Origin of the sequence: Halalkalibacter okhensis, from assembly GCF_000787375.1 — a bacterium.
GTDB classification, from domain to species: Bacteria; Bacillota; Bacilli; order Bacillales; family Bacillaceae_D; genus Halalkalibacter; species Halalkalibacter okhensis.
On record NZ_JRJU01000004.1, the window covers coordinates 1 to 56,145 of the forward strand.

Below are 56,145 nucleotides of genomic sequence, written 5' to 3' on the forward strand. Positions count from 1 at the left end.
TCTGTGTCATTTTCAAGAAAACGACTCAAATTTCTTTGACGAGATATCATGTATCTCTATTTCGCTTGGCTTTTGTTCAGTTTTCAAAGAACTCATGTGTCGTTTTTAGCGACCTGATCATCATAACAAAAACAATTTGTAATGTCAAATTGTTTTTTTATTAATTTCTCAAGTCGTTTTGGCGACAAGAAATAATATACCACGGATAAAAATAGTATGCAACAGTTTTTTCTCTAAAAAACTATAAATTCTTTTCTACTTTAAAAATTCCACTTTTACCTTAACGTTAAACATATATTTAGACAAAGTAAAAACGCCTCTCTTTTATAAAAGAGAAGCATCAGCTTTGTAATCTAAAGAGTGCTGATCCCCTTTTATTCATTGCTTGGATTAGTAATCGGTGTATCCGGGTCATTCCCCCACTCTGCCCAAGACCCTTCGTATAAAGTTATGTTTTCAAAACCCATTAAACGTAACGTGTAATACATATGAGATGCTCGATTCGCCTTCTGACAATAAACTACAATCGTTTTATCTCGTGTTACCCCCACTCCCTCAAGAAGCTTAGAAATTTCAGCAACATCTTTAAAAACAGGGACACCTTCATCTTTTAAAACAGTTGTCCATTCTAAATTTACTGCAGTAGGAATATGACCACCTCTTTGGGCTAGCACCTTTTCTCCTTTATATTCTTCAGGTGAGCGCACATCAAAGAGAACCATTCCTTCTTTCCCAATCATTTGCATCTCTTCTTCTTTTTTAACCATCAGCTCTTGATTTAGACTGACTTTGAAATCGCCTTTTAATTTCCGTGAGTCTTCTCTTGAAATCTTCTTCTGATTAGCTACCCAAGCTTGATACCCACCATTTAATATGCGAACATTTTTATGACCAAAGTATTCTAATGCATAAAACAATCTTGTTGCAGAGGTTTCTTTACCTTCATCATAGATAACGATCAATTGATCGTTACGAACGCCTAATTCCTTCATAAGTTGTTCAAACTTCTTTTCGGAAATTAAATATCCTTCAACTGGATGGTTTTTATCTACAAGATTGTCTACAGAAAAATGAATGGCCTTAGGAATGTGTCCTTGTTCATATCCGTTTTTTCTAACATCAATGATATAAATCCCCTCTTGCTCCGTATGTTCTTCTACCCAATCAGCCGTTACTAATAAATGAGAGTTCGGATAATCAATCTGTTCTGCAAATCCTTTTTCGTTTCCAAGTACACTAACTAGAATCATGAGCAAACTTATTGTAATCAACATTTTTTTCATTTTTTCACCTCTTTGTATGTATGCCTTTATTATGACTCTAACTTGTCTATCTTACTTTCCTTTTAGAGATAAAAAAAAGAGGGGCGTCTCAAAAGGTTCTGATTTTGACCTTTTGAGACACCCCTCCCCTCTAGTGCGTGATACGTAAGTTCAACGATAAACAATTTTGATTTTGGAAGCAGCTTCGTCTGCATGCTCTAGTGCCGCTTCTACGGTATCGGCTGTACTTAACGTAACTGCCATCCTCCGTCCTACCTTTGTTTCAGGCTTTCCAAATACTCGAACTTGAGTACTCGAAACAGCAAGAGCTTCTTCTAATCCAGAAATCTGATAATCAGAGCTTTCCTCCCATGCTTTCACCGCATGACTTGCACCTGGTGATAGAAGAGAAATTTCAGTAATCGGAAAACCTAAAATGGCTCTAACATGCAAAGCAAATTCTGATAAGTTTTGTGTGACTAAAGTAACTAGACCTGTATCATGAGGGCGCGGGGATACTTCGCTAAAGTACACTTTGTCTTTTGTTAAAAACAATTCAACCCCAAATAGACCACAACCACCTAACTCATCCGTAATTTTTTTTGCAATTTGTTGTGATTCCACAATTTGCTCTTCACTCATTTGGTGAGGCTGCCAGGATTGAATATAATCTCCGTCTTTTTGAACATGCCCAATTGGCGCACAATAGGATGTTCCAGACACCGAGCGAACGGTTAATAAAGTAATTTCTGATTCAAATTTTATAAATTCTTCAACAATGACTCTTGTACTCTTCCCCCTTGCACCTTCTAACGCTAATTTCCATGATGTTTCAACATCCTCTTCGCTATGGCAAACACTTTGGCCTTTCCCAGATGAACTCATGAGAGGTTTAATAACACAAGGTGTCCCTACTTTCCTAACGGCATCCTTTAACTCTTCAAACGAATTAGCAAATTCATAGCCAGCCGTAGGCAAGCCGAGGGTCTCACTCGCTAATCTTCTAATGCCTTCACGGTCCATTGTCAATTTAGTCGCTTCAGCTGTTGGAACAACATTGTATCCTTCTTTTTCTAGATCAACGAGTACATGAGTTTGAATAGCTTCAACTTCAGGAACAATGAAGTCTGGCTTTTCCCTTTTGATAACAGAACGTAGCTGCTCTTCGTTTAACATATCAACAACATGGAATCGATGAGCTACTTGCATAGCAGGAGCACCTGCATAACGATCAACAGCAATTGTCTCAATCCCTAATCGCTGAGCTTCAATAATTACTTCTTTTCCAAGTTCTCCTGAACCAAGCAACATCATTTTTTTCGCTAATTTTGACTCTGGAACACCATACATATTCTCCCGCTCCCTACCAATATTATTTTTTTATATAGAATACCGTTATTATACCCTTACCCCAACGCACAAATCAACATTTTCACGAACGTTAAATACATATAAAATTAATATCATTCGTATTTTTCATCTAACTAAAAAAATGACGACACCAACAAAAGGAAGTGATCGTCATTTTTTAGTTATTTAAAGGAACAGCAATAACCGTCCCACGTTCCAACACAACACTTTTTGAGAAACGCAATAATTAAGTTTATTGATCGCAAAAAGAAATGCCCATCGCAGCTGCCATCTGTTTCGGAACGTCTGTATTGTCAAGGTGCCCATGAAACAGATTCGAGCTCGGTCCAAATGCAAAGATCGGAACATTGGCACCAGAGTGTACATGAGTATTCCAACCAATGTAGGCACGTTTACTAATGATATGATTAATAGCAATCGCTACATCTTCCTCTTTTGCTTTTTTAATATGGCTTGCTTCTTGTTTCGTAATCGTAATACCTGTAAATTCCTTCATGACTTCCGTTATATTACTGCGCTTTTTATTTAACATGGAAGCAATGTAATTTCCGGTTGCCTTCACTTCTCTTAACCATTCCACATTAGCTATATATTCATCATATCCACCAACTGACATACCACCAGTATCATGATCACCCGCAATTACCACTAACGTTTCTTTGTTTTCTTTGGCAAAATCCAACACCTTTTCGACCGCTTCTTCAAATGCTTGTGCTTCATTCATTGCCCAGACCGGATCATGAACATGTCCAGCTCTGTCAATTTGGCCTCCTTCCACCATTAAAAAGAAACCTTTGTCGTTTTTATTTAATGATTGTATGGCGACTGTTGTCATTTCCGCTAAGCTTGGTTGATCATTTGTTCTTTTATCAATGACAGGCGTTAACTCGACTTCCGCAAATAACCCCAACAACTTCTCTGCTGAACTAGATTTGTTTAATAATTGATTTCTCGTTTCTACATACCGATACCCATCTGCTTTGGCAACTTCTAGCAAAGTAGCCTGCTCAGGGTGTTGTGATGATTCAGAACGGAAATGGAATTTGCCCCCTCCAAGAAGAACATCGACCTTTGTAATAAGTTGACTGGCAATTTCCGACTCATCTTTTCTAGAATCAACATGTGCCCCAAATGCAGCTGGAGTGGCATCTGTTATAGAAACCGTAGTAACAAGCCCTGTTGATTTTCCGGCTTCTTTTGAAGCCTCCAAAATCGTCTTTTGTTCTTGTCCATCTGCTGTTACCCCGATCATCCTATTATTGGTCTTCATTCCTGTAGACATAGCAGTTGCTGCTGCTGCTGAATCTGTCACCCAACTATCCGCTGAATTAGTCTTCATCATCCCGACTAACAATGGGTCAAAAATCAACTCTTCCCCTTTAAAAATCCGATAATTGGTCGCATAGCTTGTTGAAAAACCATCCGGAATCATAAAAATAACATTCTCAACCGCATTAGACCCTTCTGCGCCAACAACTTGTAATTGAATCGATGACGCTATAATCAATACAAATACAATCCGCCTGAACATTCCCTTAAAATTACACATCACTTTTCCTCCATTACATCCAATTAATTCAATTGTTTGTCGTTCATCGCTAAAATATGAGGATTAGTAGTGAAGGATTTGTTGCCTTGAATCGATTTTTGTCTGTTTAGCAACGGGGATTGTCGAATGTTTGTTCGTAGTTATCCACTTTATCCACAGTAACACTGTGAATAAAGGTCTATATCACACTCCTTTTTACCATCAACCTTATCTGGGCTATTTCAATAATCAACAAAATAAAGGCTTATGCCCATTCCACATTTACCTAAGATCCATAGGCTAAAATGAAAATGAAATATGACTTTTCTAGTTTTAACGAAAACGAGAGGAGAATGTTTATATGTATAGAAATAACTTCCACACATCCCATTATCACCATCCGACGGATTCAAGGTTTGGTCCAGGTGTAATCGGACCAGTAGGTGCTGGTATTTTAGGAGCCGGCTTAGGCTTTTTAGGTGGCCAATTAGTCGGCCCTGGCTTCGGAACCGGTTATCCTGCTGGTGGATTCGGCTATCCTGGTTTTGGTGGGTATGGAGGATATGGCTACCCTAGACCTCCAAGACCAGGATATGGTTTCTACGGCCAAAACTATGGATTGGGTGGGTACGGCGGATTCGGCGGCTATCCTGGCTATGGCCCACGTCCTTTCTAATAAAATAAAAGATGGTGCATTTTCGCACCATCTTTCTCTTTTACTTCTCATCTACTACTTCTTGTAGCAATTCAAAACTTCCAACGTTACACCATTTTTTCAGGTCGAACTATTTCGTCAAATTGTTCTTCTGTAAGGAATCCAGATTTTAAAGCCGCTTCTTTTAATGTCAAACCTTCTTTATGAGCCAACTTTGCAATGGATGCCGCCTTTTCATAACCGATATGTGGGTTAAGCGCAGTTACTAACATAAGTGATTGTTCGACTTTTTGCTTAATTACGTCAACGTTCGCTTCAATCCCCACCGCACATTTATCGTGGAAAGAATTCACCGCATCAGCAAGCAATCGAACCGACTGTAGAAAATTATAAATAATTACCGGTTTAAATACATTGAGTTCAAAATTTCCTTGACTCGCTGCAAAACCAATGGATGCATCATTGCCCATCACCTGACATACAACCATCGTTAATGCTTCACTTTGAGTTGGGTTTACTTTCCCTGGCATTATCGAGCTTCCTGGTTCATTTGCAGGAATCGTTATCTCTCCAATCCCAGACCTTGGTCCACTCGCTAGCCACCTTACATCATTCGCAATTTTCATTAAGTCTGCCGCTAATGCTTTTAAAGCTCCGTGTATGTATACTAATTCATCATGACTTGTAAGTGCATGAAACTTATTTGTTGCAGTGACAAAACGCTTATTGGTTATATTACTTATTTCCTTAGCGACAGACTCGCCGAATTGTGGGTGTGCATTAATTCCCGTACCAACCGCCGTTCCACCAATAGCTAGCTCTCTAAGCGTCTCCTTACTTTCTTTCACCATCTTTTCATCTTTTTCTAACATTCGATGCCACCCACTTATTTCTTGCCCTAACGTCAATGGTGTTGCATCTTGCAGATGAGTTCTTCCTATTTTCACAAGATCTTTAAACTGATCCGATTTCTTTTGTAGTGTGTCCTTCAACTTTGCAACAGCTGGCATTAATTCATCTTCAAGCTTGATGAGACTAGCAATATGCATTGCGGTCGGGAACGTATCATTGGAACTTTGCGACATGTTTACATCATCATTCGGATGCACTCGCTCCTCGATCCCTTTTTCTTCAAGTAATTGATTTGCCCGATTAGCTATCACTTCATTTACATTCATATTGGATTGTGTGCCACTTCCTGTTTGCCACACTTTTAACGGGAAATGTTCATCCAGTTTTCCTTCGATGATTTCATCTGCTGCTTGAACAATTGCTTCTGCTTTCCTCTTGCTCAATGTAGCTAATTTCTGATTCACCATTGCTGCACTCTTTTTTAAAATCGCAAAAGCTTGAACCACTTCAGTCGGCATGCGTTCAATACCAATATTAAAATTCTCACAACTTCTTTGGGTTTGAGCGCCCCACCTTTTACTTGCGAGCACTTGAATTTCTCCAATTGTATCTTTTTCCGTACGATAATCCACTTTCATTCCTCCTCAATCTTTGAGTCTCTTTAATATCATCATCACTATTCGAGGTACTATTATAGTATGTTGTCAATTTCCTTTTTACCCTTAACAATACGTTAAACAAACGTTTGATTAATACATGAAACGACAAATGAAAGTAAAAACCACTTCTCATTTGAAATGGTTGAATCCGTACTATTTATTTATTCATCTGTTTACTAGTTCATTAGAACGAAACCACATTAAAAACAAGGACACCAATCAAAAAACATATGCACAAAGCTGCACTTACAACTGCTTTTAATCCGTCACTCATGGTTCTACCTCCAAATCAAGTATCGCTTGTACAATCATTATGACCAGCTACTTGATTTGATATACTTGGTAATTTACAAGTTTAAAAGTTTAATAAAAATGCGTACCCCATCGACAAGATTTATCGAGAGGTACGCTATTTTCACTAATCAACTGGAAGAACCGAGAAGGATTTATGAAAGCTACCAATAAAGTTATAGAGACCATTTGACAAACCTTAACTAGCGCTTGATCGGTTCACTTGCGGCAAACTATTACGACAGGACTCTAATACTGCAATATCCTCCTGTGTAACATTACGCATTCAACAAACCTTTTGTCTAACCGTATTAGCTCGCATAAGTTTATTAACATTCTCACCGTTTAAAACAAACGTTACCTTCGAAGCGATATTGACTAAGTCTTTGTACGTTTTTGATCTAAGAACATTGCTATCATAACTAACTAGTAACTCGCGAAGATGGTGTTCAATTTCATAGCATAATTGGTACGCATATAATTGGCGTTCTGATACTTGAAACATCTCTTACACCTCCTAGGGTTTGTTACTTATACTATTTCGACCAGGTTGGTAAATTTCCCTTTCACTTCCAGCGATAATGTTTGCTGTCAGCGTGTTAGTGATGAATGTAACGATATTCCTAATTGTTAACCACAGTATAAAAGAGTTGTTTCAAATACAAAATCAATTCAGTATAATTAAATGTATGAATCAAGTACTTTCTACGTATTAACGTATAAGTTACTTCCTCATCCCCCTTAAATTAGAGGATACCGAAAAAAAATACTCTCCTATTGAAAGATCCTACCTCCCCCTTCTAAATTCATACTAGGCATTTATCTTCTCACGTCAAAATATAAATCCGGAAAGGAAAGTGAATGATGCTTAATTTTGAACAAATTTATGAAGAATGGATTCAAAAACAAATTTCCGAAGAAAAGAATCATAGGAGGCGGGAACTACTAGAAAAAGGTCTCGGACATGGTACAGTTCAATTTCTTCACTCTATTTGGTTTCCCACTGTAGGAAACTTTAATCATTTATATCCTGAATGGGAGGTAAGGGATATCAACAATGGTTATCGTTATCTCGATCTAGCTTACAGACCTAACCATGATGCGAAAGGCTGTATTGAAATCCAAGGATACGGACCTCACGCGAGAGACCTTGATGTTAGACGCTTTAAGGATTTATGCTGGCGCCACTCATTATTAGCCCTCAATGGCTGGACTCTACTACCAATTGCTTACCTCTCTATTAAAGAAGAACCTCAACGCTGTCAACAACTTGTTCTTGCTTTTATCGGTAAATTCACCTCCACTGATGTATCCACTGAATTATCTTGGCTCGAGGCAGAAGTCATTCGCTATTTACGACGTACGCTACGACCAATTACCCCACTTGAACTTGCAAACCACCTTCATATCAGCGATCGCTATGCTCGAGAAATTTTAAAAAGACTAGTAGAAAAGCGACTGTTAGTTGTTGCAAGCGGCAAAGAACGTGCTCGCACCTATAAACTTAGCTGAATATTCAGGAATTTGATACCGTTGCAGTGACTTGATGAGTCACTATAGTTTTGGCGGAACCAGAATCCGCTTCGGGAGTTAGCACGATCTGAACGGATCCTGGTTCCGCTATTTGCTTCGAAAACACGTTTCTTACCTCCGTTACGGATCCTCATTCCGCTATTTGTCCTTTTCACCGTCAGTTTCCCTTCATTTTGGTCATTTAACGGATCTAGGTTCCACTTCGCTTCCTTTCACGTAGCTTTTCTCTCTTTTAGCGGAACCAGGATCCGCTTCATTAGCTTAGTGCGATCTTGGCGGATCCTTATTCCGCTATTTGCTAATAACTAGATAAATAAAAAACCACCCACCTCTGTTTAGTCAGAAATGGATGGTTTTTAAATGGATGGAGCATAACGGGATCGAACCGATGACCTCTTCGCTGCCAGCGAAGCGCTCTCCCAGCTGAGCTAATGCCCCGTATAGAATACTTCTTTATTATAAAATTTTCTATACTTGTTGACAAGCTTTAATTTTCCCTTAAAAGATTAAATCTAAAATCCACCAAAACACGCCCGCTACCACAGCAATAACTAACGAGCTTACAATGCTTTCTAGCTTAATTTTTTTATGTTTGACTACATCAAAAATAAGCCAGCCACAAAAGATGGAAAATGCGAATACAATAGTAGACATAATGGCCTCTCCTACTTGAAAGTTCTAACATTATCATAGCAGAGTCATGGTTGCTCCGGCAAGCCATTGGCTATACTGGATAGTATGATTTGGTGAATAGGAGAGAACATTATGCAACAATGGCTTTACATTCGCACACTTCTTGGGCACGTTCCACTTGTCTTAAAACTTCTTTTTGCCGTAATTAGTTCGGGAGTGGTAGCTGGTGCCATCGTTCACATGCTAGAACCAGAAAGATTTACGACGTGGTTTGATGGAATTTGGTGGGCATTCATTACTGTCTCTACAGTCGGCTACGGTGATTTCGTACCAGAGTCAACTATGGCACGAGTTGTAGCGATTGTTTTAATTTTTGTTGGCGTGGGATTTATGACTCTACTTGTAACATCTTTTGCAGGTGCAGCGGTGTCTATAAACCAATCCACCAAAGAGGGGACCATTGCCTTTATAGGTGAGGATCACCTTGTCATTGTAGGCTGGAACGAAAGAAGCAGGCAATCAATTGAAAATATCCAAAAAAAGCAACCTTATTTAAAAATTGTATTAATTGATGAAACCTTACCACAATTACCGAAGTCACCTAAAAATATTCATTTTGTAAAAGGTAATAGCAGTGAAGATGCCATATTAAAACAAGCCAACATCTCTTTAGCTAGATCTGTTCTCATAACCGCAAAACATTCAGGTAGTGAATTCACAGCTGATGCCCGAACCATTTTAACCATATTAGCGATTAAAGGTCTTAACCCTCATATTTCTATAACGGCTGAAATCCTGACCAAGGAACAACTTGCCAACGCAGAACGTGCGGGAGCTGATCAATGTGTTGAGTCCACCACACTGACTGGTGCTGTCTTGTCTTCAAACCTACTCCAACATGAAGCAAGTGAGATTGTAAATCAATTTCTAGAGTATAGCCAAAATGACCTGATTTCATTGCTTCCTATCAAGGAAGACCTAATTGGACAGCCTTTTATAGACGTGTTGACGAATTATTATAAAAAAGAAATGCAGATCATTGGATTAAAAAGAAGCGGGCAAATTTTCTTTCACCCGCATGCTACCCTAAGTCTTGAAAAAAAAGACGAGCTGATTATGATTAAGTTTAATAAAGCAACGTAAGTTCTAGTTCTTCAACTAGACTTTTGGCAGTAGGTAAATATTTCTTATCCACTGTAGCATCTTTATCAACGGGCTCTTGGAATTGATTAACGGAACTATTATACGCCATTCGAAACAAACCATTAAACACATCTGGATTATCATCTAACCCATCTTGATATTTATGGTTAAGTAAAAATGGCGTTCCTATTTGAACCGTCACTCCCCGTTGCTCAAGTTCACCATCCAATGCCTTAAAAGGCAAACGCAAGAACGTATATCCATCCTCTTCGTCAATTTTATAATCAAAGTATCCATGATCATAATCCCAGCCACCGCCAATTCCATATCCAAGCGGCTTTAGTTTATCTTCCAATTCCTTTAATTTCATTTCTTTTCCTTCCACAGTCGACTGAAGAGCAATCATCTCCCTCATCCTTTCAAAAACGATCTAAAAATACACCTAGAGATAGTGTCACCAAGGAAACGAATTTTATGAGAGATCCCCCCAAAAGGCCGGGTTTGCCTTTTGGGGGATCTCTTTGTACTGTGTGGAGCCGCCGTTGGCTTTTTAGCCTTTTGAACGCTCTTCTCAAAAGGCGTACGGCGCGCGGAGCCAGGGCCACTTCCTTGTAACCAAAAGGCCGGGTTTGCCTTTTGGGGGGATCTTAAACAAACGTTTGATTAAGTTTATAAAAAAAGTTGCTGAGCTTTTATCCTCAGCAACTTTTTCACTTTATTTCAAGCGAGCTTCAAGCTCTGCTTTTTCTTTTTCAAAACCAGGTTTTCCTAAAAGAGCAAACATGTTTTTCTTATATGCTTCTACACCCTCTTGGTCAAATGGATTCACACCAAGTAAGTATCCACTGATGCCTACAGCTTTTTCAAAGAAGTAAACAAGGTATCCGAAATAATACTCATTTAGTTCCGGAACGTTGACGATTAAGTTCGGTACGCCTCCGTCTGTATGAGCTAGCATCGTTCCTTGGAACGCTTTTTTATTAACGAAATCCATGGTTTCACCAGCAAGATAGTTAAGGCCATCTAGATCACTAGCAGCTTCCTCAATCGTTACATGCTCACGTACATTTTCAACGTTAATAATCGTTTCAAATAAATCACGACGACCATCTTGAACATATTGACCCATTGAATGAAGATCTGTTGAGAAATCAACAGACGCTGGATAAATGCCCTTGCCATCTTTTCCTTCACTTTCACCAAACAATTGCTTCCACCACTCTGAAACAAAGTGAAGTGATGGTTCGTAGTTCACCATTAATTCGATTGTTTTCCCTTTGTTATAAAGAGCATTACGAACAACCGCATATTGATAAGACTCATTTTCAGCTAGATTTGGGTTAGAGAAGTCTTCGCTAGCTGCCTCTACCCCTTTCATCATTGCTTCAATATCTAAACCACTTACGGCAATCGGAAGCAACCCAACCGCTGTTAAAACAGAGAAACGGCCACCGACATCATCTGGAACAACAAATGTTTCGTACCCTTCTTCAGTAGCAAGTGTTTTAAGAGCACCTTTTGCACGGTCCGTTGTTGCATAGATACGCTTACGAGCTTCTTCTACTCCATATTTCTTTTCTAAATAATCACGGAAAATACGGAATGCGATAGCTGGCTCCGTTGTTGTACCTGACTTGGAGATAACGTTAACAGATACATCCTTCCCTTCGATAAGAGCAAGCAAGTCTTTTACATATGTTGAACTAATATTTTGTCCAACAAAGAAAACTTGTGGTGTTTTGCGCTCTTCTTTTGACAGGTTGTTATAGAAAGAATGATTTAATGCTTCAATGGCCGCACGTGCTCCTAGGTAAGAACCACCAATTCCAATAACAAGCAATACATCGGAATCACTTTGGATTTTTTCAGCAGCCGCTTGAATACGCGAAAACTCTTCACGATCATAATTTTTTGGAAGGTCAATCCATCCTAAAAAGTCACTTCCAGCTCCTGTTTTATTATGTAAAGCTTCATGTGCAGCTGTTACAGCTCCTTGCATGTAATCAACCTCATGTTGATTAAAAAACGTTAGTGCTTTGCTATAGTCGAAACGTACTTTTTCCATCTTTCAGCCTCCATACTATAATCTTATTCTCTTTCACTTTATCTAAAGCTGTTAGAAGAATCAAGCATACAATGTCACCAAATGTGGATATATAACTATATTTAGCGAGATTGCCGTGAAATTAAGTAAGAGATATCCTTTTAAATAACAGGATATCTCTAAACATCATATCTACAGTGCCGCCGTTAAGATGTTTGTAACATCTTCTTTTTCCAGTGACTTAAAGTTTCCAAATTTACCTCGGTTTGAAGCGAGTGTCGACATTTTATCAATTTGGCTATCATCTATGTCGTAATCAGCTAATCGATTGGGCGCACCAAGTTCGCTCCAAAATGCTGATAATTTCTCAATACCTTCAAGTGCAATTTCTTGATCTGATTTCCCTTCAGGATCGACCCCTAGAACACGAGTGGCAAGTTGAACATGACGGCTAATACGCTCATCAAGTGTGTAACGTAACCAATGAGGGAATAAAATCGCTAAGCCTCCAGCATGAGGAATATCGTAAACTGCAGATACAGCGTGTTCCATGTTATGAGTTGCCCAATCGCCGCGCAATCCCATCTGCGTGATGCCATTCAGAGCCATTGTTCCGCAATATAAAATCGTTTCCCGATGCTCTTCATTATGTAAGTCTTCAAGAAGCTTTGGAGCTGTCTCCATCACAGTAAGTAAAATCGATTCCATAATTCGATCTTGTAATGGTGTGTTTTCAGCTTTATGGAAATATGCTTCAATCACGTGACTCATCATATCAACCATTCCGTAGACTGTTTGGTCCTTTGGAACAGATACGGTATTTTTCGGGTCAAGAATTGAGAATTTAGGGAATGAAAACGGACTTCCCCACCCTAGTTTTTCATTTGTTTCCCAATTCGTAATAACAGATCCAGCATTCATTTCTGAACCTGTTGCAGCAAGGGTTAAAATGGTACCAAGTGGTAATGCATCAGTTGGTTGAGCTTTCTTTTTAATAATATCCCAAATGTCAGCTTCCGATTTCGCACCAACGGCAATCGCTTTTGAAGCATCGATCACACTTCCTCCACCTACAGCTAACACAAGATCAACCTTTTCTTGATGGCAAGCTTCAATTCCTTTTCTTACCGTTGTAAGCCTCGGATTCGGCTCAACTCCAGCTAATTCGGTTACTTTCACGCCAGCTTCATTCAATTGTTGTAAGACAAAATCGTACAAACCATTTCGTTTGATACTTCCGCCACCATAAACGAGCAGTACATTCTTTCCGTAAAGTTTAACTTCATTAGCTAAAGATTCATTTTTCCCTTTGCCAAAGATTAGTTTAGTTGGGTTGTTAAAAACAAATGGTTCCATTTTATCTCCTCCTATTCCCCTCCATTATTACCAAATCACACTCAATTGTAAACGATTGGCACTTGAGCTTTTGCATAATTGTATTGGTTTTTCACATTCTAAAGGGTGAAACACAACAAATGGCGTTGTGTAAGACAATTGATTAATTGTCGTGACATGAATATGTCGATAACCATTACTGGAGGTGAATAATGTGAGCGGTATTCAACGTACAGCATTAGTATTAGCGATTATTGGTGCAATTAACTGGGGATTGATCGGTTTTTTCCGTTTTGATCTTGTTGCAGCCATTTTCGGTGGTCAGGCAGCAGCTTTCTCACGTGTTATCTATGCCCTAGTTGGTTTAGCAGGTCTATATTGTATATCCATCCTTTTCAAACCAGACGAGGAACTTGAACGTGTTCCTGAGACACAACGTTAATAGATAAGGGCCTGACCTCTCAAGCAGAGTCAGGCCCTTTTCAGGCAAATAAAAAAGGCGGGGGTTCCTTTTTTATTTGCCTGACTTCCTTCATTCTAAAAGGTTGTTTTCATAAAGATTGTTGCTATGAAAGAGTTTTGCTCGTAGTGAAATGGAGCGGAAGCCACTCGACTCCTGCGGGATGTAGAGGTAGGGGCGAGACCCCACAAGCGTGCCGAGGAGGCTCGGCACCTCCTTGCGGGTGCGAGTGGCTGGAGCACAATGGAACGAACATGTACACTTCCCTCATAAAACAACAAAGTATGCGAAAACAGCCTTCTAAAAAAAGTCGCTTTCACTTTTTTTATATACCTGAAAAGAAAAAAGCACTCAAATGAGTGCTTTTACTATATTATTTCTTCGCGCGCTTGTTTAAGTCAGCTTGGATTTCGTTAGATTGCTTTAACCATTCTTTAAGCTTATCTTCTAATGTGTTAAAACCTTGTTGCTGTTGTTGCTTTTGTACTTGTGGCTTACGAGCGCCACCAGCATTTCCTTGCGGACGAGGTTTAGCCGGACGAGCTGGACGCTCAGGAGCTTCTTGTGTCGCACGGATTGAAAGTGAGATTTTTCCAGACCCCTCTTCTACATTCATGATTTTCACTTTCACTTCGTCTCCAACTTTAAGAACATCATTAATATCCTTAACGAAACCGTGCGCTACTTCTGAAATATGAACAAGTCCTTGCTTCTTCTCATCAAGAGCTACGAAAGCACCAAATGGCTTAATGCCAGTAACTTTTCCTTCAACAATATTGCCTACTTCATAATTTGACATATACATACATCTCCTAGATAATTTTTAACCTTTTAATTTTAACACAACTAGAGCGTTTAAGCAAAAACGGATTGTACTCTTTTCAAATTGTTGACCAATCCACTATTTTTGCAGCACGTAAACAGGGCAATTTTAGTGCCCTATAAAAAAAATCCCCTAAGTTGTCTAATGCAAAAAAAGCGCTAGAACAAATATCTAGCGCTTCATCATTATTTTGTCTGTAACTGCCCTCTTGCAAGATAGCGCTCTTCTAACTCAATTTTCAAATCACGTTTGTACTTATTTAATTTATATTCATTTGGTCGATCAATTAATGTAATGACCGTTCCCTTCTTACCCATTCGTCCAGTTCGTCCAGCTCGGTGCAAATAGCTATCCGAATTGGCTGGTGGGTCGAGTTGAATAATATGAGTCACATCCTCAACATCTAATCCACGTGCCGCTACGTCTGTTGCGACAAGAATATGTGTATCTCCTTTACGGAAAGACTGAAGGGCATGCTCTCTTTCTTGCTTCCCTTGGTCTGAAGACAAGGCCAACGCCTTAATTCCTTTATAAGAGAACTTTTCAGCTGTTTCCGCTAATTTTTCTAATTGATTAACAAAAACAATCCCTTTTTCAATGTTTTCAGCATGAATTAAACGCCTAGCCGTGTCAATTTTGTCCCTTGTATCTACTCGAAGGAAGAGATGGTTTACCTGATCTGTATGGAGAAGTCCACCCTCTGCTTCAATTTCGACAACAAACGGAGCTGCATCAGCGACTTGTTCGGAAAAGTCTTTTGGAATCGTAGCAGAAACAAATAAAAATTGAGTTTCTCTTCCTGCACGTTTGGCAATCTGCATGGTCGCTTCCCATGATGGACGCTCTGCCATCATTCGGTCGGCTTCATCAACTGCAACGACTTTTACTTCATGCAGCTTCAATTTTTTCATTTCAATCAGCTCTAGCAACCTACCTGGAGTTCCAATTGCTAGTTGCGGCTTTTGTTTTTTTAACTTTTCAACTTGGCGCTTAATATTCGCCCCGCCAATAAATGCACCAATTTCAATTGGCTCTTCCTTTGTCAAGCTTTTGGCCACTTCATGCACTTGCATAGCAAGCTCCTGAGTTGGTGCAAGTACAACGACTTGCATGCCCTTTTTTTCCTTTTCAATCTTTGCCAGTGCAGGTAACAAAAAGGCTAGTGTCTTTCCCGTTCCTGTTTGCGAACGAGCGATTAAGCTTTGTCCTTCAAGTGCTTCTGGGATCATTTTTGCTTGAATATCAGTTGGTTCAGTAACACCTTGATCTTTCAATGCATTTTCCAAAAAATTAGGTAATACATCAAATGAAAATGTTTCGCTCATCTTTTTCCCTCTTTCTATGTTAAAGCGTTTCAGTCTTTTTCAATTGTTCGATTTGTTGATCCGTTACTAGCTGAAGTTCGTTTAGAAAAGCTTGTTGAAATGCACCTATTCCAAGACCACTTGTTTTTTCATATGCTCGCTCTCCTGCAATTCCATAATAGGTCACCGCACTCGTTGTCGCTCCAAGACAATCGTTTGGAGTCACGGCAATAAAGGCAGCAATCACTCCACCTAACAGGCAACCGGTTCCTACTACTTTTGTCATCCAAGCATGGCCATTATGAATCGAGTGAGCAGAGATTCCATCTGTTACAACATCCACTTCACCAGTAACCACACATACACACTGAAATTGTTTGGCTGCACGTTTTGCTAAAGCCAATTTATCGCCTTCCATATTTCCATCGACGCCTTTGACCTTTGCTTCAACTCCAACTAGAGAAGCGATCTCTCCAGCGTTCCCTCTCAATACAGAAATATTTACTTGGTCCAAAATTCTTTGACTACTTTCTGTTCGAAAGGCCGTTGCCCCTGCTCCAACTGGATCCAGTACAACGGGAACTCCAGCCCGATTGGCTGCTTGTCCTGCAACAATCATTTGATCGATCTGCTCTTTTGAAAGCGTACCGATATTTAATAATAGTGCTCCAGCGACACTAGCCAAATCTGCTACTTCTTCTTTTGCATAAGCCATCACTGGCGAAGCACCCAGTGCCAACAAACCATTCGCAGTAAAATTGGTCACCACCACATTCGTCATACAATGGATTAACGGATTCTCTTTTCGCACTTCGACTAACAAATGAACCGCCCTCTTCTTGTTTAAATGATTATGTGAAAATCTTACCTTTTTTCCCTACGAAAAACAAACGTAACATTTTTCTGACTATTATGTATAAAATTCTATACGATGTCCATAATGGATATTACAATCGTATTCCCCCTACGAATTAAGGCAAGAGCTTAAGCTCTTGCCCCTTTTTTATGTTATCTTTTTCAGCAATCGTTCCATTCGTTCAACGGATTGCTCTAAATTATCCATCGAAGTCGCATACGAACAGCGAATATGTCCTTCTCCCCCAGCACCAAATACATGGCCAGGAACGACAGCAACTCGTTCTTCTAGTAAAAGCTTTTCTGCAAATTGTTCAGATGTTAGCCCTGTCTTTTCAATGGAAGGGAACGCATAGAACGCTCCCCCTGGCATATGACAAGATAAGCCAATCTCCTTAAATGATTTCACCACATAATTTCGACGTTGCTTATACGACTGCTTCATCCGTTCTAAATCATCCATGCCACTCTTGAGCGCTTCTAATGCTCCGTATTGTGCCATTGTAGGTGCACACATTAAGCTATATTGATGAAGCTTGAGCATCGCAGCAAGTAAATCCTCAGGAGCTAATACAAAGCCAAGTCTCCATCCTGTCATGGCGAAGGATTTAGAGAACCCTGAAATTAATATGGTCCGCTCCTTCATATTCGGAAGTGATGCAAAGCTAACGTGACATTCATCATAGCTTAGTTCTGCATAGATTTCATCAGAAAATACAAGCAAATCATGCTTTTCGGCAAGTAACGCTATTTCTAGCATCTCTTCTCGATTCATTGTCGCCCCAGTTGGATTATTAGGAAAACATAGCATAAGTGCCTTTGTTCGATCGGTAATCGCAGCCTCAATTTGTTTTGCTGACACTTTGAAGTTATCTTCATTATTTGTTCCAACTGAAATTGGTACTCCACCAGCCATTTGAACAAGCGGGACATAAGAGACAAAACTCGGTTCAACGATAATGACTTCATCGCCTTCATTAAGAATCGCCCGCATCCCTATGTCAATGGCTTCACTCGCTCCAACTGTCACTAATATTTCACTTTCCGGATCATATTGAACCGAAAAGCGCTTTGTCATATAAGAAGAAATTTCTCTTCTCAGTTCGATGATTCCCGCATTCGCAGAATAGGCGGTGAAGCCTCGTTCAAGGGACGAGATGCTCGCTTCACGGACATTCCAAGGGGTAACAAAATCAGGCTCCCCTACCCCAAGTGAAATAATGTTATCCATTTTCGACGCTAAATCAAAGAACCGTCGAATTCCAGACGGTTTAATCTGTTGAACACGATGCGATAATCGCGAGTTAGTTTTTACGTTTGACATTACGGAGTCACCACAATTCGATGGTCTTCTTCTCCTTGATCAAAGACAACCCCATCATGCTTATATTTTTTCAATTGGAAATGAGTTGTTGTAGAAATAACGGTATCAATCGTAGACAGTTTTTCTGAAACAAAGCGAGCAATTTCAGACATTGTTTTTCCTTCAATGACAACAGAAAGATCATAAGCACCAGACATTAAGTACAATGCTTTCACTTCTGGAAAGCGATAGATTCGCTCCGCTACTTCATCAAAGCCAACTCCACGCTGCGGTGTGACTTTTACATCGATCACAGCTGTTACTCCCTCTTGTTTCTCAACCTTACTCCAATCAATAACAGCAGAATAACTTAAAATGACCTTTTCATCTTCTAACTTTTTTAAAATTTCTTTCACTTCTTTTTCTGTCGCATCAACCATTTTGGCAAGAGTTTGGATTGATACTCGGCCATCTCCTTCAATGATTTGCAAAACTTCCAATGCTTTTTCATTCATTTCTTCTCTAACTCCTTTGTGATCATTACGCGTATGTTATCTAATCATTTGGTTTATCATAACATACCGAACAGCTGTAACGAATCACCTTTTTTTCATATTATTCGAACATTTTTTTCTAAAGTGCTATCATCTACATAAAAGTGCTTCTTCATTCCGTTATTAGGGGGGCTTCCAAAAAACATGACACCATCTGCACCACGTTATGCTTTACTCATTATTGATATGATTAATGACCTTGAATTTCCAAGTGGCTATCAATTACTACCTTATGCCCTCGAGTCCGCAAAGAAGATTGCCATATTAAAACACGTATTAAAAAAGGCAGGAATCCCTGTTGTCTATGTTAATGACAATTACGGGAAATGGCAATCAGACTTCAGGCACCTTGTCTCTCATTGTCTAAAAGGAGATGTTCGCGGCAAACCGCTTGCTAAAATAATGAAGCCTGATGATGATGACTACTTTATCCTCAAGCCTACGTATTCTGGTTTTTTTGCTACTCCTTTAGAACTGTTGCTTACTCACTTAAAGGTCAATACCCTTATCCTTACAGGGGTAGCCGGGAATATGTGTGTACAATTCACGGCAAATGACGCTTATATGCGGGATTATCAGGTGTTGATTCCATCTGATTGCGTAGCATCCAACACAACCAAAACAAATGACCAAGCCTTATCTTTTATGGAAGAAGTATTAAAAGCAAATATTTCCCCATCAACAACACTCATGACCAATATAACAAAGGCCTAACTACAATTAGTTAGACCTTTTTCTTCCTTGACTTGGATTAACATTTTCGACTTTAATATGATGACCCTTAGCAAATTGCAGCACTTTCTCTTCTAGCCCTTGTGGAGAGAAACGCTGTAACTTAAGCCTAATTCCTCTTTTCAGATGAAGAAGGATAATCGCTTTTTGACCTAAATGAATAATAGTCAATTTGTCTACTTCATATGGATGGATGATTCGCTTCTTGATAGAAAAACCGAATACTTGAACAACATGAATGAACCTATCCTCAAGCACTTCTAAACGATAACTCATGGTCAAAGCCGCAAAAAAGAGAAAAGAAACACCATAGGCAACATTTGTCCATATTGTGGATTCAAGCGCATAGGCATAAGTAATCGTTAAAATAAATAAAAGAATCCAGAGAAATTTGGGTTCTTTAGCTTGAAAAGTCAAGATAACACCCCTTTCAGTAAACACTTCTCGTTTGTGACCGTGTCATTTTGTCCTTTTCATTATACACGAGTTTCAATCTGCTTAAAGAGGGGGATTATACAATAATAAAACGGATAAAGGAGCAGAAGATGCAGAAGAACTCTTTTCATTCCCTATTTTTTCACAAGCTAAAAACAGATCCTATTCCGGATTGGTCTGCCACACTTGCTTATTATTTTATGCTATCTATTTTCCCATTGCTTATTTTCCTGTTAGCACTTATTCCGTATTTTCATTTTGATCTTGATACGATCTATTCATTTATTAATGATTATGTACCAGAAGGCCTTGATGAACTGTTTTCAACAACGATTTTAGAAGTAATTCGTGAACCCCAAGGCGGTCTCGTCTCTTTCGGGGTACTAGCAACCATTTGGTCCGCATCTAACGGAGTCAATGCCTTAATTCGCGCTGTGAATCGTTCCTATAATATTGAAGAGACAAGAAATTTTGTTAAGCTTCGAATTCTCTCGATTTTATTAACAATTGCTATGATTGCCGTTATTGTTGTCACCTTATTAATGCCTGTTTTTGGTAATGTGATTATCCATGCGCTCGAGGAATATTTCTTTCTTCCTCATGAAACAGCTCAAATTTTGAATAAATTACGTTGGATTATCGGAATCGGATTGATGACGTTTGTACTAATGGTTGTCTATTCCATTGCTCCGAACGTGAAGTTAGCTTTTAAGCAAGTGATTATAGGAGCCGTATCTGCCACAGTAAGTTGGCAAGTCATCTCCGCTTTATTCGCCACTTATGTAAGCAACTTTGGTAATTTCACAGCAACATATGGCAGCCTTGGTGGGGTAATCATTCTCATGTTATGGTTCTTTCTCACTGGAGTCAGTCTCGTTATCGGCGGTGAAATTAACGCAACATTATACTTACAAAAACAAAATAGACAAAGACATCGTTTATAAAATAAAAAATGATCGCAAAATAATGTATATAATTTTCAAAATTGGAGATGATGGTATCAGAATGCACGGTGAATTTAAATGAACGAGGAGATGACAGGGAATGAATAAAACGGAACTTGTACAAGCTGTTGCTGAACGTACACAACTATCCAAAAAAGATGCCGGGAGCGCTGTCAATGCAGTTTTTGAATTAATTGAGGAGTCATTGTCTAAAGGGGAAACAGTCCAACTCATTGGTTTTGGTAACTTTGAGGTCCGCGAAAGAGCGGCAAGAAAAGGACGTAACCCACAAACAGGTGAGGAAATTGATATTGCCGCAACAAAAACACCAGCATTCAAAGCAGGAAAGCAATTAAAAGAATCAGTGAAATAAACATGCCAAAAAAGGCTCAAAAGAAAAAGGTCTGATCTTTTGCATACGCAATAGATCAGACCTTTTTTATTCATTTTTACGATTCTTGATACGGATTTGCCTCAGATGGCTTCTCGTACGTAACATACGTTTTGGCTAACATATCGTGAATGCTTCGCTTGTCTTTTCGAAACGCTACCATGAACGCACTCACAATCGCAGCAATCATTAGCGTAATCGCATATACAAATCCCGCAACGACAACTCGCAACAGCATCGTCCCAAAACCTACTTTACTACCATCTAGCTTCACAATGCGAATTCCTAACAATCGTTTCCCAACCGTATAGCCGTACCACAATACAGGGAGAAGCAAGGAATACAGTAAATTCCCTATTCCATCAACAACTTCTCTAGTATCCTGGGTTAACCCAAAAAGGGCAGCGAGAATATAAATTGTTCCTGAAACAACGATCACATCAAGAATATTCGCCCCTAAACGAACCCAAAATCCAGCAGGTCGTTCGACCATAACCAAAAACCCCCTTCTGCTCTCTAACACTCTAGTAATATTATAGACATTTTATAAAAAAATTGCACTCTTCCGGTTTGTTAACTTAACACAAAAAAATGTTGACAATCCTTTTCGTACTTATTATCCTAATGTTAACTAATAAATCAATCGAGGTGAACAAATGTCCACTACAAAACCTAAAATACACACTGTTGATCTAGTTCTAGTTGCCATGTTTGCAGCATTAATGGCTATCGGCGCTAATTTAACATCTTTTCTTGTAATAGGCTCTGTTCCTATCACGATGCAAACGCTTTTTGCAATCTTAGCTGGTGCCTTGCTTGGTAGTCGGATGGGCTCACTAGCAATGACAGTCTATTTACTTGTTGGCCTTGTCGGATTTCCAGTTTTCTCTCAATTTTCAGGTGGATTACGAACATTCGTTAGTCCAACATTCGGCTTTCTCCTTTCTTTTATCCTAGTTGCGTTTGTCACAGGACTCATCGTTGAAAAAAGCAAGAAAAAGACGATTACTACTTTTATGGTGGCTTGTTTTGTCGGTCTTATTATTAACTATGTAATCGGTACTCATTATATGTACTTTGCTTTTCAATTTTTGGCTGGCCTTGAGGCTGTTAGCTACCAAGTAGTATGGGCTTGGATGGCTGCACCAGCAGTCAAAGATCTAATCTTAACATTCTTTGCTGCCGTTCTCTCTTCACGGATTTACCATACCGTGAACAAAAGACGAGGTCGTCATACTTTTCCTAATCAAGTGGCATAAGGATTGATTTGAATAACTTGGTTTTATACAGATTTAGAGGGCACTGAAAGTTTCAGTGCCCTCTTATTTATCCCTAGATAGGGTTACTTCTATGATTATGATGTTACCTCAATCCTCTGTATTCGGTAAGTATCTTCATCTTCAACCATTGATACGTGCAACGATAAATAGTCTACAGATGGATAACCAAGTTCCCCAAATTGACTGTGACCATACATACTATTTTCAGCATAAAACTGCACCGGAACTTGTTCAGCTTTTAATTTAATTACTCCTTCAGATTCATAGATTTGAAGATCATCATCCATAATCATGCGTAAGCCTGGGTTAAAAACAGTTTGTCTTGTTACTTCATAATAAGAAGAATCCGTAGACCCTTCCTTGTTCAAATAAGATTGAAATGCCTCTTGATAAACATAACGTTCTTTGTTCTGAACATATATATCATCTATTAACTGCTCCATTCCATCCTCAGTCATAAATCTACCTAACAACTGTTGAATCTCATCCTCGGAATGATATTTTTCATTATAATATAGTTCCTCTTCATATGTATGATAAGCAAATAATTCTTGGACATCAGCTAGAAATTCTTCAAACGAGGACAAAACCTCCTCCTCATTGATCGTCTCTTTGTGGCATCCCGCAACGAACAAACAAATACATATGAGAATAGCAATTGACCTTTTCATTGCATTTATCCCGCCTCTTTTTTCTCTACTTTATTAGACGAAAAAAGCAAAGAGAAAGTTTCGGTTTTTTTGAAAAAATAATCATTTTTTCCCCTGGGGGTGTTCTTTTTGACTACTGTTAATTTCTGCACTTTTTTTGGGGGAGACAACCTCTTCTTTGACTATCGTTCTTTTCATTTTCGCTCTTTTTCGGAAGACAACACCCTACTTTGGCTACCGTTCTTTTCGCTTTCGCTCGTTTTCGGTAGTCAACACCCTGCTTTGGCTACCTGTCTTTCTGCTTCCTCTCGTGTTCGGTAGACAAACCCTTCCTTTGACTACCGTTCTTTCTGCTTCCTCTCGTTTTCGGTAGTCAACCCCTTCCTTTGACTACCAGTCTTTCTGCTTCCTCTCGTTTTCGGTCGTCAACCCCTTCCTTTGGCTTCCGTTCTTTTCGCTTCTACTCTATTTCGGTAGTCAACACCCTGCTTTGGCTACCGGTCTTTCTGCTTCCTCTCGTTTTCGGTCGTCACCCCCTTCCTTTGACTACCGGTCTTTCTGCTTCCTCTCGTTTTCGGTCGTCAACACCCTGCTTTGACTACCGTTCTTTCTGCTTCCTCTCGTGTTCGGTAGTCAACCCCTTCCTTTGGCTTCCGTTCTTTTCGCTTCTACTCTATTTAGGTCGTCAACAACCTGCTTTGACTACTGTTCTTTCTGCTTCCTCTCCATTTTGGTAGACAAAAAAAGCTAGAGTGAAATCAATATGATTTCATTCTAGCTTTTTATTAAAAAATCCTATTACGATAGCTTCAATTGACGCTCTTTCCTAAAAACACTGCCACCCTCATGTGCATTGGCTCCGCTTGTCGTGCGCCTCTAGGAGAAACCCACTCCTAACGGCTCAAAAACTTACGACGGCGCCGCTCCATGCTTCGATTTAATAGAAAAAGCGAAAACCTCCCATTAAATCTATAACACCATTGCTGCAATCCAGCCGAAGATAAATAGCGGGATGTTAAAGTGGAGAAACGTTGGTACACATGTGTCCCAGATGTGATTGTGTTGACCATCTGCGTTTAAGCCGGCCGTTGGTCCTAGCGTACTATCTGATGCAGGTGCTCCGGCATCTCCTAGTGCGCCCGCTGTACCGATTAGTGCGATAATAGCTAATGGAGAGAATCCAGCAGCCATACCAAGCGGGACAAATAACGTTGCAATAATTGGGATCGTTGCAAAGGAAGAGCCAATACCCATAGTGATAAACAAACCAATAATAAGCATTAATAACGCCGCAGCCGCTTGACTTTCTCCAACGATATTGGCAGCTTGAGTTACGAGTAAGTCGACATGACCCGTTTCACGAATGACCGCTGCGAACCCAGAAGCAGCAAGCATAACAAAAGAAATAAATGCCATCATCTTCATTCCTTCCGTGACGACTTGATCTGCCTCCTTCCACTTTAGCGATCCGCTAACAAGCAATACAACAAGACCCGCAAGAGCAGCAATAATCATGGAATCCGATAATTGCTGGACAATTAGTGTTGCAATAATTGCGATGATAGCTGCGATAACAGACCACTTAGTAAAAACTTGCTCCTCTAAAGGCGCACCGACAATATTACGGTCCTCATAGTTTCTAGTCTTCCGGTAAGTAACCAAAATAGCAATAAGCAATCCTGCTACTAGTCCCATCGTAGGAAGAGCCATCGCCGTAGGTATATCAGAAAGAGCAACAACTAGCCCATTTTCCTCCATATTATCTGCGACAATCCCATGAAAGATTAACCCAAATCCATACGGTAAGAAAATATAGGGGGCCGTTAACCCAAATGTTAAGATTGTAGCAATCGCACGGCGATCCACACCTAATTCATTTAATATTTTTAAAATAGGTGGAATAAGTATCGGAATAAAAGCGATGTGAATTGGGACCACATTTTGAGAAAAACAAGAAACAACGACTAATAAGAAGAAAATAAGTGCTTTTGATAGAGCTTTTTTTCTTGAATCTTCATTTCTCCCAACAAGCTTTATCACCCATGTCACCATGACATCTGGCAAACCAGTGCGGGCAATCGCAACAGCAAACGCCCCAAGGAGTGCGTAACTTATAGCTACCGGTGCACTTCCCCCCAAACCATCAGTAAACACATCCACGGTTTGTGAAAAACCTAATCCTCCAAGTATCCCTCCCGTTAAAGCACCAATTGCCAAAGCGATTACGACATGCACACGGACTAGACTCAGAAGTAACATAATAAGAACTGCTATTAAAACTGCATTCATTTCTCTCAAATCCTTTACCTTATTAAATCACTAATATATTAAAGCACTCACTTAAACTATCATTATCTCACTATATTGTCAACAGTTGTCCTTTCATTTAGTAAAGAAATAAAGCATCAACATAGAACCTACAAAAAGGGCGTCTCAAAAGGTCTGCTTTAGGGCGCTGAAAAAGGTACAATTTTGACCTTTTTCAGCGCCCTCCTGCTTTACCCTTTAGAGACACCCCCAGTTACCTTTTCAAGCCCTGTGCAAGTCCTTTAAAAGCGCCAGGAGACGCTCCTTTTAAAGACTTACACAACCTTAGGCTTCGCTGCGCGCCACGGTGCACACAGCCGACCGTTCTTAACAGCCTGAAGAACGCAATCGTTACCTCTTGCTCAAGGAATCTTAAGACACCCTAAACTCTATCCTGATATCTTTTTCATCCATTCTACGATTCCTATGTTTTCTTCGATTCGAAGCTGTTCTACGTTTTTATGGCCAAGAATGTTTCCATTTTTAATTAATATAACTTCATCAAGTATCGCTTCGATTTCTTTTATCTCATGTGTAGTGATTAGCACAACTTGGCGTTCTAAATTGATAAAGGAAATGAGTCCTTTGACAATCGAGTCACGCACCATTGGATCAAGACCTGACAGTGGTTCATCCATTAATATGACCGGTACATCTCTTGAGAGAGTTAATACGATTTTTAACCTCCCACGATTCCCTTTAGAAAGATGCTTAAGTTTAGCATTTCGATCCAAGTTCATGAACATGCGAATTTCTTCCGCTTTTTCAGCATTAAAATCAGCGAATTGTGATGCATAGAAATCTATCGTTTGGCCAACGTTATAAAAGCTATAATATTCATCTAACTCTGAGAGATACGACACTTGCTTAGCAATTCGATCGACTTTTATTCCATTAACCGTAATCGTCCCTTTTGATGGATGAGCCAAACCAGCAATTAATTTTAATGTCGTTGATTTCCCGCTCCCATTTTCACCGACAAGTCCGATTATTTTTCCTTTTGTTAACTCAAGATCTACATCCTTTAATGCTACTTTATTCATAAACCTTTTCGTCACTCCATTAAGATTAATCACTGAAGTCCACCGCCTTGCCAATTTTTAAATATGCTTTCAAACCTTCTTCGATTTCATCATTAACATACCCCATCTCGTGCATGCCTTTAACAAACGTCGAAATCTCCACTTCCTTAAGCTTCTCTCTCATTTCATGTAAGATTTGGTCGTTGTCTGTAACAAACGTTCCTTGACCTCGTTTCGTTTCCACAATCCTCATCCCTTCTAACTCACGGTATGTTCGTTGTACCGTATTTGGATTGACGCTCGCTTGAATTCCCATATCGCGTACAGACGGGAGCTTATCTCCTGGTTTCAATTCACCGCGTAGAATTTGTTTTTTTATCCTTTCAGCAAGTTGGCTATAAATAGGTTGTGATGATTGGAACATATCTGTCATATCTTACACCTCTACTTTTCGATCTAACATCCAACTGGCGGCAGCAAATAAGGCGACAACGACAAATGCCTCAAATACGTAAGCACCAAAATAAAAACTAATATTTCCTACATCCGTTTTCACTTCTGTCCCTGTTTCTAAATTCGTTGATATATTTATACTCTCTGTTATACCTGTAAGGTGCACCTCACCCCAATTTGTTAATACATCATAGAGTTCAGTCATTTTAAACCAGCTATATGCAAAAGAGGTTCCAATGAAAATAGCTAAAGTCGCTAAAAAGCTTAAAAAGGATCCTAAATAACTAGTAAATAATAAGTAAATCATCCAATAGAAAATAGCGTATACCCCAAAACTAATGGCGAGCAAAAGAAGGTGAGTCCCTGCCAATAACCCTAGATTTGTTATATCTATCATCTGCAATTGCTCCGAAATACTTTCAGATCGATTAACGGCGATTAATAAAGTCGAACCTGTAATAAGAAGCGTCAAAAGCATCGATAACAACCCTGCTGTTAATTTTGCTAAAAGCAGTCCATAACCAGGCATTGTACTATGAAGCCACAAATGGAGTTTTTTCCTTTCCATATGCAAGCTATTAAGCATGTAATAAATTAAATAAAATACTAGAAGTCCGGATAAAACTAAAGCGACTCCCAAAAACGATTCCCATACCACGTTATAACGCGAACCGAAATACGCCGCAATGGCCAATGCAATGAAAAATGCAATGATCGGACCTAACAAAGCGGCCATCCCTAATCTCATTTCTTTTTTTAATAAACGTACCCAAGCAGTCATTTAATGACCTCCTTATTTATTATCAGTATTACTGTATTAATTAAATAGTACACTAATACAAAAGTACAGTCAATCTCTTCATTCCATTTTTTCACATTTGGGCTTTTTAGAAAAAGGCCTTGAAGCAATAAACGGAACCGTTGCTTTGTTTTAAGCCTCCTAAAGTCGGCTGCCGGTGCAAACTTGCTTTGCACCGGCAGCCGACTTTAGGAGGCTCATGTTTCTCGTAGCAGGCACGCAACGTGTGGAGCCATTCTGTTTTCTCAAATTTACTAAAATGGACTTTTTTAATCTCTTCCTCAAGAGTTCTTTTTTAGCTTTAATGCTAATCTCCCTGAATAGAGCACAAAAAAGACTGTTGAGTTATGGCACTCAACAGTCTTTTCGTTTACTCATTATTGCTGTGCAGCAATTTCTTCTTCAAGTAACTCTAGCATTTCGCGGCCTTCATCACCAACAACTTCATCGCGGAAGAAGTCACGAACTGGCATCGCTAGCTCACGGAACGCTTCACGTTCTTCTTCTGTTAACTCGTATACTTCTGTAGGGTTAGCTGTATCATTTTCAATTGACTCTAATAACGCTTCGTTCATTTCCGCTTGCATTTCAAATACTCTTGGCTGCATTTCTTCTACCGTTTCATCAATTAATGCACGAATGTCTTCTGGTAAACCGTTATAAAAATCTGGGTTTACTGTAGTCATCGCAACATAATTGTTATGGTTTGAAATCGTCATATGATCTTGTACTTCATGAAATGACGCATCTTCAATAAAGAAGATTGGGTTTTCTTGTCCGTCTACGACTCCACGATCAAGTGAAGTATACAATTCAGACCAGCTAAGTGGAGATGGATCTGCACCATAAGCACGGTAAGATTCCATGATTAATGGCGACTCTTGTGTACGCATTTTAAAGTTTTCAAAATCTGCCGGTGTACGCAGTTGGTTGCTTCCTGTCCATTGCATTGCACCTTCAGTGAAGAAAGCTAATGGCTTAATGTTATGAGCCTCATACATACCAGCTAATTGTGTATTTAACGCTTCACTTGTGTTTAAAATTTCTTGTGTTACTTCTTGATCATCTGGGAACAAGAATTGTAATGCAAACACTTGACCTTCTGCTACCATTCCACCTGTAAATCCAGGAGAAACGATGGCGAATTCCACGATTCCATTTTGAAGTTGCTCAACCTGATCCACTTCACTACCAAGTTGACCAAACTCAAATACGTCAATGTTAATTTGTCCATCCGATTTCTCGTTAATTAATTCAGCAAATTCTGCTGCATACTCATATTGAACTTGACCTTGTACTTCTTCGGTTACAAACTGCCAGTTATACGTTTCACCCGAATCAACGGCAGCACCGTCATCTCCGGCACCTTCATCAACTGTGCCTCCGTCTGTTCCTGCATCTTCACTACCACAAGCAGCTAAAGCCAATGTTAATGCTCCTGCTACAGCAAATGATTTCCATCCTCTTTTTTTAAAAAGCATCAAATACCCCCTGTTTTTTTGTAATCTATTTAGTAGGAATGTCTCAACCTAATTCTGTATGTACTACAGCAAGAACAGTGAGATTTCCTCAAATAGTATAATTAGCACCGACGCGATTAGAAGCATCACAATATACGGTGGTGTCCCTTTAATGACATCCAAATACGATTTGTTAAATACCGCACTAGCGGTAAAGATATCAACCCCAAATGGCGGGGTGGCGGATCCTAGAGCCGCTTGGAATACAATCACAATCCCTAAATGAATGGGGTCTACTCCTGCAGACATCGCCGCTGGATAAAAAATCGGCGTTAAGATTAAGATCACAACAATCGGATCGACAAACATACAGCCGATAAAGAAAAAGATGGCTACGATCAACAAGACTTGCAATGCTGTTGGATCCGATCCTAAAACGGTCTCTGTCAGCATTTGCGGAATTCTAGCATATGAGATAAGCCATGAAAAAGCTTGCCCCGCCGCAACTAAAATGAAGACCGCTGACGTAACAAGGCCCGTCGATAAAGCAATTCGCGGAACATCCGGAATTTTTATCGTTCTAAAAATAAGAAGCTCTAAAATTAATGCATATAACACAGAAATTCCAGCTGCTTCGGTTGGACTAAAGATTCCAAAATAGATCCCACCGACTATAATAACTGGAAATCCTAAAGGAAATAGCGCTTTAGTTGTTACATTCCAACGTTCTTTCCAAGAATATTTCTTCGCTCTTGGGATGTTATAAATTTTGGCATGAATGTAGCTATAGATGGCAAACATCGCAAAGATTAAAAGTCCAGGACCAATCCCTGCTATAAATAAATCACCAACAGATACTCTTGGTGCTGCTAGTGCATAAATGATCATTCCAATACTTGGTGGAATGAGTAATGCGATATCACTCGCATTAATAATAAGCGCAATCGCACTGGAGTCTTTATACCCGACTGATAATAGCCGCTTTCGCATCGGCGTACCAATCGCAACAACGGTAGCTTGTGTAGAACCTGAAATGGAACCAAATAACGTACACGCCGCAGCTGTTGTAATCGCATATCCCCCGCGTAAATGCCCTACAAACGCTCCAACAAAGTCTAATAGCCGTTTCGATGTTTTTCCCGTAGACATAATGTCAGCTGCAAAGATAAACAGCGGAACCGCTAGTAGAACGTAAGATGATATTCCTTCCATCATCTGTTGTACAAGAAACATTGGGTCAACGTTTGGCATAAAGAAAAGTACTACGACTATGGATGCTGCAATCATTGGAATCATCATCGGGAACCCTAATATAAGCAAAACGATCATAATCGTTAACATAGTTGCTATCATTCTCAGTTTCCTCGCAGTCTTTATTTAGTTTCCTAGCTTCATATTAATTATTGTTATGAATAATCCTTCTTTTCTTGAGCTAAGTACACTTCTTTTTCTTTAATATTCACCCACATATTGCGTAAAAATTGAATACCTCCAAGAACAAGCCCAACCGGTATAAACATGGCAAATAAGTACACAGGTACTTGCATGGCTGTCGTGACTCGTCCTGACTCAACAAGGGACATAAAGTATCCGTATGCAAACACAGACAACGTAAAGAGTACAACAGCTGTTAAAGCCGGTATAAAGATTGCAAGTGCTTTTCGAATAGGAAATGGCGCTAAATCATAAAATGCCGACATGCTAATATGTCTGCCCTTTCTAGCGGCATAACTAATCCCCATAAAAGTAGCAACTGTGACGGCAAACCTACTTACTTCTTGATGAAAGGCCCAACTTGAACCGACAACAGCGCGACTGATTACATTGCCCACTACCATAATCGCTATTAAAATGATCGAATAGCTTAAGATATGTTCTTCTAGTTTGACGATCCATCTATCTAGCGTTCGCAATGCTTTCAACGAGTGATCTCCCTCCTTTTACAGAATTATCAAATTACATCAAATAGTTCAAAAAAACCAAGTACCATAATCATACTGGAAGAAACTTCCCATCTCAAACGTGAAATGTACGCTTGTTCTTTCCTAACATTGCAAATTTCAGCCTCTGCCTAGCTAACACCACTCATCTAGCCTAATCCTCTATTCAACGCTTGTATATTCCTAAATGCTCCATCCGTATAGGCTAATATTCCTAATTAAAGGGCGAAAACATCTCAAACTGAAGACGAATCTAACGTCAACTAGGCACCATCTATTGATCTCCTCCAAAAGTGATACTTGACCTCAAATATATGAAAAAAGCCTTCTATGAGTGGGTTCTCATAGAAGGCCAGTTATATTTTTAGTCCTTTTCCTTACTCAAGACTAGGGAAAAGGGGCACCATTATTTTTTTACCGCTCCCTACTCTTGTCTCATTTTTACACATCAAAAAAACATAACTTTATATCATTTTGCTCATGTAAAAAGAAGGACCCAGCCTTAACCCTCTTTATTGATGACTACTTGAGCAAGTGTTCTGGCCATCGCTCCTGTGCCACCTAAAGGTCCAAGATTAGAGGCCTTTGATTGCCATGCGGTTCCTGCAATATCTAGGTGAACCCAAGGTGTATCTCCAGCAAATTCACCGATAAACAAACCAGCTGTAATACTTCCTGCTAAGCGCCCTGGTGCATTATTTAAATCAGCAACGTCACTTGTTTTAAGCATTTTTTTGTATGGAGCGTAGTTTGGCAGGCGCCAAATCCATTCACCGGTTTCAACAGACGCCTCCAAAACATCCTCCATTAACTCTTCATTATTTGTCACTGCTCCTGTTGTGCAATCACCAAGAGCAATTAAAACAGCCCCTGTCAGTGTTGCTACATCAATGAGCGATGTGGCACCAAGCTGTTTCGCATACGTCATTCCATCTGCTAAAATCAAACGTCCTTCTGCATCCGTATTTCGTACTTCAATGGTTTTGCCGCTTAATGAAGTAATGACATCTCCTGGTTTTAGCGCCGATCCATTTAAAAGGTTTTCTGAAGACGGGATGACAGCTAAGACATTGACATTCGGTTTTACTGAACCGATAATATCCATCGCACCAAGTACAGCTGCAGCTCCCCCCATATCCATTTTCATTTGATGCATATTTTCACGTGGCTTGATTGAGATACCACCAGAATCAAACGTTAAACCTTTCCCAACTAATCCGATACGCTCATCTGAATGAGGATTTCCTGTATATTTTAGGACAATCATTTTTGGAGGTTCATCGCTTCCCGCCGCTACCGCAAGCAACGCACCCATCCCTAGCTTCTCCATTTCATTACGTTCAAGAATCTCAAACTCAAATTCATGTTTTTTAGCTAATGTAACTGCTTCATCCGCTAGGTCTGTCGGTGTCATTAAGTTTCCAGGTGTATTTACAAGCTTTCTGGCAAGATTGGTTCCTTGCCCATATGTATAGCCTACTTGCGCAGCTTGCTGTAGGTCCTCCTCTTCACCATATAAAAGAACTTCCTCTATGCTAACATCAACTTCATTTGTTTTTTCCTTATAATCTAAAACCGTATAGGTACCAAGAGCAAGTGCCTCACCGATTAAGACAGCTGCATCCTTTTTATCAACTGATTCACTAACAAAACTTTCAACAAGAAAAGCAACCTTTCTGGCTTTGTCTTTTCTTAACTGTTGACTTGCACTAGCCAACGCTTCACGAATTGATTCAGTCGTTGAATCTTCTTGTTTCCCAAGACCAACTACATAAATCGCTTCAGCTTTCACTCGATCCATCGGATATAGGATTGTTCTCTCTCCAAAGGCTGCTTTCTTTGATTTTTTTAGCTTGGAAATTTGGTTATGTAAGTCCTTATCAATCTTCTCTACTTCCGAATGCAATCCTGCTTCCTCATACATTCCTAGTACTAGTACATCAAGATCATTTTTTCCATCGAATACAGATAGCGTTTTAAACATGTATATCACTCCTTCATATTCATTATACATGCAAGCTCCACTTATTTCGATAAACGAAATGATAACGGTCAATAAAATCTGGTCTATTAACGAACACTACCCCTAACTACACCTCTTTTTATGATATAATGAGAAACGCAATCTTTTTTGAGAAAGCCCTGTATATTCAAGGAAACGAGTACGCTACTATCCACTTTTAGTAAGGCTGTTTCGTAAAGATTATATCTATCAAATAGTTTTGTAATGAATTTGAGGGATATCACTCGAATCTGTGCGGGATTCAAGGTAGGGCATGATCCCACAGGCGCAGCCGAGAAGACTCGGCACCTCCTGCGTATAACAAGTGGCCAGAACGCAAATGGGGCACGTAACCTAAAAAAAACAAAGTATGCGATAACAAAACATCCTAAAAAAAATAACTGAATAAAAGTTTGAATAGAAAAACTGTAAGGAATAGAACTAAGTATCTCGTTGGAGAAAGGACTTATTTATGGAGATTTTTAATAACTTTCCGTTATGGGCGGCATTGTTTGCCATTGGATTTGCTCAATTTGTCAAGGTTCCACTTGCTTTTATAGCAACAAGGAAATGGGAATGGTCCCTATTAACAAGTACCGGTGGAATGCCCAGTTCTCATTCAGCTGCTGTCACAGCTTTATCAACAGCTATCGCCTTGGAGTTCGGTCTTGATTCTTCCGTCTTTGCCATCGCAGCTGTATTTGGAATTATTGTCATGTTTGACGCAACTGGAGTAAGGCGGCATGCTGGCTACCATGCAACGGTCATCAATCAACTTGTCACCGATTTTAATAAACTTGTTTCAGAAGTAAAGTCGTGGCCTCAAAAAGAAGAAACAGAAAAAAGAAAAGAATTAAAAGAGCTCCTAGGTCACCAACCTATTGAAGTTTTTTTCGGTGCTTTGCTAGGAATTTTCCTAACCTTACTTTTGCATGTGATTATTCATTAGAAAGGAGTGCGAGGATGAGAATAATATCCATCTGCCCAAGCAATACAGAGCTTGCGGCTTACTTAGATCTTACTTCCCATTTAGTTGGTATTGACGATTACTCAGATTGGCCAAACGAAATCAACAGCCTCCCACGACTTGGACCTGACCTTTCCATTCGTATGGATGACGTAGAAGCATTAAAGCCTGATCTCGTACTTGCTTCCCTTAGCGTACCTGGAATGGAACGGAATATAGAGCAATTAGAAAAAAGAGGTATACCGCATGTTGTATATAACCCTAACTCATTAGAGGATATTAAAATTAACCTTCTCGATTTAGGAAAACGGACAAATAAAGAAGCAAAGGCTCAAAAGGTAGTTCAGGTATATGACAACTTTCTACATATGTATGAAAAAAGAGCACAACAAGTAGATCCCGTTCGCTTGTACTGGGAATGGTGGCCAAAGCCGGTTTTTACACCAGGAGGATTAAATTGGTTAACTGAAATGAGCAGACTAGCTGGTGGATTGAACGTCTTCAGCCATGTTGAGAAGGCAAGTGTTCAGACTGATTGGTCTACTGTGGCAGATCATTATCCTGATCACATTTGTCTAGCGTGGGTTGGTGTACAAACCGACAAAGTAAAACCGGAACTTCTTTGGAAGCGACCCAATTGGCCAAACTTAGATGCCCTTTTAAATAATCAAGTACATATATTAGAAGAACCTCTCTATTGCCGTCCATCACCACGTCTTCTGCTTGGCTTAAAGAAATTAGCAGCCATCTTGCACCCTTCTATTATGCCTGCAGATGATGGCCTTGATCCCTTGCTTGAGGTTGATGTCGATTCAAATTGATCATTCAAAACAAAGACGTGCTGAACGAAAGTCGTTTAACACGTCTTTTTTATCATTTAATCAAACATTTGATTACGAAACACTTGGACAGCTTCATCATCATTCAATTGCCTAAACTCATCTTCCGACAAGCTTCCCTCACCTGTTTTGACAACAAATACTTCTACTTCTTGCTTACCCCATTGATTAAAAACGTCACTTACCGTTTCATAATATAAATCAATTCGATTTCCCTTTATTGCCGATCCGGTATCTGCTACTACCCCATAACCATATCCTGGGATAAATAAAACCGTACCAATCGGATAGACACTTGGGTCTGCTGCAATCGTGGAATAGACGTCACGTTTTACTTGCACGCCCGAGAAGGTTATGCCATAACTTGGATCTCCGGGATTTTTGCCTGTTGATTCATAACCTGCTGTATACCCTGTTGCCACAACTTTATGAGAAGGATATTTAGACCAATCAATCGCTTCCTCTAACGACACAGGTTCAGATTCTACAACTTCTTGTGACATCGATTGTTCTTCCGTTGTTACAGCTGGCAAGGACCTCGCTCTTACAGCCGTCCCTTTGTGTCCATTATTCCTAGCTGTATGTAGTACCTCTTCACGTTCATTTTCCAAGTTATTCATCATCCAATGTTGTAATTCAGCAGCACTCACACCAGAAAAAGTTTGAAATGTTGTAAACAATGCTGCTACAAATAGGCCGCTCATCAACACTCGACGACCAACTGCTTTCATGCTTAGCACAAAATTTCACTCCTCTCTTGAATTCAGCATCCCCAGAGAAGTAAAAACTTATACAAAAAAATTGGCTAAAACTTTCAGAAAACAAATCTCTTTACTAATGTGATTGCTAAAGAGAAATCTGACCCACAGAAATAATCCGGAAATATAAAAGGCTATCTCAAGGTCAATTATTTGACCTTTGAGATAGCCTCGAAGCAATGAACTAATGTGCGATTGCACATTAGAATCACCATTTTTTAAAACATCTGATACCCTCTTACACGGAGCATTTTAATGACAATTCCAGCAATAATTGCACCGATAAAGCCACTCGTTAGGACTAAAATATCAACAAAATGTAACGATAGCAAATCTGATCCTAACATCGAAAACGAGGTAACCGGCGCGGTAAAATAATCAAAAAATCCAACGTTATCAACAATTAATATCACAATAATTGGATAGGTAAAGGCCATGATCCATGTAGAACGTAATACCATATTTAACAGAAATCCAATCCCAAAAAACAATATTAGAAAAAGGACCATTGAAATTAATAATTGCGGCAAATTCACAGCTTGCACCCCCATGTTCTTTTTAAGTTTACTGAACACAAGGGTTTGAAGTCAACTCAATGTATTGACATCTTTGTGGCAAATATCGAAATGACAATAATAAAGCAAAAAAAGAGCAACATCGTGATCTTAATATCTAAAAAACGATATTAAAACCTCTCTTGTCACTCAACACTATTGCTCTTGACCTTCTCCATTACACTTATTACACGTTTCACTTCCACCAAGGAGAAGTTGAAAGTACCCTGCTCCTTCACAATAAGGACATTGTTCTGTAGCTGTTTGCGTAGATGAATGCTGCATCTGTATCCCCCCCTAATTGAAGTATGTCTTATCAATAAATATTATCAGAATCTTTACAATATTAAAACTCTGTTATATTATCTTACGAGCTAATGTAAGCGCAAACAACTCATCCTCTCTTTATATTTTTCAACTATTCTCACTTTTTTATACACAAAAAAACGAATGCAATTTCATGCATTCGCCATTTGGTTTTGCTTTATTACATTGGATTCTTTCCGCGTTTTAACACGAGGGCAGGTCCACCTAATAAGAATAAGTAACGGTTATCAATCATCTTCTTCATAAAGTTAGCAGATGTACCGAATAGTTTTCTTGTTCCCACTACACCAATAGCCTCTTTTCCACCAAGAGAAGCCACTGTTCCTTTGATGTCTGGCTTAAATGTTTTAAGTGAGTCACCTTTTATAAGTGCTTTAATGTTGTTAGCACATACTTCAGCCATTTGCATTGCAATTTGAGCTGTTGGTGGGTAAGGACGATTGATTTCTTCATTAATCATTAGAGCACAGTCACCAATAACAAAAATGTTTTCATGACCTGGCGCACGTAAGTCTAAATCTACTTTAATACGTCCACGCATTGCTTCAAATCCTGACTTTTCAATGACAGAACTTCCACGAACACCAGTAGCCCATACAACGGTACCTGCTTTGATCTCATCGCCACTAGCAAGTGTTACACCTGACTCAGTCACTTCTTTAATCGGACAGTTGATCTTAAACTCAACGCCGCGACTCTCAAGAAGGTTCATCGCATATTCAACTAACTCAGGGTCAAATCCTGGTAAAGCAGACGGAGCCGCTTCAATTACGTACATTTTCACTTTTTCCTTAGGGACATCATAATGTGCACATAGTTCAGGTAAGCGCTCTGATAATTCACCAATAAACTCAATACCAGTAAAACCAGCACCAGCTACGATAAATGTTAATAGCTCGTCCTGTGGCTCAGGAGTATTATTATACTTTGCAAACATGTACTCAATATGTTCTTTCACTTCACGAGCACCATTTACTGTCCATTTACTGAACGCATGTTCATGAACTCCTGGAACACCAAATGTTTCCGCTTCAGAACCTAGTCCAACTACAAGATAGTCGAATTCAAGCTCGCCGTTTTCAAGAACGACCTTCTTTTCTTCACGCTTGATTTCCACAACACTATCTTTCACGAATTTAATTTTGTTCAAATCTAAAACGCTGTTAATAGGCATACGTGTACGTTCAGGAGACAATGTACCAGCAGCTGGTTCATGTAACCAAGTTGTTTGATAGTGATAATCATGCTTATTAACTAATGTAATATTTGCTTCATTATGACCTAGTTGCTTTGTTAAACGTGATGCTGTGATCATTCCAGCATAACCAGCGCCAAGTAGTACGATATTTGGCTTTTTCAACTTCATCACTTCCATCTTCTTAAATATTTTTCTTACTATATTTTCCCCCGAAAAACAACATTGTGATTCTTTTCACGAACAAATATAGAATAATAGCTAGTTATTAAAAAATAAATTCGGAAAAAAGTCACAAAACCCATCTTTAATAATATGGTTTTTCGACCAATTTTTCAACTACTTTTCAAAATTATTATGTTTTTCTTCTTGCTGTACTCACTTCTCTTTTACTCGCTATTAATGTAAGCGAAAGCGAAAAAACTTATGCATTCAAATGTCTCTTTTTTTCATATAAAAAAGACCTCCTTACAAAAGTAAGAAGATCTTTTTTATTAACAATCTTCAGGTGTCCCTGCATTTGTTGCTGTACGGAATGATGTGCCACATCCACATGATGCGATGGCATTTGGATTATCGATCGTAAATCCTCCACCCATCATATTTTGCTTGTAGTCAACAACAAGTCCTTTAATAATTGGCTCACTTTCCTTATCAACTAAAATAGAAAGACCATTTATAGTAAGCAATGTATCTTCTTCATGCTTTTCTGTATCAAAACCCATTCCGTAAGAAAGACCGCTACAGCCGCCACCTTTTACACCGATACGAAGCATCAAGCTTTGATCACCTTCAGCTTCCATCATGTCTTTAATTTGGCTTACTGCTGCATCTGTTAATGTAATCATGACACCCCTCCTAATCGCTGTTACGATTAAGTATACCTGTTAATACTTTCAACCTCAAGGCACGTGCTCGCCCAAATTTCTTTTAAAAGGATAAGGAACGTTCCCAGTCTTTTGTTCCTGTCATCTCTAATAACATGACTTTGTTGTGTGCACGATCTAACTCCTGACTATAATGCAGAACGATAGGATGACTCAATCCGTATTGTCCAGCTGCTGCAACCATCTTTTTTCGGAGCTCTTCTATTTTTTCCATACAAGCGTCTTGTTTCAATACTTTGTTCATCTCCACCATCCCCCCATTTACAGTTTCTATTTATCTGCACACTTTATAAACCAATTTTACCAACAAAGTGGAAATTCATGCAAGAGCAAATAGTCAAAAAGTACGACTTCACAATTTTTCCAATTTTAGAAACACCCTGTATCTCCTAAAACGACTCTATTTCTTTCATTAAACCTATTCTGATAGTATAATAGTAGGCAAACACGAAAGATCTTAATCATTTATTAATATATTTCTATAAAAACAAGCATTTTCCTTCAACAATATGAATGAAATTAGGAAATATGTTACGGTTTAATGAAGAAATGGAGGACAAGAACGGATGGGAACAATTTTAACGGATACAAAGTTACAAGCAATTTCCGAAAAAGTAAACCACGGAGAACGCCTGACAATTCAAGATGGTCTTTATTTATTTGAAAGCCCTGATTTATTAGGTATTGCTCAATTAGCCAATCAAGTAAACCAGAAAAAGAATGGGGATCATGTCTATTTCATTGAAAATATGTACATCAACCCTACAAATGTTTGTGAAGCAAACTGCGGATTCTGTGGATTCAAGCGTAAGCCTGGTGATGATGGGGCTTACACAATGGACAGCGAAGCCTTGCTCGAGTATGTCGAAAAAAGATGGAATGATAACATTCGCGAGTTTCATATTGTTGGTGGTCACAATCATGAAGTACCTTTCGACTACTACTTAAATACTATTCGCACGTTAAAGAAGCACTATCCACAAGTAACCGTCAAAGCTTACACAGGTGCTGAAATTGAGTTCTTCTCGCGAATTTCTGGATTAACTATGAAAGAAGTGTTAGAAGAACTAATTAAAGCGGGTCTTGATACCCTTCCAGGTGGCGGAGCTGAAATATTAACGGAGCGTTACCGTTTGAAAATGAGTCCAGATAAAGCCTCTACAGATCAGTGGTTAGAGGCTCATGAGATTGCTCACAACCTAGGATTAAAAACCCATGCAACCATGCTATATGGTTCCATCGAAACGAAAGAAGAGCGCCTTATTCACATGGATCGTTTGCGTCAACTTCAAGACCGTACCAATGGCTACATGGTATTTATTCCACTTGCAATGCAGCCACGCAGTATTAATGCTGGAATTAAGCGTCGTACAACAGCTTTTGATGACATGCGTACACTGGCAATTAGCCGTTTGATGCTTGATAACTTCGACCACATTAAAGCGTATTGGATTAACATTGGGGTGCAATTAACCCAAATGGCCCTTACATTTGGTTCAAGTGACATTCACGGTACGTTAATTGAGGAACGAATTTCTCACGCAGTTGGTGCCTTAACATCACAAGGAATTACTCGTGAAGAGCTTGTGTACCTTATTAAGAGTGCAGGCAAAACCCCAGTTGAACGAGATACCTTTTATAATATAGTTAAAACTTATTAGATGTTCGTTGCATTTTGAGTGATTAAATTGCAGTTGGCCACCTTCAATATACGGAATGACAGTCTTTCATTGAAATGAAAGACTGTCTTCTTTTATTGAAATTATGACGCATTTCTTTGATCAACTATTTTTTCTATACTAAAGAAAAAGCAGCAAGCTAGATATTACCTCATCTAGCTTGCTGCTTTACTCTTAAACAAACGTTTATTTAACTTATTTCCTCTCAAAAACACCCTCACAAATCACTTCCGCTGCACCAGTCATTAATACATGACCATTTTCAAGCCAAGTGATTCCTAAGTCTCCACCTAATAAATGAACCGTTATTTCTTTTCCTTTTTTCGCCTGTCCATTTAAGATGGCTGCGACGACTGCTGCACAGGCTCCTGTTCCACATGCCTGGGTAATTCCAGATCCTCTTTCCCACACTCGAAAATGAAGTTCTGTCTCTGATACCACTTCAACAAATTCAACATTTACCCATTCCGGAAAACGCTCATCTTTTTCCATCTTTGGTCCAACTGTGTCAATGGGGGCATGCTGAATACTGTCAACAAACATAACGGCATGCGGATTCCCCATCGAAACAGCTGTTACATCAAATGTTTTTCCATCAAGAGGAAATGCTTCTGCTACAACTTGATCTTGGTCTGCTCCTAACATGGGAATCAATTGCCTTGAAAGAGTTGGCTTCCCCATATCGACCGTGACTGTTTTCACTTTTCCATCCTTAAGATGAACAGTGGCCTCTACTAGCCCACCTAATGTTTCAATTTGAAACGTCTCTTCTTTGACATACCCGTGTTCATACGCAAATTTTGCAACGCAACGTAATCCATTGCCACAATTTTTTGCTTCCGAGCCGTCATTGTTAAAGACGCGCATCTTCACAGGAGCTAATTCAGACGGACAAACAAGGATCATACCATCGGAACCTATTCCTTTATTTTTGTCAGCTACTTCAACAGCAAGTGGAGCCAGCTTATCTTCATCAAACGTTTGTTTAAACATATCTACATATATATAACTATTCCCTAGTCCGTGCATCTTCGTGAAATGCATATTTGTTCAATCCCTTCTTAGCTGCTTATCGGTCCAGAAATAATCTTGATCCGCTTCTAAAATCGTGAGCTTTCCATTACAGCATGGTAAGATCAAAATGGTTTTGATTCCTTCTTCTGCCCTTCTAAAGTCAGACTTTTTCATGTTTGTTAACACGTTCTCAGCGTGACAAAAGGGACAAGATTGCAAGTAAATATCATCATAAAGACGTTCGTATGGCCACGTATTTACAAAAGGAACGACATCCAATTGCCACACTTCCTTTCTATATTAAAACATCGGATTTTCTTCAAGAAACACGTGTATATTTTCGACTAATTCTTCTGCTGTCTCACCAGAAACATATTCACCATTTACAAGAGCAAATAGCTCCCTTGCACAATTTCCACAACTGCTAAGACAACCATATTCAATAATATCCAAATTTGGATCTTTCTCTAATTCTTCCATTGCTTTTTGTGCTCCACTAGCTAAGTTACTAAGACAAAATTCGATAATTGGACGCATTCGCTCTCACCTCTTCAATCTACCTCTTTATGCTACTCTCGCCATTAAGAGAAGTCAATTGCCATCCCCTTATTTTCTAAGGATTTATTGCATTTTTCACCTTGTCAAAAAAACTTCCATTTAGACAGATTTGAAAACGCTTTTAAAAAATTCATAAATTTGTTGTTTTTTTATTTGTTTCTCGTTATAATCGAAACTGACCAGGGTCACTTTTGGTGAGGAGAAGAAAAATGAACGAACGAGCGAAAAAAGAACAAACAAAAGCACGGATAGAAGAAGCGGCATTAACTTTATTTCGTGAAAAGGGATATTCCAGAACGACTGTACAAGAAATTACAAAAGCAGCAAAAGTAGCAAAAGGAACTTTTTTTAATTACTTTCCAACAAAAGACTCCATTATGCAATCGCTGGCCAATGATTTACTTGAAGAAGTAATGCCGCATATTAGACAAACGCATTTAAGAAATCGACCACTCTCGATTCGATTGCGTTCGTATTTACAATTTATATTAACAGACTATGACCGATATCCTGCACTCACCATTGAAATGTGGAATCACGTTCTTAAAGAACAAACACTTCTTTTTGCTCATTGGAACGAACTTTTGCAAGATGCAAAGTCTCAAGGAGAAGTGAATGCAAGTGCTTCTATTAAAACATGGTGTCATATTATTCATAGTTTGATTTCGCATGGAATTCAAAATTTTGCATCAGAACCAACTAAGACCCGTTTGCTTGAAAACGTAATGACTTTGGTCGAAACCAGTCTTGAAGCAATTTTCGAAAAAAGGGGACATTCGTCTATGAAAAAACTCGTAATCTTAGGTGCCGGCTATGGTGGAATGCGCATTCTTCAACGCCTTTTGCCTGAAGGGCTACCTGAAGATGTTGAAATCACTTTAATTGACCGCTTGCCTTATCACTGCTTAAAAACTGAGTATTATGCATTAGCAGCAGGGACAGCAGCAGACCACCATCTACGTGTCAGCTTTCCTGAAGATGCAAGGCTTAAGGTCAAATACGGAACCATTACAAATGTGAACTTAGATGGAAAATTGGTTGAGCTTGAAAATGGGGATTATGTTCCTTATGATAAATTAATTATTGGCTTAGGCTGTGAAGATAAGTATCACAACGTCCCAGGAGCAGCCGAACATACAAATAGCATTCAAACAATGGATAAAACACGCCGAACATATGAAACGTTAAATAACGTCCGCCCTAATGGAGTCGTATCTATCGTCGGTGCAGGGTTAAGCGGGGTTGAACTCGCCAGTGAATTACGAGAAAGTCGCCCTGACTTAACGATTAAATTGTTCGATCGTGGAGAGATTATCTTATCAATGTTTCCACGAAAGTTAAGTACGTATGTTCAGAACTGGTTTATTGATCATGGTGTTGATGTCATTAATAAATCAAACATTACAAAAGTGGAAGAAGGCATTCTTTACAATCATGATGAAGCAATTGAATGTGATGCGATCATCTGGACTGCTGGAGTACAGCCCGTTGAAGTTGTCCGTAATTTAGATGTTGAAAAAGATAAACAAGGCAGAGTCGTTTTAACACCACAACATTTCTTACCTACAGATGAAGATGTATTTGTTGTTGGTGACTGTGCTAGCCTGCCTCACGCACCAAGCGCTCAGCTTGCTGAGGGGCAGGCAGAACAAATTGTCACGATCTTGAAAAAACAATGGGACGGGGAAGCTCTTCCTGATGAGCTCCCTCGCATTAAATTAAAAGGCGTGTTAGGGTCGTTAGGAAAAAAACATGGTTTTGGCTTAATGGGAGAGCGAACATTACTTGGTCGAGTGCCACGTGTATTAAAGAGCGGTGTTCTTTGGATGTATAAATATCACTCAGGCTCTTAATTTAGCTATTGAAAAACGAGCAACAACACAGCGGTGTTAATGCTCGTTTTTCTTATATATTCGAATCACTTTGTATGAGCTCATCAATTTTTTTATAAATTGATTTTAGCTTTGGGTTTCCTTCCGCAAGCACTTCTCCCTCAAGCACAACCAAAGGATAAAAAAATTCATCTTCTTTTATCGCTTCTGCATAATAATTGTGCGCCTCATTACTTGTCGGCTTATCAATATCAACATATTCAAATACAATGGATGTGTTAGGGTATTTCCTGATAATTGCTGCTTCTAACCATTCCATCGTCTCTTTTGCACTAGGAAGGTGAATACAACTCGCACATTTCTCCTCTGCCCCATATACCGTCATTTTCAAATCGCGCCACGTCCTTTCGCGGTTCAAATTATCTATGCCATTATTATAGCATGGTCTTTTCTTTTATTTCTTCCATTTCCATTATTCCACCTGTTCATCTGCGTAAAATCAAGCAGATTCATGGATTTTTTTTTAAAACACCATTATAATAGGTAGTAGAAAGGAGTTGTTTTGTTATGTCAACAAGTACTGAAATGGTTGAACAAGTTAGTGAAGTGTTAGATAAGCTCCGTCCTTTCTTGCTTCGTGATGGTGGAGACGTTGAGCTCGTAGATGTAGAGGATGGAATTGTTAAAGTTCGTCTTCTTGGCGCTTGTGGCTCATGCCCAAGTTCAACAATCACGCTAAAAGCAGGTATCGAGCGTGCTCTTCTTGAAGAAGTACCAGGAGTAAAGGAAATCGAGCAAGTCTTTTAATAGTTACCGCCCGACTGTTGTCGGGCGGTTCTTCTTATTTTCACATATAAAATTCCTCAAACATCGATTCAGCCTCTTCATAAGAAGAAAAAATGGCATCATCTTCTTCAAGTGGATGGTAGAAGTCAAATAACAACAAAGACAACCGACTCGGATCCATGGGATCTCTAGCGATCGTAGCCTCTTGAACCGTTGATACCGTTTGTGTATGAGGGTTTCTGTAAATTATATAAACTTGCTGTCCCTCTTCAAGTTGCTCAATATTAAGCATGGCGGGCCTCCTTTTTGTTGGTTTGCCCGCCATGCTAGTTCCCTATTCAATTTATCACGCGGACGTTTCCTGTTTCGATTCCTTCTTTACATGGATTCCTTGTTTGGCTGGCCTTAAAACAGTTACTTCAAAGTCAGGGAAATGACGTTGTAATTTTTCCTGAATTTCCTCGCCACGATGAAGCGGTGCTAGGCAAAGCATCGTTGGACCTGCTCCACTTAAAGCAGCTCCATAAGCTTCGGTTTCTTCACGTACAACCGTAATGACTTCTTGAAGATGAGGGACTAGTTCGCCGCGATATGGGTGGTGAAATAAATCTTCACTCATCATCTTTCCAGCCGATTCCCAGTCTCCTTGTAAGATGGCCGCTACCAAAACATTAGCCACACTGCTTGCTCGAACTGCTTTCTTATAAGAAAGCTCAGATGGCAAGACCCCACGTGCTTTTTTTGTCTTTAATTCCTCAGAAGGAACAAGTAACACAAGATCCACCTCTGGTACTCCACCATATAACACATGAGTGCTATCTTCTGTATGAGTGCCAATTACAAGACCTCCATATACCGAAGCGGCCACATTGTCTGGGTGACCTTCCCAAAGGCTTGCAAAACGAACTTTTTCAGTAGCAGAAAGCTCTACACCCGTTAATTGATTTGCTAATTCGATCCCTGCTACTATGGCTGCAGCACTGCTGCCTAGTCCTCGAGCTAACGGAATGTCACTTGTCATCTTAACATAACAAGGAAAAAGCTCTTTGCTCATTTCTTTGGCAACATGTGCGGCAACTTGATAAATTAAATTGTCTTCTCCCTCTTCAATTCCTTGCAATTCAACTGAAGATGATTCGAATAACCATTTATCTGACGGATGAACCTCAAGTGTCAAATAACGGTTTACTGCGAGCCCCACTGAGTCAAAGCCAGGTCCAAGGTTTGCTGAACTTCCCGGAACCGTTATGACAAATGGTTGTTGGCTCATGACATCACACCACCTTTAAGGTGAGCAAGAAACGCTTCTTTGTCATTTGGTAATACCGTTGGCTTCACTGTTACCGTATCAATGGCTGTATTAGGATCTTTCAAGCCATTTCCTGTTAATACACATACAACCGTTGATCCTTTTTTGATCTCACCTGAGTCTAGTTGCTTTTTCAAACCGGCAATAGACGCACAAGAAGCTGGTTCAGCAAACACCCCTTCCGTTTTAGCTAGTAATTGATAGGCTTCTAAAATTTCCTCATCTGTGACAAAATCAATAGCACCGTTTGATTCTTCTTTTGCAGCTACTGCTTTATCCCAGCTTGCTGGGTTTCCGATGCGAATAGCCGTTGCAATCGTTTCTGGCTCTTCAATTACTTTATTTTGAACGATGGCAGCTGCCCCTTCTGCTTCAAAACCACGCATTTCAGGTAAACCCGTTCCTTTTTTCTCATGATACTCTTTAAATCCTTTCCAGTAAGCTGTGATGTTACCAGCATTTCCTACTGGGATAGCTAACACATCTGGAGCTTTTCCAAGTGCATCAACAATTTCAAATGCTGCCGTTTTCTGACCTTCTATGCGGTAAGGGTTCACTGAATTTACAAGTGTAATTGGCTCTTGTTTGCTTATTTCACGAACAATATCTAAGGCGTTATCAAAATTCCCTTTGATTTCTAATACTTCGGCACCGTACATAACCGCCTGAGCAAGCTTTCCTAGCGCGATTTTGCCTTCTGGGATAACAACGATACATCTAAGTCCTGCTCTTGCTCCATACGCAGCAGCAGCCGCTGACGTATTTCCAGTCGAGGCACAAATGATCGCTTTGCTCCCCTCTTCCTTTGCCTTTGCAACTGCCATGACCATTCCACGATCTTTAAACGAACCAGTCGGGTTTAAACCCTCATATTTTACATAGACGTTTACGCCCCACTCTTTTGAAAGCTGCTCTAGCTCAATCAATGGTGTGTTTCCTTCGTGCAATGTAAGAAGAGGTGTCTCTTCTGTAACTGGTAGATATTCCTTATATTCTTGGATTAAACCTTTCCAACGACTCATTATTTAACGTCCTCCTTCGACACGGTAGCAGCTTTCAATCGATTCAATGACTTCAAGCTCGGATAATTTATTATATAATGTCTCATAATTTTCTTTCGTTGTGTGATGTGTAATGACAATAACCTCAGCTACTTCTTCGCCCTCAATCGGCAGCTGAAGTAATTTCTCAAAACTCACATCATGGCTTGCAAATAAACTTGTAACAGCTTGGAACGTCCCAGCCTTATCAAGTACTCTTAATCTTAAGAAATATTTTGAGTCAATTTCATTTGCTTTTTTGAGTACTCGAGCATGCAATGGCTCTTGTACCTGTCTGCCACACACACCCAAACGCATGTTTTTCATGACGGAAACTAAATCAGAAACGACAGCAGTAGCTGTTGGCAAGGAACCAGCCCCAGGTCCATAGAACATCGTTTCTCCCACTGCCTCTCCGTATACATACACGGCATTATATTCATTATGAACGGATGCTAATGGATGCTCTTTCGGAAGCAAAGTCGGTTCTACACTTACTTCCACACGACCTTCATCTCGTTTAGCTAGCCCGATTAATTTCATCGTATAGCCAAGCTGATCACAATAATCTAGGTCTGTTTTTGTAACGGATGAAATTCCTTTAACGGTCACATCATCTAAGCTAACATCCATGGAAAAACCAAGTGTTGCAAGGATAGCCATTTTTCTTGCCGCATCTAACCCTTCGACATCCGCTGTTGGATCACTTTCAGCAAACCCTAGCTCCTGAGCAACTTTCAATACTTCTTCATAGGAACTACCGTTTTGCGTCATTTTCGTTAAAATATAATTCGTTGTCCCATTCACGATGCCCATCATTTTTGTAATGCGGTCTGCAGACAAACCATCGCTTAAGCTACGTAAAATCGGAATCCCACCCGCTACGCTTGCTTCATAATACAAATCACAGCCATTTTCAGCAGCTACTTGTAATAACTCAGCACCGTACAATGCCATTAAATCTTTATTTGCCGTGACCACATGCTTTCCATTGCGAAGTGCCGTAAGCAAGTGCTCTCGCGTCGTTTCTACTCCTCCCATTACTTCAATGACAACATTAATGTCTTGATCAAAAAGCACTTCTTCTATTTTATCTGTCACGAGTGATTCATCGAGATCAACCGGACGTTGTTTTTCTTTATCACGAACTAGTACTTTCTTCACCGTTACTGGACAGCCTACTTGATGACGCAATTCATCTTGATGACGGCTAATAATGGAAACAACCCCTGTTCCAACTGTCCCCAAACCCAGTAACCCGACGCGAACTTCCGCTGCTGACATACTCTCTCCACTCCTTCTCCATTACTCTATTCATGTATCCCTAAAAAGTACATTTGTTTATCTATAATGGACATTATAGACCTCTTTTTGCCGAAGTACAATAGGTAATTTAATAAAATTCAGAAAAGTGTAAGATCTCATGAAAAACACGCATTCGGTTTTTCATGAGATCTGTGCAATGTGCGAAGCCGTGCTTTCTTTAAGCCTTTTCTTAAGCGGGTTCTCAGAAAAAGAGCGAAACGTGCAAAGCATTTCGCTTCTTCAAATTTACTTTCGGCCTCCCGACAGACCCCTTTTCTTTACTCGATTCCCATACGAAAAAGACTAGTTAATGGTTAGTTAACTAGTCTAAAAATATGAATAAACCTACAACCAATCCAGTGGTGGGACTCTGGTTGTACCGACTCCTTTTGACATAAGAATCGTTTCCGCAAATTCTTTTAAGAAACGTTCATTCTTATGTTCTTTTTCCAACATTTGAAAAAAAGATTGACCTAGTTGAATTTTTTCTTCTTGTATTTGACTTCGATAATAGCCCTCGATCGCCTCAAAATAGTGGAGAGGGAATAACAACCTTGCATACAATAGCTTCCAAGAATAAGTCGTCAGCGGTTCGTACTGTTCATACCCCTTAAGAAAATCATTTAGCTTTTCCCATGGAAAATTCTTTTCTGTTAAATGTAGGTCTCGTGTCCATTCTGCAATATCTCTACATGGATGGTCATATACAAACTCGGTCGGCCGCTTGACGATATCCCCTTCTTCCGATAAGACAATCCACGTTCGATCAGTATAGCGCCGATGACAAATCGTTGGCTTTTCTTGATTACGTGTCGGATCATCAAGAGTCGCATCAACGACATATTGGATGGCATTTTCCGTCAGTCCCATAAAATAAGGATAAGAAAACAAAAATGCCTCATCTACATAAGATTGCGGTCTTTCATAGATAATTTGCTGATACCATCCTTCTAACTGCTCCAATCTTGTTTCCCATAATTTCGGCCATTGACCGAAGAAATCATACCCTCTTTTTTGGTACGGAAATTGCTTACCAAAATAATGTACAGTTGCTAAATGCCCACCCTTTTCCTCAGGAGTTCGAAATCTAAAATGTCCATCCACTCGATCCTTGCCTATTGGCAAGGCACATACATACACTTCTTGCCCATCAATTAAACCAGACTTTCTCCTTTGCAGTGTATTTATTGGCTCAACCACCGAAGCATCGCCAATAGATCGCATGTACTCTAGAAAGGAATTCATTTCATCTTCTTGTGACATACACTCTTCTTTTGGTAACAAAATATATGATTTCCCGTCCGCTTCAAACCCTTCGTATGCTCCAATAGAAAAACGTTGCTGGCAATAGATTCCATAAATATCATATAGGTTCCTTTCAAACATGAACTTCCCTCCCTAACCAAACTCCTTTTCCTAGTCTATGACCCAAATGAATAAAATGTGTATGTAGACAGTAGACTAGTATTAGCCTATAGTCATAAGAGGCGGCATGCCGATGGAGGTGTTTCGATGACAAAAAGGATTATGGATGAAGTTGAGACAAAAGCAAGAAACTGGTTAGTGGAACGAGGAGTAACTTTAGACGATATAGCCGAACTCGTCTATTTTCTTCAAGTAAAATATCATCCAGATCTCCAACTCGATGTTTGCTTAGACAATGTCGATAAAGTACTTCGAAAACGCGAAGTACAAAATGCAATCATTACGGGGATTCAACTGGATGTCCTTGCTGAAAAGAAATTATTAGATGAACCATTGCAAGGAATTATCGATCGAGATGAAGGGTTATATGGAGTAGATGAAATAATCGCTTTGTCGATCGTTAACGTATATGGTTCGATTGGTTTCACGAATTATGGGTACATCGATAAACAAAAACCAGGGATATTAGAGAAGTTAAATGATAAAGAATCGAGTAGCTGTCACACGTTTTTAGATGACATTGTTGGTGCTATTGCAGCAGCAGCATCAAGTCGACTTGCTCATAGTGCAGCAAATACTGAGTAATTGTATTCAAAGGCCAATTTCATGATGGTAGCAAAAGGAGGCTTCCTTCCTTTTGCACCATCATGAACATTGGTCTTTTTGCATGTTTAAATCTAAAAATGGAAGAAATTATTAATCCACAAACGACCTCTTGATGTTAAAATGAACTATTAGGGACGGACTTTAACGGGGGATATGAGATGCATAAAAAAAGAAAAATCTTACTATATATCATTCTTGGAATTATTTGGATAATTTTTACCGATTTGATCGTTGCCCAATTAAATTCGGATTTACATGTTTATATATTAATCCAGCAAATTAAAGGGTTTATTTTCGTTATTTTATCTGGTTTCTTTATTTACTACGCTTTTGTTAAAAAAGCCGAAAATCAAGCTGTAAAAGCTGAAAAGGAAAAACTAGAGACTCTTATTAATTCCATGGTTGACTTTGTCAACTTTAAAGATGGACAAGGCAGATGGACGCAAGCGAACGAGTTTGCCTTAAAACTTTTTCAAATAGAACATGTCGATTATGTTGGTAAAAAAGATACTGACCTTGCCGAATATAGTGAGTTCTACCGTGAAGCATTTTATTATTGCGAAGCTTCGGATGAAGAAGCTTGGCAAGTTGGAAAAGTATCACGTTGCATTGAGCAAATTCCTACCCCTGATGGCACAACCAAAACATTTGATACCATTAAAGTCCCTATTTTTCATCAAGATGGGTCCCGAAAAGAACTAGTTGTTATGGGGCGAGATATTACAGATCAAGTACAGGTTGAAAAAAAGTTAGAAAAGAGCAGACAAAATTATCGATCATTAGTCGAATTTAATCCTGAACTTGTATTTATTTTAAATCGTGAAGGACATGTTTTGGAATTGAATCCACAATTTAAGTCTATGACAGGCTATGAAGCGAAGGAATTTTTAGGAAAATCGATCTTGTCTCTCATCGAGAAAAACAGCAAACGTCTCGCTATTCAAGCCTTTAATCGTATTCTAAAGGACCAGACCAATTGGGTAAATCAAGAAATAACCGTAATGCATAAAGATGGTAGCCAACGAGTCTTCCGGTGCACAGCTGTACCGACGATTATTAATAATGAGGTGTTAGGCGCCATTGGCTATGCAATGGACGTGACAAAGGAAAAAGAGACAGAGGAACGGCTACGAAAGACTGAAAAACTATCGGTTGTTGGTGAACTAGCAGCAAGCGTTGCGCATGAAATACGAAACCCATTAACATCGATAAAAGGCTTTATTCAATTTATGAATTCCAACGATACAAAAAATCAATCGTACTATACCATCATGCTTGATGAATTAGAAAGAATTAATCAAATCTCTAGTGAACTATTAGCATTAGGGAAACCACGTGAAGTACAATTTGAGAAGTGTGATATTAATCAAATTTTTGCTAGTGTAATGTGGTTGTTAGAATCTCAAGCTAATTTATATAATGTTAGGATCCATTACAACCGTAATCATTCCTTAGCTCATATTGAATGCGAACCAAATCAGCTTAAACAATTATTCATCAATATTATTAAAAATTCGATAGAAGCCGAATCGAAGACCATTCAAATTCATGTAAGCGAGAAAATGAATCAGCTTCAAATCAGAATTCATGATGATGGAAACGGCATTGATGAAGATCGAATGGACCGTTTAGGTGAACCCTTTTATTCTTCAAAAGAAAAAGGGACAGGGTTAGGTCTAGCGGTAAGCTATCGAATTATCCAGGCTCATCACGGAAATATCCATTTTGATAGTAAGTTAAAGGAAGGAACAACAGTCACGATTGATTTGCCGACCACACAGTAGTAAAAAAAGAATAATAGCAAGAGAGGCGCACCTAAAGGGTGTGCCTCTCTCTTTCTTAATCAAATGTCCATTCTGATAGTGTATCAATCGCATGTGTGGGTTTATCCTCTAATGCGTCTATTTGCTCCTTCGTTGATACGCCCGTATACACCATCAATGTATCCATTCCTGCTCGAATCCCAGCAAGAATATCCGTATGGTAGTTATCACCGATCATGATGGTTTCATCCTTAGTTAAGCCGATCACTTCCAAAGCTTGTTCGACAATGATTGATTCTGGTTTCCCAATAAATTTAGGAGTAACCCCTGTTGTAACAGATAAAACAGAAATCAATGACCCTGCACCTGGCAACAATCCACGCTCTGTTGGGAGTGCCACATCGCCATTTGTCGCAATAAATGTTGCACCAGCTCGTATATTTAAAGCAGCAACGGCTAACTTTTCATACGTAATGCCACGATCTAATCCCATAACGACGAAATCTGCATGCTCTTCAACCATTTCATGCCCCGCTTCTTCAAGAGCATATTTTAAGCCTTCTTCCCCAATCATACATACACGAGCATGCTTCTTTAGATCAGAAATGTACGTAGCTGTTGCCATGCTTGTTGTAAATACATGTTCAGCTGTAGCTGGAACATCCATTTCACGCAAGTGTTCAGCTACTTGCTCAGGACGCTTTGTAGAATTATTTGTTACAAATAGATAAGGAAGTCCTTTATTTTCAAGCTCCTTCACAAAGGTGACAGCCTCATCAATCTTTTCACTTCCACGGTACATCGTTCCATCTAAATCAATTAAAAAACCTTTATAGCCTTTCATACATCCCTCTTCCTATAGAAGAAACCCCATCCTCTATTTATTGGCATCTTTTTTATCTTTTACTTTATATATACAGCACGTTGTATTTTCCTTTGCTATACACGACGTACGTTCAACATGATCAGTCTGTAGCAATCGTTTAAATAATTGCTGTTCACAAGTACAGGCAATGGGATACTCCTTTGCCACTTGCGCAATTGGACAGTTGTACTCAATAAATTCGTACTCACCATCATCTACCTCTTTGTACTCAACCATATAGCCACCTTCGCTTTGAACGCGGGCGAGTGCTTCAATTCGTTCAGCGAAAGAGCCTTTCATCTCTACTTCATACTTCTCATAAAGGCGTTCTTTGCGCTGTTCAAATAATTGATCAACCATTTGACTTCCGCTTAATTGTTCTACATCTTGAAGAAGGCCCAATGATAAATCGCTGTAATTCCTTGGAAACGTTTCGCTTCCTTTTTCTGTTAAATAATATTTATGAATTGGTCGTCCCATCGATTGTTTTTCCAATCTCGAATCAATTAGCTTCTCCTTCTCAAGTTCCCGTAAATGCCTACGAACAGCCATCTCCGTTACTTCTAATTCAATAGCCAAGGTTGAAACCGTTAACTCTTGATTGCGTTTTAACAACGTTAAGATGACTTGACGTGTAGAGTTCGCCTCATTCCTCACAACGATCACCATCCTTATCCCCATTGTATGCGATGAACGATAAAAACTCAAAAGGTCCGTCCTACAAACAGTGATGATTGGGAACCGTCCTGAGGTGATAAGCATAATCACCTTATTTATTTTGGTAAAAATGCGCTAACCGGACCTAGTTCCTCCGTTAAGTAACGCCTTACCTCTATTGGAAACTGAATGAGCGATGCTTGGTGGTTCATTAATGTTTGAACAACTTGCTCATGATTCACCTCTGAATAATCGGCAATTAATTGTTTTCGCAAACCAATGATTGTTTTTAAAGCGACCGCATCATTAGTCTTCACCACTTTTTCATCCTCTAGTATGTCGATAATGTCTTCATAGCCACCAGGATCACGCATTATAAATCCATCAATCATGCTATTCCCAACATCAATAATTGACTCAATCACGACATAGGCTAGACGCTCTAATGCTAACTTTTCGGTTAAATCGTTACATGCTGTCCATTTTCCAAATTGTTCTTGCAGGGATTCCATATAAAGGAGTGTTTGCTCGATTTTATCGCGATCTACAAAATACATGATGATACCTCCACACATTTTTCTATTCTGCGCGTTTCTTTTGAATCTGTTCTCTTTCTCTTTTAGTATACAACATCCACATCAACCTGAGCATAAAGAATCATTGAGATGGATAGATTCATTTCAAACCAATCCCTTACATGGTATGATGATCATATACACGGTGAAAGGAGCATCCATATGTCAGAACGCTTTTTTTTATACGATGATATAGAAGAAACACGTACTCGGTTTGTTAGCTTTATGGGGGAAAATCAACGCTTTGATCTTGCCATTATTCATTCATCTCGTTATTACGGCAAACAACTTGTTCTTGATGTTCAATCAAATCGATTTGCCATCATTGGTTCAGATGATCTTGATGAACCAGGATACATTGAACACGCCTTCAACTTAACTACGGAAGAAGCTGAAGAACTACGCTCATTCTTGTATGAAATTGTATAGGTACTCCGACAAAATAAAAAACACCTCATTCGGGCAAGTTAATGAATAGGAGGTGTCTTTTTTATGACTGATAAAGAGGAACAACAGTATTTCGACTTCTCTAACGTTGAAACACAGCGAAATTTCCTTGCTGCAGAAGACTTTCCAGAAGGGCCTTATGGCTCACCCATCAATAAAGATAAGCCTGTTTCAAATAAAAGCACACCATGGGAACCTGAGCAACGTTACTACAGTGCCTTTAATTATGAATTTAAATCACTACATCAAAACTTACCGAGGCAGTTTCCAGGAGCGCACCCTACTCATGATGACCCAAGCAAAAATGAGGAGCCTCCCTATACGACAACAGATGAATAGTACAAAAAAGATAACGAGTACCGTTTTCTACCGTGAAAATGCATTTTAAATCGCACCGCATATAAAGATAGCTCAGTAATTAAAACTGAGCTATCTGACACATATACGGATCTTCATTCCGCTATTTCTCACAAAACCCTTGTTTAAACCATGTTTTCGGTTCCTGGTTCCGTTATTTGTTCGTTTCAACCCTTTTTTAGGTTGATTCTGTACGGTTAACGGAACCAGGATCCGATTTACTATTCTTTCCCTTTTTGTCCTGCTGGTACTTTCACTTTCTTAATGACAAAATAAGCACAGCCAAAATTACAGTACTCATACAAATAATCTGGTAACGTACTAATTTTCGTATCATGTGTTGACTTTTTATGTTTGTCTTCAAAGAAGCCTCTGAGCCTTAATTGGTTATATCCCCAATCTCCTACAATATAATCATATTTATTAAGGACATCGGCATAACGCTCTTTAAATGCTTCTTCGTTCCAACCATTTTTCACATCTTCAACAACCTCAAATTGCATCCCTTGTATGCGAACCATGTGGCTCACCTCTTTAAATTTACTTCCTTAAATTATAACACAATAGGACGACCCTCTTGCAATAGCTTTACTTAAAACTGTAATTACACCATCATTTACTAGCTGTAAAAATGTCGTATTTGGGTCAATCTGAAAAGAGAGGGGGTTTGATCATGATAAAAAAATCATTATTAGTTGGCGGCCTTGCAACGATGATGCTTGCGACAGGATGTCAAATGCCTGAACAAGGCCAAACTCTGCAACGCACAGCTAATCACGATAGTCATCAGCCAAATGGTGGACACTACCCAATTAATCAATTGAATGAATCAGACGATTATAATCACTTTGGCTATACACGATATGAAAGAGATCTTGTCATGGACAATGATCGCCAACCTGTCGTTCCTGTTATTGATCGTGGACGTTTGTCTGATGCAGTAACACGAATGGTCTTAACAAATGATGTCGTAAATGAAGCCGGGGCACTTGTAACGGACAAGTACGTTCTTGTTGCATATGATGCCCAAGCGGATAACCGCGAATATGTAGCGGATCAAGTAAAACGTAGCGCTTTGTCTATCGTGCCTAGATATTATGAAGTGTACATTTCAGATAATCACGACCATTTTGATGAAATCGAGCGGTTTCAACATCTGACTTCTGCAACCTCTGATATCGAAGAAACATTAGAACAAACCATTGATGAAATGAAGCTGCAGTCACCACAAGGACAATATAACGAAGAAACGGACGATAATATTAACATCATGCAATCTAAGCAAAGACGATTAATGGATCGATAATTTTGTTTAGAAAGAAACGCAATGGAGTTTTTGGCCATTGCGTTTTATAGTGTCCTCGTAACGGGCTGGGCTCT

Annotated in this window: 62 protein-coding genes, 1 tRNA gene and 1 pseudogene; 19 read left to right on the top strand and 45 right to left on the bottom strand. The window is 39.3% G+C overall.

The genetic code is table 11. From position 1 onward, the window contains the following. Window positions 1–374: 374 nt before the first annotated feature. From LQ50_RS04305 to LQ50_RS04315, 3 genes are all read right to left on the bottom strand, one after another. The gene (locus LQ50_RS04305) at window positions 375–1,283 is read right to left on the bottom strand and encodes a sulfurtransferase (RefSeq protein WP_052144586.1); all 909 of its coding nucleotides are present in this window, start codon (window positions 1,281–1,283) and stop codon (window positions 375–377) included. Window positions 1,284–1,433: 150 nt separating this feature from the next. Continuing rightward, window positions 1,434–2,612, bottom strand: a complete 1,179-nt coding sequence (purT, locus tag LQ50_RS04310) for a formate-dependent phosphoribosylglycinamide formyltransferase (RefSeq protein ID WP_034626532.1) — start codon at window positions 2,610–2,612, stop codon at window positions 1,434–1,436. A gap of 253 nt (window positions 2,613–2,865) precedes the next feature. Continuing rightward, entirely contained in the window at window positions 2,866–4,182 is a 1,317-nt protein-coding gene (locus tag LQ50_RS04315; RefSeq protein ID WP_237563647.1) for an alkaline phosphatase, read from the bottom strand. A gap of 340 nt (window positions 4,183–4,522) precedes the next feature. Here LQ50_RS04315 and LQ50_RS04320 point away from each other — a divergent pair, with 340 nt between their 5' ends. Continuing rightward, window positions 4,523–4,837 (top strand): hypothetical protein, encoded by a 315-nt coding sequence (locus LQ50_RS04320; protein ID WP_052144587.1) that lies wholly within the window; start codon window positions 4,523–4,525, stop codon window positions 4,835–4,837. A gap of 86 nt (window positions 4,838–4,923) precedes the next feature. Here LQ50_RS04320 and fumC read toward each other — a convergent pair whose 3' ends face one another. Both fumC and LQ50_RS04330 read right to left on the bottom strand, forming a co-directional pair. Then, entirely contained in the window at window positions 4,924–6,300 is a 1,377-nt protein-coding gene (gene fumC / locus LQ50_RS04325; protein WP_034626533.1) for a class II fumarate hydratase, read from the bottom strand. Between the two features lie 604 nt (window positions 6,301–6,904). Beyond that, window positions 6,905–7,123: a hypothetical protein gene (locus LQ50_RS04330; protein ID WP_034626535.1), complete on the bottom strand. Its 219-nt coding sequence runs from the start codon at window positions 7,121–7,123 to the stop codon at window positions 6,905–6,907. 359 nt (window positions 7,124–7,482) lie between these two features. Between LQ50_RS04330 and LQ50_RS04335 the strand changes: the two genes are divergently transcribed. Next, window positions 7,483–8,130 (top strand): MarR family transcriptional regulator, encoded by a 648-nt coding sequence (locus tag LQ50_RS04335; protein WP_034626536.1) that lies wholly within the window; start codon window positions 7,483–7,485, stop codon window positions 8,128–8,130. Between the two features lie 386 nt (window positions 8,131–8,516). Here the strand turns inward: LQ50_RS04335 and LQ50_RS04340 are convergent. Further along, window positions 8,517–8,589: transfer RNA gene (locus LQ50_RS04340), tRNA-Ala, on the bottom strand. 60 nt (window positions 8,590–8,649) lie between these two features. Further along, a complete protein-coding gene (locus LQ50_RS25710; RefSeq protein ID WP_202595351.1) occupies window positions 8,650–8,805 on the bottom strand; it encodes a hypothetical protein in 156 nt (51 codons plus the stop codon). A gap of 111 nt (window positions 8,806–8,916) precedes the next feature. On the opposite strand from LQ50_RS25710, the gene LQ50_RS04345 reads away from it, so the two are divergent. After that, window positions 8,917–9,927: a potassium channel family protein gene (locus LQ50_RS04345; RefSeq protein ID WP_034626537.1), complete on the top strand. Its 1,011-nt coding sequence runs from the start codon at window positions 8,917–8,919 to the stop codon at window positions 9,925–9,927. On the opposite strand, the gene LQ50_RS04350 is transcribed toward LQ50_RS04345, so the two are convergent. The 3 genes from LQ50_RS04350 to LQ50_RS04360 all read right to left on the bottom strand — a co-directional run bounded on the left by LQ50_RS04350 (window position 9,911) and on the right by LQ50_RS04360 (window position 13,327). Then, complete coding sequence (locus LQ50_RS04350; protein ID WP_034626539.1) at window positions 9,911–10,333, bottom strand: YugN-like family protein; 423 nt, start codon at window positions 10,331–10,333, stop codon at window positions 9,911–9,913. The genes LQ50_RS04345 and LQ50_RS04350 overlap by 17 nt on opposite strands. 309 nt (window positions 10,334–10,642) lie before the next feature. After that, window positions 10,643–11,992: a glucose-6-phosphate isomerase gene (locus LQ50_RS04355; protein WP_034626540.1), complete on the bottom strand. Its 1,350-nt coding sequence runs from the start codon at window positions 11,990–11,992 to the stop codon at window positions 10,643–10,645. Between the two features lie 171 nt (window positions 11,993–12,163). Beyond that, window positions 12,164–13,327, bottom strand: coding sequence for an iron-containing alcohol dehydrogenase (locus tag LQ50_RS04360; protein ID WP_034626541.1), 1,164 nt, complete (start codon window positions 13,325–13,327; stop codon window positions 12,164–12,166). A 193-nt stretch (window positions 13,328–13,520) separates the two neighbouring features. Here LQ50_RS04360 and LQ50_RS04365 point away from each other — a divergent pair, with 193 nt between their 5' ends. After that, window positions 13,521–13,748, top strand: a complete 228-nt coding sequence (locus LQ50_RS04365) for a DUF378 domain-containing protein (protein ID WP_034626543.1) — start codon at window positions 13,521–13,523, stop codon at window positions 13,746–13,748. 391 nt (window positions 13,749–14,139) lie between these two features. Here the strand turns inward: LQ50_RS04365 and yugI are convergent, their stop codons facing one another. The 5 genes from yugI to LQ50_RS04390 all read right to left on the bottom strand — a co-directional run bounded on the left by yugI (window position 14,140) and on the right by LQ50_RS04390 (window position 18,566). Continuing rightward, window positions 14,140–14,565, bottom strand: a complete 426-nt coding sequence (gene yugI / locus LQ50_RS04370; RefSeq protein WP_034626544.1) for a S1 domain-containing post-transcriptional regulator GSP13 — start codon at window positions 14,563–14,565, stop codon at window positions 14,140–14,142. A 209-nt stretch (window positions 14,566–14,774) separates the two neighbouring features. Then, a complete protein-coding gene (locus LQ50_RS04375) occupies window positions 14,775–15,914 on the bottom strand; it encodes a DEAD/DEAH box helicase (RefSeq protein ID WP_034626545.1) in 1,140 nt (379 codons plus the stop codon). 19 nt (window positions 15,915–15,933) lie between these two features. After that, window positions 15,934–16,716 (bottom strand): hydroxyethylthiazole kinase, encoded by a 783-nt coding sequence (gene thiM / locus LQ50_RS04380; RefSeq protein WP_034626547.1) that lies wholly within the window; start codon window positions 16,714–16,716, stop codon window positions 15,934–15,936. A 180-nt stretch (window positions 16,717–16,896) separates the two neighbouring features. Next, a complete protein-coding gene (locus tag LQ50_RS04385; protein ID WP_034626548.1) occupies window positions 16,897–18,072 on the bottom strand; it encodes an aminotransferase in 1,176 nt (391 codons plus the stop codon). Next, window positions 18,072–18,566, bottom strand: coding sequence for an Lrp/AsnC family transcriptional regulator (locus LQ50_RS04390; RefSeq protein WP_034626549.1), 495 nt, complete (start codon window positions 18,564–18,566; stop codon window positions 18,072–18,074). The genes LQ50_RS04385 and LQ50_RS04390 overlap by 1 nt, the downstream gene beginning before the upstream one ends. Before the next feature lie 183 nt (window positions 18,567–18,749). Between LQ50_RS04390 and LQ50_RS04395 the strand changes: the two genes are divergently transcribed. Continuing rightward, the gene (locus LQ50_RS04395; RefSeq protein WP_034626551.1) at window positions 18,750–19,319 is read left to right on the top strand and encodes a cysteine hydrolase family protein; all 570 of its coding nucleotides are present in this window, start codon (window positions 18,750–18,752) and stop codon (window positions 19,317–19,319) included. Between the two features lie 6 nt (window positions 19,320–19,325). On the opposite strand, the gene LQ50_RS04400 is transcribed toward LQ50_RS04395, so the two are convergent. Beyond that, window positions 19,326–19,754 (bottom strand): hypothetical protein, encoded by a 429-nt coding sequence (locus LQ50_RS04400; protein ID WP_034626552.1) that lies wholly within the window; start codon window positions 19,752–19,754, stop codon window positions 19,326–19,328. A gap of 128 nt (window positions 19,755–19,882) precedes the next feature. Between LQ50_RS04400 and LQ50_RS04405 the strand changes: the two genes are divergently transcribed. Beyond that, entirely contained in the window at window positions 19,883–20,716 is an 834-nt protein-coding gene (locus LQ50_RS04405) for a YihY/virulence factor BrkB family protein (protein ID WP_034626554.1), read from the top strand. Window positions 20,717–20,816: 100 nt separating this feature from the next. Next, window positions 20,817–21,089 carry a non-specific DNA-binding protein Hbs gene (gene hbs, locus LQ50_RS04410; protein WP_034626555.1) on the top strand — a complete coding sequence of 91 codons (273 nt, stop codon included), beginning with the start codon at window positions 20,817–20,819 and terminating at the stop codon, window positions 21,087–21,089. A 76-nt stretch (window positions 21,090–21,165) separates the two neighbouring features. Here the strand turns inward: hbs and LQ50_RS04415 are convergent, their stop codons facing one another. After that, on the bottom strand, window positions 21,166–21,600 hold the full coding sequence (locus LQ50_RS04415; RefSeq protein ID WP_034626556.1) for an RDD family protein: 435 nt from the start codon (window positions 21,598–21,600) through the stop codon (window positions 21,166–21,168). Between the two features lie 163 nt (window positions 21,601–21,763). Between LQ50_RS04415 and LQ50_RS04420 the strand changes: the two genes are divergently transcribed. Continuing rightward, on the top strand, window positions 21,764–22,366 hold the full coding sequence (locus LQ50_RS04420; protein ID WP_034626558.1) for a biotin transporter BioY: 603 nt from the start codon (window positions 21,764–21,766) through the stop codon (window positions 22,364–22,366). Window positions 22,367–22,461: 95 nt separating this feature from the next. Here the strand turns inward: LQ50_RS04420 and LQ50_RS04425 are convergent, their stop codons facing one another. The 9 genes from LQ50_RS04425 to LQ50_RS04465 all read right to left on the bottom strand — a co-directional run bounded on the left by LQ50_RS04425 (window position 22,462) and on the right by LQ50_RS04465 (window position 33,002). Beyond that, entirely contained in the window at window positions 22,462–22,974 is a 513-nt protein-coding gene (locus tag LQ50_RS04425; protein WP_034626560.1) for a hypothetical protein, read from the bottom strand. Between the two features lie 1,032 nt (window positions 22,975–24,006). Further along, window positions 24,007–25,326, bottom strand: coding sequence for a Na+/H+ antiporter family protein (locus LQ50_RS04430; protein ID WP_034626561.1), 1,320 nt, complete (start codon window positions 25,324–25,326; stop codon window positions 24,007–24,009). Between the two features lie 407 nt (window positions 25,327–25,733). Next, the gene (locus tag LQ50_RS04435; protein ID WP_034626563.1) at window positions 25,734–26,420 is read right to left on the bottom strand and encodes an ABC transporter ATP-binding protein; all 687 of its coding nucleotides are present in this window, start codon (window positions 26,418–26,420) and stop codon (window positions 25,734–25,736) included. Continuing rightward, window positions 26,413–26,799 (bottom strand): GntR family transcriptional regulator, encoded by a 387-nt coding sequence (locus tag LQ50_RS04440; protein ID WP_034626565.1) that lies wholly within the window; start codon window positions 26,797–26,799, stop codon window positions 26,413–26,415. Before LQ50_RS04440 ends, LQ50_RS04435 begins: the two co-directional genes overlap by 8 nt. 3 nt (window positions 26,800–26,802) lie before the next feature. Next, window positions 26,803–27,600, bottom strand: a complete 798-nt coding sequence (locus tag LQ50_RS04445) for a hypothetical protein (RefSeq protein ID WP_034626566.1) — start codon at window positions 27,598–27,600, stop codon at window positions 26,803–26,805. Between the two features lie 395 nt (window positions 27,601–27,995). Then, window positions 27,996–29,099 carry a TRAP transporter substrate-binding protein gene (locus LQ50_RS04450; protein WP_034626568.1) on the bottom strand — a complete coding sequence of 368 codons (1,104 nt, stop codon included), beginning with the start codon at window positions 29,097–29,099 and terminating at the stop codon, window positions 27,996–27,998. 63 nt (window positions 29,100–29,162) lie between these two features. Further along, a complete protein-coding gene (locus LQ50_RS04455) occupies window positions 29,163–30,431 on the bottom strand; it encodes a TRAP transporter large permease (RefSeq protein ID WP_034626570.1) in 1,269 nt (422 codons plus the stop codon). A 53-nt stretch (window positions 30,432–30,484) separates the two neighbouring features. Next, entirely contained in the window at window positions 30,485–31,000 is a 516-nt protein-coding gene (locus LQ50_RS04460) for a TRAP transporter small permease (protein WP_034626571.1), read from the bottom strand. Between the two features lie 520 nt (window positions 31,001–31,520). Next, window positions 31,521–33,002: a leucyl aminopeptidase gene (locus tag LQ50_RS04465; protein WP_034626573.1), complete on the bottom strand. Its 1,482-nt coding sequence runs from the start codon at window positions 33,000–33,002 to the stop codon at window positions 31,521–31,523. A gap of 490 nt (window positions 33,003–33,492) precedes the next feature. Here LQ50_RS04465 and LQ50_RS04470 point away from each other — a divergent pair, with 490 nt between their 5' ends. After that, a complete protein-coding gene (locus LQ50_RS04470; protein WP_034626575.1) occupies window positions 33,493–33,969 on the top strand; it encodes a divergent PAP2 family protein in 477 nt (158 codons plus the stop codon). A 14-nt stretch (window positions 33,970–33,983) separates the two neighbouring features. Beyond that, window positions 33,984–34,808, top strand: coding sequence for a cobalamin-binding protein (locus LQ50_RS04475; RefSeq protein ID WP_034626577.1), 825 nt, complete (start codon window positions 33,984–33,986; stop codon window positions 34,806–34,808). A gap of 56 nt (window positions 34,809–34,864) precedes the next feature. On the opposite strand, the gene spsC is transcribed toward LQ50_RS04475, so the two are convergent. From spsC to LQ50_RS04500, 6 genes are all read right to left on the bottom strand, one after another. Further along, window positions 34,865–35,557, bottom strand: a complete 693-nt coding sequence (spsC, locus tag LQ50_RS04480) for a stationary phase survival protein SpsC (protein WP_034626840.1) — start codon at window positions 35,555–35,557, stop codon at window positions 34,865–34,867. 245 nt (window positions 35,558–35,802) lie between these two features. Then, window positions 35,803–36,120 carry a YuiB family protein gene (locus tag LQ50_RS04485; protein WP_202595352.1) on the bottom strand — a complete coding sequence of 106 codons (318 nt, stop codon included), beginning with the start codon at window positions 36,118–36,120 and terminating at the stop codon, window positions 35,803–35,805. Between the two features lie 174 nt (window positions 36,121–36,294). Continuing rightward, window positions 36,295–36,423 carry a YuiA family protein gene (locus LQ50_RS25320; protein WP_161784652.1) on the bottom strand — a complete coding sequence of 43 codons (129 nt, stop codon included), beginning with the start codon at window positions 36,421–36,423 and terminating at the stop codon, window positions 36,295–36,297. Window positions 36,424–36,625: 202 nt separating this feature from the next. Then, entirely contained in the window at window positions 36,626–37,840 is a 1,215-nt protein-coding gene (locus LQ50_RS04490) for an NAD(P)/FAD-dependent oxidoreductase (protein WP_034626579.1), read from the bottom strand. Between the two features lie 314 nt (window positions 37,841–38,154). Next, window positions 38,155–38,508 (bottom strand): HesB/IscA family protein, encoded by a 354-nt coding sequence (locus LQ50_RS04495; protein WP_034626581.1) that lies wholly within the window; start codon window positions 38,506–38,508, stop codon window positions 38,155–38,157. An 82-nt stretch (window positions 38,509–38,590) separates the two neighbouring features. Continuing rightward, window positions 38,591–38,791, bottom strand: a complete 201-nt coding sequence (locus LQ50_RS04500; RefSeq protein ID WP_034626583.1) for an aspartyl-phosphate phosphatase Spo0E family protein — start codon at window positions 38,789–38,791, stop codon at window positions 38,591–38,593. Between the two features lie 322 nt (window positions 38,792–39,113). Between LQ50_RS04500 and mqnE the strand changes: the two genes are divergently transcribed. Next, window positions 39,114–40,208 (top strand): aminofutalosine synthase MqnE, encoded by a 1,095-nt coding sequence (gene mqnE, locus LQ50_RS04505; protein ID WP_034626585.1) that lies wholly within the window; start codon window positions 39,114–39,116, stop codon window positions 40,206–40,208. A gap of 213 nt (window positions 40,209–40,421) precedes the next feature. Here the strand turns inward: mqnE and dapF are convergent, their stop codons facing one another. The 3 genes from dapF to LQ50_RS04520 are packed head-to-tail and all read right to left on the bottom strand — an operon-like array spanning window position 40,422 to window position 41,777. Further along, complete coding sequence (dapF, locus tag LQ50_RS04510; RefSeq protein WP_034626586.1) at window positions 40,422–41,270, bottom strand: diaminopimelate epimerase; 849 nt, start codon at window positions 41,268–41,270, stop codon at window positions 40,422–40,424. 6 nt (window positions 41,271–41,276) lie between these two features. Next, window positions 41,277–41,519, bottom strand: a complete 243-nt coding sequence (locus LQ50_RS04515; RefSeq protein ID WP_034626588.1) for a hypothetical protein — start codon at window positions 41,517–41,519, stop codon at window positions 41,277–41,279. 21 nt (window positions 41,520–41,540) lie between these two features. After that, entirely contained in the window at window positions 41,541–41,777 is a 237-nt protein-coding gene (locus LQ50_RS04520; protein WP_034626590.1) for a YuzB family protein, read from the bottom strand. Between the two features lie 230 nt (window positions 41,778–42,007). Between LQ50_RS04520 and LQ50_RS26410 the strand changes: the two are divergent. Together LQ50_RS26410 and LQ50_RS04525 are read left to right on the top strand one after the other, a co-directional pair. Then, window positions 42,008–42,121: pseudogene (locus LQ50_RS26410) on the top strand (TetR/AcrR family transcriptional regulator); the annotation flags it as partial. 459 nt (window positions 42,122–42,580) lie between these two features. Next, window positions 42,581–43,651 (top strand): NAD(P)/FAD-dependent oxidoreductase, encoded by a 1,071-nt coding sequence (locus LQ50_RS04525; protein WP_034626843.1) that lies wholly within the window; start codon window positions 42,581–42,583, stop codon window positions 43,649–43,651. A 52-nt stretch (window positions 43,652–43,703) separates the two neighbouring features. Here the strand turns inward: LQ50_RS04525 and LQ50_RS04530 are convergent, their stop codons facing one another. Then, complete coding sequence (locus LQ50_RS04530; RefSeq protein WP_034626845.1) at window positions 43,704–44,015, bottom strand: YuzD family protein; 312 nt, start codon at window positions 44,013–44,015, stop codon at window positions 43,704–43,706. A gap of 182 nt (window positions 44,016–44,197) precedes the next feature. On the opposite strand from LQ50_RS04530, the gene LQ50_RS04535 reads away from it, so the two are divergent. Then, window positions 44,198–44,437 carry a NifU family protein gene (locus LQ50_RS04535; protein ID WP_034626592.1) on the top strand — a complete coding sequence of 80 codons (240 nt, stop codon included), beginning with the start codon at window positions 44,198–44,200 and terminating at the stop codon, window positions 44,435–44,437. Window positions 44,438–44,477: 40 nt separating this feature from the next. On the opposite strand, the gene LQ50_RS04540 is transcribed toward LQ50_RS04535, so the two are convergent. The 5 genes from LQ50_RS04540 to yutH all read right to left on the bottom strand — a co-directional run bounded on the left by LQ50_RS04540 (window position 44,478) and on the right by yutH (window position 49,456). After that, the gene (locus LQ50_RS04540; protein WP_034626594.1) at window positions 44,478–44,708 is read right to left on the bottom strand and encodes a transcriptional regulator SplA domain-containing protein; all 231 of its coding nucleotides are present in this window, start codon (window positions 44,706–44,708) and stop codon (window positions 44,478–44,480) included. 54 nt (window positions 44,709–44,762) lie between these two features. Further along, window positions 44,763–45,686, bottom strand: a complete 924-nt coding sequence (gene thrB, locus LQ50_RS04545; RefSeq protein WP_034626596.1) for a homoserine kinase — start codon at window positions 45,684–45,686, stop codon at window positions 44,763–44,765. After that, the gene (gene thrC, locus LQ50_RS04550; protein WP_034626598.1) at window positions 45,683–46,747 is read right to left on the bottom strand and encodes a threonine synthase; all 1,065 of its coding nucleotides are present in this window, start codon (window positions 46,745–46,747) and stop codon (window positions 45,683–45,685) included. Before thrC ends, thrB begins: the two co-directional genes overlap by 4 nt. Before the next feature lie 3 nt (window positions 46,748–46,750). Continuing rightward, window positions 46,751–48,049 (bottom strand): homoserine dehydrogenase, encoded by a 1,299-nt coding sequence (locus LQ50_RS04555; protein WP_034626600.1) that lies wholly within the window; start codon window positions 48,047–48,049, stop codon window positions 46,751–46,753. A gap of 366 nt (window positions 48,050–48,415) precedes the next feature. Further along, window positions 48,416–49,456 carry a spore coat putative kinase YutH gene (gene yutH / locus LQ50_RS04560; RefSeq protein WP_034626602.1) on the bottom strand — a complete coding sequence of 347 codons (1,041 nt, stop codon included), beginning with the start codon at window positions 49,454–49,456 and terminating at the stop codon, window positions 48,416–48,418. A 126-nt stretch (window positions 49,457–49,582) separates the two neighbouring features. Between yutH and LQ50_RS04565 the strand changes: the two genes are divergently transcribed. Beyond that, the gene (locus tag LQ50_RS04565) at window positions 49,583–50,080 is read left to right on the top strand and encodes a phosphatidylglycerophosphatase A family protein (RefSeq protein WP_034626604.1); all 498 of its coding nucleotides are present in this window, start codon (window positions 49,583–49,585) and stop codon (window positions 50,078–50,080) included. A 179-nt stretch (window positions 50,081–50,259) separates the two neighbouring features. Next, window positions 50,260–51,885 carry a PAS domain-containing sensor histidine kinase gene (locus LQ50_RS04570; RefSeq protein ID WP_034626605.1) on the top strand — a complete coding sequence of 542 codons (1,626 nt, stop codon included), beginning with the start codon at window positions 50,260–50,262 and terminating at the stop codon, window positions 51,883–51,885. Window positions 51,886–51,940: 55 nt separating this feature from the next. On the opposite strand, the gene LQ50_RS04575 is transcribed toward LQ50_RS04570, so the two are convergent. From LQ50_RS04575 to LQ50_RS04585, 3 genes are all read right to left on the bottom strand, one after another. After that, window positions 51,941–52,708 (bottom strand): TIGR01457 family HAD-type hydrolase, encoded by a 768-nt coding sequence (locus tag LQ50_RS04575; protein WP_034626607.1) that lies wholly within the window; start codon window positions 52,706–52,708, stop codon window positions 51,941–51,943. 33 nt (window positions 52,709–52,741) lie between these two features. Further along, the gene (locus LQ50_RS04580; protein WP_237563648.1) at window positions 52,742–53,437 is read right to left on the bottom strand and encodes a helix-turn-helix transcriptional regulator; all 696 of its coding nucleotides are present in this window, start codon (window positions 53,435–53,437) and stop codon (window positions 52,742–52,744) included. A 65-nt stretch (window positions 53,438–53,502) separates the two neighbouring features. Further along, complete coding sequence (locus tag LQ50_RS04585; RefSeq protein ID WP_034626608.1) at window positions 53,503–53,943, bottom strand: DUF86 domain-containing protein; 441 nt, start codon at window positions 53,941–53,943, stop codon at window positions 53,503–53,505. A 180-nt stretch (window positions 53,944–54,123) separates the two neighbouring features. Here LQ50_RS04585 and LQ50_RS04590 point away from each other — a divergent pair, with 180 nt between their 5' ends. Beyond that, complete coding sequence (locus tag LQ50_RS04590; RefSeq protein WP_034626609.1) at window positions 54,124–54,390, top strand: DUF3055 domain-containing protein; 267 nt, start codon at window positions 54,124–54,126, stop codon at window positions 54,388–54,390. 63 nt (window positions 54,391–54,453) lie between these two features. Next, complete coding sequence (locus LQ50_RS04595) at window positions 54,454–54,747, top strand: hypothetical protein (protein ID WP_034626611.1); 294 nt, start codon at window positions 54,454–54,456, stop codon at window positions 54,745–54,747. A gap of 239 nt (window positions 54,748–54,986) precedes the next feature. Here LQ50_RS04595 and LQ50_RS04600 read toward each other — a convergent pair whose 3' ends face one another. Then, the gene (locus LQ50_RS04600; RefSeq protein ID WP_034626612.1) at window positions 54,987–55,286 is read right to left on the bottom strand and encodes a YutD family protein; all 300 of its coding nucleotides are present in this window, start codon (window positions 55,284–55,286) and stop codon (window positions 54,987–54,989) included. A gap of 152 nt (window positions 55,287–55,438) precedes the next feature. Between LQ50_RS04600 and LQ50_RS04605 the strand changes: the two genes are divergently transcribed. Further along, the gene (locus tag LQ50_RS04605; protein ID WP_052144589.1) at window positions 55,439–56,071 is read left to right on the top strand and encodes a YhcN/YlaJ family sporulation lipoprotein; all 633 of its coding nucleotides are present in this window, start codon (window positions 55,439–55,441) and stop codon (window positions 56,069–56,071) included. Window positions 56,072–56,145: the final 74 nt, after the last annotated feature.

What these genes read in the sequence shown, in the direction of transcription:
- LQ50_RS04570 (WP_034626605.1), top strand. Translation starts at nt 50,260, where the DNA reads ATGCATAAAAAAAGAAAAATCTTACTATATATCATTCTTGGAATTATT.
- spsC (WP_034626840.1), bottom strand. Translation starts at nt 35,557, where the DNA reads ATGAAAGCAGTTGGTCGTCGAGTGTTGATGAGCGGCCTATTTGTAGCA.
- LQ50_RS04360 (WP_034626541.1), bottom strand. Translation starts at nt 13,327, where the DNA reads ATGGAACCATTTGTTTTTAACAACCCAACTAAACTAATCTTTGGCAAA.
- purT (WP_034626532.1), bottom strand. Translation starts at nt 2,612, where the DNA reads ATGTATGGTGTTCCAGAGTCAAAATTAGCGAAAAAAATGATGTTGCTT.
- LQ50_RS04385 (WP_034626548.1), bottom strand. Translation starts at nt 18,072, where the DNA reads ATGTCAAACGTAAAAACTAACTCGCGATTATCGCATCGTGTTCAACAG.
- LQ50_RS04465 (WP_034626573.1), bottom strand. Translation starts at nt 33,002, where the DNA reads ATGTTTAAAACGCTATCTGTATTCGATGGAAAAAATGATCTTGATGTA.
- LQ50_RS04345 (WP_034626537.1), top strand. Translation starts at nt 8,917, where the DNA reads ATGCAACAATGGCTTTACATTCGCACACTTCTTGGGCACGTTCCACTT.
- LQ50_RS04320 (WP_052144587.1), top strand. Translation starts at nt 4,523, where the DNA reads ATGTATAGAAATAACTTCCACACATCCCATTATCACCATCCGACGGAT.
- LQ50_RS04335 (WP_034626536.1), top strand. Translation starts at nt 7,483, where the DNA reads ATGCTTAATTTTGAACAAATTTATGAAGAATGGATTCAAAAACAAATT.
- LQ50_RS04450 (WP_034626568.1), bottom strand. Translation starts at nt 29,099, where the DNA reads ATGCTTTTTAAAAAAAGAGGATGGAAATCATTTGCTGTAGCAGGAGCA.
- LQ50_RS04405 (WP_034626554.1), top strand. Translation starts at nt 19,883, where the DNA reads ATGCAGAAGAACTCTTTTCATTCCCTATTTTTTCACAAGCTAAAAACA.
- LQ50_RS04585 (WP_034626608.1), bottom strand. Translation starts at nt 53,943, where the DNA reads ATGTATTTTGTAGATCGCGATAAAATCGAGCAAACACTCCTTTATATG.
- LQ50_RS04440 (WP_034626565.1), bottom strand. Translation starts at nt 26,799, where the DNA reads ATGACAGATATGTTCCAATCATCACAACCTATTTATAGCCAACTTGCT.
- LQ50_RS04500 (WP_034626583.1), bottom strand. Translation starts at nt 38,791, where the DNA reads ATGAACAAAGTATTGAAACAAGACGCTTGTATGGAAAAAATAGAAGAG.
- LQ50_RS04595 (WP_034626611.1), top strand. Translation starts at nt 54,454, where the DNA reads ATGACTGATAAAGAGGAACAACAGTATTTCGACTTCTCTAACGTTGAA.
- LQ50_RS04375 (WP_034626545.1), bottom strand. Translation starts at nt 15,914, where the DNA reads ATGAGCGAAACATTTTCATTTGATGTATTACCTAATTTTTTGGAAAAT.
- LQ50_RS04395 (WP_034626551.1), top strand. Translation starts at nt 18,750, where the DNA reads ATGACACCATCTGCACCACGTTATGCTTTACTCATTATTGATATGATT.
- LQ50_RS04355 (WP_034626540.1), bottom strand. Translation starts at nt 11,992, where the DNA reads ATGGAAAAAGTACGTTTCGACTATAGCAAAGCACTAACGTTTTTTAAT.
- LQ50_RS04415 (WP_034626556.1), bottom strand. Translation starts at nt 21,600, where the DNA reads ATGGTCGAACGACCTGCTGGATTTTGGGTTCGTTTAGGGGCGAATATT.
- LQ50_RS04455 (WP_034626570.1), bottom strand. Translation starts at nt 30,431, where the DNA reads ATGATAGCAACTATGTTAACGATTATGATCGTTTTGCTTATATTAGGG.
- LQ50_RS04390 (WP_034626549.1), bottom strand. Translation starts at nt 18,566, where the DNA reads ATGAATGAAAAAGCATTGGAAGTTTTGCAAATCATTGAAGGAGATGGC.
- LQ50_RS04520 (WP_034626590.1), bottom strand. Translation starts at nt 41,777, where the DNA reads ATGCGTCCAATTATCGAATTTTGTCTTAGTAACTTAGCTAGTGGAGCA.
- LQ50_RS04535 (WP_034626592.1), top strand. Translation starts at nt 44,198, where the DNA reads ATGTCAACAAGTACTGAAATGGTTGAACAAGTTAGTGAAGTGTTAGAT.
- LQ50_RS04350 (WP_034626539.1), bottom strand. Translation starts at nt 10,333, where the DNA reads ATGATTGCTCTTCAGTCGACTGTGGAAGGAAAAGAAATGAAATTAAAG.
- LQ50_RS04525 (WP_034626843.1), top strand. Translation starts at nt 42,581, where the DNA reads ATGAAAAAACTCGTAATCTTAGGTGCCGGCTATGGTGGAATGCGCATT.
- LQ50_RS25320 (WP_161784652.1), bottom strand. Translation starts at nt 36,423, where the DNA reads ATGCAGCATTCATCTACGCAAACAGCTACAGAACAATGTCCTTATTGT.
- LQ50_RS04530 (WP_034626845.1), bottom strand. Translation starts at nt 44,015, where the DNA reads ATGACGGTATATGGGGCAGAGGAGAAATGTGCGAGTTGTATTCACCTT.
- thrC (WP_034626598.1), bottom strand. Translation starts at nt 46,747, where the DNA reads ATGAGTCGTTGGAAAGGTTTAATCCAAGAATATAAGGAATATCTACCA.
- yugI (WP_034626544.1), bottom strand. Translation starts at nt 14,565, where the DNA reads ATGTCAAATTATGAAGTAGGCAATATTGTTGAAGGAAAAGTTACTGGC.
- hbs (WP_034626555.1), top strand. Translation starts at nt 20,817, where the DNA reads ATGAATAAAACGGAACTTGTACAAGCTGTTGCTGAACGTACACAACTA.
- LQ50_RS04565 (WP_034626604.1), top strand. Translation starts at nt 49,583, where the DNA reads ATGACAAAAAGGATTATGGATGAAGTTGAGACAAAAGCAAGAAACTGG.
- LQ50_RS04490 (WP_034626579.1), bottom strand. Translation starts at nt 37,840, where the DNA reads ATGGAAGTGATGAAGTTGAAAAAGCCAAATATCGTACTACTTGGCGCT.
- LQ50_RS04470 (WP_034626575.1), top strand. Translation starts at nt 33,493, where the DNA reads ATGGAGATTTTTAATAACTTTCCGTTATGGGCGGCATTGTTTGCCATT.
- LQ50_RS04605 (WP_052144589.1), top strand. Translation starts at nt 55,439, where the DNA reads ATGATAAAAAAATCATTATTAGTTGGCGGCCTTGCAACGATGATGCTT.
- LQ50_RS04590 (WP_034626609.1), top strand. Translation starts at nt 54,124, where the DNA reads ATGTCAGAACGCTTTTTTTTATACGATGATATAGAAGAAACACGTACT.
- LQ50_RS04305 (WP_052144586.1), bottom strand. Translation starts at nt 1,283, where the DNA reads ATGAAAAAAATGTTGATTACAATAAGTTTGCTCATGATTCTAGTTAGT.
- yutH (WP_034626602.1), bottom strand. Translation starts at nt 49,456, where the DNA reads ATGTTTGAAAGGAACCTATATGATATTTATGGAATCTATTGCCAGCAA.
- thrB (WP_034626596.1), bottom strand. Translation starts at nt 45,686, where the DNA reads ATGAGCCAACAACCATTTGTCATAACGGTTCCGGGAAGTTCAGCAAAC.
- LQ50_RS04495 (WP_034626581.1), bottom strand. Translation starts at nt 38,508, where the DNA reads ATGATTACATTAACAGATGCAGCAGTAAGCCAAATTAAAGACATGATG.
- dapF (WP_034626586.1), bottom strand. Translation starts at nt 41,270, where the DNA reads ATGCATTTCACGAAGATGCACGGACTAGGGAATAGTTATATATATGTA.
- LQ50_RS04575 (WP_034626607.1), bottom strand. Translation starts at nt 52,708, where the DNA reads ATGAAAGGCTATAAAGGTTTTTTAATTGATTTAGATGGAACGATGTAC.
- LQ50_RS04475 (WP_034626577.1), top strand. Translation starts at nt 33,984, where the DNA reads ATGAGAATAATATCCATCTGCCCAAGCAATACAGAGCTTGCGGCTTAC.
- LQ50_RS04555 (WP_034626600.1), bottom strand. Translation starts at nt 48,049, where the DNA reads ATGTCAGCAGCGGAAGTTCGCGTCGGGTTACTGGGTTTGGGGACAGTT.
- LQ50_RS04540 (WP_034626594.1), bottom strand. Translation starts at nt 44,708, where the DNA reads ATGCTTAATATTGAGCAACTTGAAGAGGGACAGCAAGTTTATATAATT.
- LQ50_RS04330 (WP_034626535.1), bottom strand. Translation starts at nt 7,123, where the DNA reads ATGTTTCAAGTATCAGAACGCCAATTATATGCGTACCAATTATGCTAT.
- LQ50_RS04445 (WP_034626566.1), bottom strand. Translation starts at nt 27,600, where the DNA reads ATGACTGCTTGGGTACGTTTATTAAAAAAAGAAATGAGATTAGGGATG.
- LQ50_RS04315 (WP_237563647.1), bottom strand. Translation starts at nt 4,182, where the DNA reads ATGTGTAATTTTAAGGGAATGTTCAGGCGGATTGTATTTGTATTGATT.
- mqnE (WP_034626585.1), top strand. Translation starts at nt 39,114, where the DNA reads ATGGGAACAATTTTAACGGATACAAAGTTACAAGCAATTTCCGAAAAA.
- LQ50_RS04430 (WP_034626561.1), bottom strand. Translation starts at nt 25,326, where the DNA reads ATGAATGCAGTTTTAATAGCAGTTCTTATTATGTTACTTCTGAGTCTA.
- LQ50_RS04420 (WP_034626558.1), top strand. Translation starts at nt 21,764, where the DNA reads ATGTCCACTACAAAACCTAAAATACACACTGTTGATCTAGTTCTAGTT.
- LQ50_RS25710 (WP_202595351.1), bottom strand. Translation starts at nt 8,805, where the DNA reads ATGTCTACTATTGTATTCGCATTTTCCATCTTTTGTGGCTGGCTTATT.
- LQ50_RS04600 (WP_034626612.1), bottom strand. Translation starts at nt 55,286, where the DNA reads ATGGTTCGCATACAAGGGATGCAATTTGAGGTTGTTGAAGATGTGAAA.